51 protein-coding genes and 1 pseudogene (2 of these 52 cut by a window edge) are annotated in these 57,671 nt (G+C 30.6%); 8 read left to right on the top strand and 44 right to left on the bottom strand.

All coding sequences use genetic code 11. The features are described 5' to 3' along the window. From L1S46_RS12915 to L1S46_RS12895, 5 genes are all read right to left on the bottom strand, one after another. On the bottom strand, positions 1–335 hold the 5' portion of the coding sequence (locus L1S46_RS12915; protein WP_238900212.1) for an ROK family protein. 544 nt of this gene lie to the left of the window's left edge; the window shows 335 of its 879 coding nt (coding positions 1–335); the start codon lies at positions 333–335; its stop codon lies beyond the left edge, outside the window. Between the two features lie 142 nt (positions 336–477). Further along, positions 478–3,150, bottom strand: a complete 2,673-nt coding sequence (mngB, locus tag L1S46_RS12910) for a mannosylglycerate hydrolase (protein WP_238900211.1) — start codon at positions 3,148–3,150, stop codon at positions 478–480. A gap of 84 nt (positions 3,151–3,234) precedes the next feature. Further along, positions 3,235–4,347, bottom strand: a complete 1,113-nt coding sequence (locus L1S46_RS12905; protein ID WP_238900210.1) for a PTS fructose transporter subunit IIC — start codon at positions 4,345–4,347, stop codon at positions 3,235–3,237. Positions 4,348–4,515: 168 nt separating this feature from the next. Further along, on the bottom strand, positions 4,516–4,827 hold the full coding sequence (locus L1S46_RS12900) for a PTS fructose transporter subunit IIB (RefSeq protein ID WP_077308457.1): 312 nt from the start codon (positions 4,825–4,827) through the stop codon (positions 4,516–4,518). Positions 4,828–4,829: 2 nt separating this feature from the next. Further along, on the bottom strand, positions 4,830–5,279 hold the full coding sequence (locus tag L1S46_RS12895) for a PTS sugar transporter subunit IIA (protein WP_017213070.1): 450 nt from the start codon (positions 5,277–5,279) through the stop codon (positions 4,830–4,832). Between the two features lie 287 nt (positions 5,280–5,566). On the opposite strand from L1S46_RS12895, the gene L1S46_RS12890 reads away from it, so the two are divergent. Beyond that, positions 5,567–7,501, top strand: a complete 1,935-nt coding sequence (locus L1S46_RS12890) for a BglG family transcription antiterminator (protein WP_238900209.1) — start codon at positions 5,567–5,569, stop codon at positions 7,499–7,501. A 292-nt stretch (positions 7,502–7,793) separates the two neighbouring features. Here L1S46_RS12890 and L1S46_RS12885 read toward each other — a convergent pair whose 3' ends face one another. The 7 genes from L1S46_RS12885 to L1S46_RS12855 all read right to left on the bottom strand — a co-directional run bounded on the left by L1S46_RS12885 (position 7,794) and on the right by L1S46_RS12855 (position 16,828). Then, entirely contained in the window at positions 7,794–8,600 is an 807-nt protein-coding gene (locus L1S46_RS12885; RefSeq protein WP_238900208.1) for an ABC transporter ATP-binding protein, read from the bottom strand. Next, positions 8,600–9,631, bottom strand: a complete 1,032-nt coding sequence (locus L1S46_RS12880; protein WP_238900207.1) for an iron chelate uptake ABC transporter family permease subunit — start codon at positions 9,629–9,631, stop codon at positions 8,600–8,602. Before L1S46_RS12880 ends, L1S46_RS12885 begins: the two co-directional genes overlap by 1 nt. Then, positions 9,628–10,626, bottom strand: coding sequence for an iron ABC transporter permease (locus L1S46_RS12875; RefSeq protein WP_238900206.1), 999 nt, complete (start codon positions 10,624–10,626; stop codon positions 9,628–9,630). The genes L1S46_RS12880 and L1S46_RS12875 overlap by 4 nt, the downstream gene beginning before the upstream one ends. Next, on the bottom strand, positions 10,626–11,651 hold the full coding sequence (locus L1S46_RS12870; protein WP_238900205.1) for an iron-siderophore ABC transporter substrate-binding protein: 1,026 nt from the start codon (positions 11,649–11,651) through the stop codon (positions 10,626–10,628). The genes L1S46_RS12875 and L1S46_RS12870 overlap by 1 nt, the downstream gene beginning before the upstream one ends. A gap of 511 nt (positions 11,652–12,162) precedes the next feature. After that, positions 12,163–13,503, bottom strand: coding sequence for a glycoside-pentoside-hexuronide (GPH):cation symporter (locus tag L1S46_RS12865; RefSeq protein WP_238900204.1), 1,341 nt, complete (start codon positions 13,501–13,503; stop codon positions 12,163–12,165). A 320-nt stretch (positions 13,504–13,823) separates the two neighbouring features. Then, positions 13,824–15,893 carry a glycoside hydrolase family 3 C-terminal domain-containing protein gene (locus L1S46_RS12860; RefSeq protein ID WP_238900203.1) on the bottom strand — a complete coding sequence of 690 codons (2,070 nt, stop codon included), beginning with the start codon at positions 15,891–15,893 and terminating at the stop codon, positions 13,824–13,826. A gap of 2 nt (positions 15,894–15,895) precedes the next feature. Beyond that, on the bottom strand, positions 15,896–16,828 hold the full coding sequence (locus L1S46_RS12855; protein ID WP_238900202.1) for an AraC family transcriptional regulator: 933 nt from the start codon (positions 16,826–16,828) through the stop codon (positions 15,896–15,898). Positions 16,829–17,242: 414 nt separating this feature from the next. Here L1S46_RS12855 and L1S46_RS12850 point away from each other — a divergent pair, with 414 nt between their 5' ends. Continuing rightward, on the top strand, positions 17,243–17,647 hold the full coding sequence (locus L1S46_RS12850) for an FMN-binding protein (protein ID WP_238900201.1): 405 nt from the start codon (positions 17,243–17,245) through the stop codon (positions 17,645–17,647). A 152-nt stretch (positions 17,648–17,799) separates the two neighbouring features. Here L1S46_RS12850 and L1S46_RS12845 read toward each other — a convergent pair whose 3' ends face one another. From L1S46_RS12845 to L1S46_RS12800, 10 genes are all read right to left on the bottom strand, one after another. Next, a complete protein-coding gene (locus L1S46_RS12845; protein WP_238900200.1) occupies positions 17,800–18,273 on the bottom strand; it encodes a PTS glucose transporter subunit IIA in 474 nt (157 codons plus the stop codon). 109 nt (positions 18,274–18,382) lie between these two features. Then, positions 18,383–19,240 (bottom strand): Cof-type HAD-IIB family hydrolase, encoded by an 858-nt coding sequence (locus L1S46_RS12840; protein ID WP_238900199.1) that lies wholly within the window; start codon positions 19,238–19,240, stop codon positions 18,383–18,385. Continuing rightward, on the bottom strand, positions 19,230–19,838 hold the full coding sequence (locus L1S46_RS12835; protein ID WP_238900198.1) for a PRD domain-containing protein: 609 nt from the start codon (positions 19,836–19,838) through the stop codon (positions 19,230–19,232). The genes L1S46_RS12840 and L1S46_RS12835 overlap by 11 nt, the downstream gene beginning before the upstream one ends. Before the next feature lie 63 nt (positions 19,839–19,901). Further along, the gene (locus tag L1S46_RS12830; RefSeq protein WP_238900197.1) at positions 19,902–20,708 is read right to left on the bottom strand and encodes a helix-turn-helix domain-containing protein; all 807 of its coding nucleotides are present in this window, start codon (positions 20,706–20,708) and stop codon (positions 19,902–19,904) included. A 220-nt stretch (positions 20,709–20,928) separates the two neighbouring features. Beyond that, complete coding sequence (locus L1S46_RS12825) at positions 20,929–23,076, bottom strand: glycoside hydrolase family 3 N-terminal domain-containing protein (protein WP_238900196.1); 2,148 nt, start codon at positions 23,074–23,076, stop codon at positions 20,929–20,931. Between the two features lie 12 nt (positions 23,077–23,088). Beyond that, positions 23,089–24,483, bottom strand: a complete 1,395-nt coding sequence (locus L1S46_RS12820; RefSeq protein ID WP_077856280.1) for a sucrose-specific PTS transporter subunit IIBC — start codon at positions 24,481–24,483, stop codon at positions 23,089–23,091. Continuing rightward, on the bottom strand, positions 24,476–25,849 hold the full coding sequence (locus L1S46_RS12815; protein WP_238900195.1) for a sucrose-6-phosphate hydrolase: 1,374 nt from the start codon (positions 25,847–25,849) through the stop codon (positions 24,476–24,478). The genes L1S46_RS12820 and L1S46_RS12815 overlap by 8 nt, the downstream gene beginning before the upstream one ends. A 447-nt stretch (positions 25,850–26,296) precedes the next feature. Next, positions 26,297–27,754 (bottom strand): FAD-dependent oxidoreductase, encoded by a 1,458-nt coding sequence (locus tag L1S46_RS12810; RefSeq protein WP_017212019.1) that lies wholly within the window; start codon positions 27,752–27,754, stop codon positions 26,297–26,299. A 59-nt stretch (positions 27,755–27,813) separates the two neighbouring features. Beyond that, positions 27,814–29,058, bottom strand: a complete 1,245-nt coding sequence (locus tag L1S46_RS12805; RefSeq protein ID WP_238900194.1) for an NADH-ubiquinone oxidoreductase-F iron-sulfur binding region domain-containing protein — start codon at positions 29,056–29,058, stop codon at positions 27,814–27,816. 13 nt (positions 29,059–29,071) lie between these two features. Beyond that, on the bottom strand, positions 29,072–31,180 hold the full coding sequence (locus L1S46_RS12800; protein ID WP_238900193.1) for an FAD-dependent oxidoreductase: 2,109 nt from the start codon (positions 31,178–31,180) through the stop codon (positions 29,072–29,074). Positions 31,181–31,279: 99 nt separating this feature from the next. Here L1S46_RS12800 and L1S46_RS12795 point away from each other — a divergent pair, with 99 nt between their 5' ends. After that, positions 31,280–32,098, top strand: coding sequence for a helix-turn-helix domain-containing protein (locus tag L1S46_RS12795; RefSeq protein WP_238900192.1), 819 nt, complete (start codon positions 31,280–31,282; stop codon positions 32,096–32,098). Between the two features lie 147 nt (positions 32,099–32,245). Here the strand turns inward: L1S46_RS12795 and L1S46_RS12790 are convergent, their stop codons facing one another. The 3 genes from L1S46_RS12790 to L1S46_RS12780 form a co-directional block, all read right to left on the bottom strand. Next, entirely contained in the window at positions 32,246–33,013 is a 768-nt protein-coding gene (locus L1S46_RS12790) for a hypothetical protein (RefSeq protein ID WP_238900191.1), read from the bottom strand. Between the two features lie 107 nt (positions 33,014–33,120). After that, a complete protein-coding gene (locus L1S46_RS12785; protein ID WP_238900190.1) occupies positions 33,121–33,783 on the bottom strand; it encodes a response regulator transcription factor in 663 nt (220 codons plus the stop codon). Further along, positions 33,776–35,056, bottom strand: coding sequence for a histidine kinase (locus L1S46_RS12780; RefSeq protein WP_238900189.1), 1,281 nt, complete (start codon positions 35,054–35,056; stop codon positions 33,776–33,778). The genes L1S46_RS12785 and L1S46_RS12780 overlap by 8 nt, the downstream gene beginning before the upstream one ends. Before the next feature lie 641 nt (positions 35,057–35,697). Between L1S46_RS12780 and L1S46_RS12775 the strand changes: the two genes are divergently transcribed. From L1S46_RS12775 to L1S46_RS12760, 4 genes are read left to right on the top strand one after another with little or no spacing between them, the layout of a single operon-like run. Then, positions 35,698–36,663 carry a hypothetical protein gene (locus tag L1S46_RS12775; protein ID WP_238900188.1) on the top strand — a complete coding sequence of 322 codons (966 nt, stop codon included), beginning with the start codon at positions 35,698–35,700 and terminating at the stop codon, positions 36,661–36,663. Between the two features lie 4 nt (positions 36,664–36,667). Beyond that, entirely contained in the window at positions 36,668–37,204 is a 537-nt protein-coding gene (locus L1S46_RS12770) for an RNA polymerase sigma factor (protein WP_238900187.1), read from the top strand. Then, complete coding sequence (locus L1S46_RS12765) at positions 37,185–37,490, top strand: hypothetical protein (RefSeq protein ID WP_238900186.1); 306 nt, start codon at positions 37,185–37,187, stop codon at positions 37,488–37,490. The genes L1S46_RS12770 and L1S46_RS12765 overlap by 20 nt, the downstream gene beginning before the upstream one ends. Positions 37,491–37,494: 4 nt before the next feature. Further along, entirely contained in the window at positions 37,495–37,998 is a 504-nt protein-coding gene (locus tag L1S46_RS12760) for a hypothetical protein (RefSeq protein ID WP_238900185.1), read from the top strand. Between the two features lie 213 nt (positions 37,999–38,211). Here L1S46_RS12760 and L1S46_RS12755 read toward each other — a convergent pair whose 3' ends face one another. The 12 genes from L1S46_RS12755 to L1S46_RS12700 form a co-directional block, all read right to left on the bottom strand. Next, positions 38,212–38,643 carry an MOSC domain-containing protein gene (locus tag L1S46_RS12755; RefSeq protein WP_238900184.1) on the bottom strand — a complete coding sequence of 144 codons (432 nt, stop codon included), beginning with the start codon at positions 38,641–38,643 and terminating at the stop codon, positions 38,212–38,214. Between the two features lie 8 nt (positions 38,644–38,651). After that, positions 38,652–39,122 carry a cyclic pyranopterin monophosphate synthase MoaC gene (moaC, locus tag L1S46_RS12750; protein ID WP_238900183.1) on the bottom strand — a complete coding sequence of 157 codons (471 nt, stop codon included), beginning with the start codon at positions 39,120–39,122 and terminating at the stop codon, positions 38,652–38,654. Between the two features lie 4 nt (positions 39,123–39,126). After that, positions 39,127–40,083 carry a GTP 3',8-cyclase MoaA gene (gene moaA / locus L1S46_RS12745; RefSeq protein WP_238900182.1) on the bottom strand — a complete coding sequence of 319 codons (957 nt, stop codon included), beginning with the start codon at positions 40,081–40,083 and terminating at the stop codon, positions 39,127–39,129. 460 nt (positions 40,084–40,543) lie between these two features. Continuing rightward, positions 40,544–41,152, bottom strand: coding sequence for a molybdenum cofactor guanylyltransferase (locus tag L1S46_RS12740; RefSeq protein WP_238900181.1), 609 nt, complete (start codon positions 41,150–41,152; stop codon positions 40,544–40,546). 4 nt (positions 41,153–41,156) lie between these two features. Beyond that, positions 41,157–41,726 carry a 4Fe-4S dicluster domain-containing protein gene (locus L1S46_RS12735; protein ID WP_238900180.1) on the bottom strand — a complete coding sequence of 190 codons (570 nt, stop codon included), beginning with the start codon at positions 41,724–41,726 and terminating at the stop codon, positions 41,157–41,159. After that, positions 41,727–43,112, bottom strand: a complete 1,386-nt coding sequence (locus L1S46_RS12730; protein WP_238900179.1) for a [FeFe] hydrogenase, group A — start codon at positions 43,110–43,112, stop codon at positions 41,727–41,729. A gap of 18 nt (positions 43,113–43,130) precedes the next feature. Continuing rightward, the gene (locus L1S46_RS12725) at positions 43,131–43,685 is read right to left on the bottom strand and encodes a 4Fe-4S dicluster domain-containing protein (RefSeq protein WP_238859760.1); all 555 of its coding nucleotides are present in this window, start codon (positions 43,683–43,685) and stop codon (positions 43,131–43,133) included. Positions 43,686–44,108: 423 nt separating this feature from the next. Then, on the bottom strand, positions 44,109–44,900 hold the full coding sequence (gene fdhD / locus L1S46_RS12720; protein ID WP_012059963.1) for a formate dehydrogenase accessory sulfurtransferase FdhD: 792 nt from the start codon (positions 44,898–44,900) through the stop codon (positions 44,109–44,111). Further along, a complete protein-coding gene (mobB, locus tag L1S46_RS12715) occupies positions 44,878–45,456 on the bottom strand; it encodes a molybdopterin-guanine dinucleotide biosynthesis protein B (RefSeq protein WP_238900178.1) in 579 nt (192 codons plus the stop codon). The genes fdhD and mobB overlap by 23 nt, the downstream gene beginning before the upstream one ends. Beyond that, positions 45,434–46,645 (bottom strand): gephyrin-like molybdotransferase Glp, encoded by a 1,212-nt coding sequence (glp, locus tag L1S46_RS12710; protein ID WP_238900177.1) that lies wholly within the window; start codon positions 46,643–46,645, stop codon positions 45,434–45,436. Before glp ends, mobB begins: the two co-directional genes overlap by 23 nt. Before the next feature lie 134 nt (positions 46,646–46,779). Next, the gene (gene fdhF, locus L1S46_RS12705) at positions 46,780–48,921 is read right to left on the bottom strand and encodes a formate dehydrogenase subunit alpha (RefSeq protein WP_238900176.1); all 2,142 of its coding nucleotides are present in this window, start codon (positions 48,919–48,921) and stop codon (positions 46,780–46,782) included. 273 nt (positions 48,922–49,194) lie between these two features. Next, entirely contained in the window at positions 49,195–49,545 is a 351-nt protein-coding gene (locus tag L1S46_RS12700; RefSeq protein ID WP_238859746.1) for a Na-translocating system protein MpsC family protein, read from the bottom strand. 276 nt (positions 49,546–49,821) lie between these two features. Here L1S46_RS12700 and L1S46_RS12695 point away from each other — a divergent pair, with 276 nt between their 5' ends. Continuing rightward, positions 49,822–50,310, top strand: coding sequence for a MogA/MoaB family molybdenum cofactor biosynthesis protein (locus tag L1S46_RS12695; RefSeq protein WP_012059968.1), 489 nt, complete (start codon positions 49,822–49,824; stop codon positions 50,308–50,310). 178 nt (positions 50,311–50,488) lie between these two features. Here L1S46_RS12695 and L1S46_RS12690 read toward each other — a convergent pair whose 3' ends face one another. From L1S46_RS12690 to L1S46_RS12660, 7 genes and pseudogenes are all read right to left on the bottom strand, one after another. After that, on the bottom strand, positions 50,489–52,180 hold the full coding sequence (locus tag L1S46_RS12690) for a methyl-accepting chemotaxis protein (RefSeq protein ID WP_238900175.1): 1,692 nt from the start codon (positions 52,178–52,180) through the stop codon (positions 50,489–50,491). Between the two features lie 494 nt (positions 52,181–52,674). After that, positions 52,675–53,521, bottom strand: a pseudogene (gene sdaAA / locus L1S46_RS12685) (L-serine ammonia-lyase, iron-sulfur-dependent, subunit alpha). Positions 53,522–53,524: 3 nt separating this feature from the next. Further along, entirely contained in the window at positions 53,525–54,208 is a 684-nt protein-coding gene (gene sdaAB, locus L1S46_RS12680; protein ID WP_238900174.1) for an L-serine ammonia-lyase, iron-sulfur-dependent subunit beta, read from the bottom strand. Between the two features lie 85 nt (positions 54,209–54,293). Further along, positions 54,294–54,740: a hypothetical protein gene (locus tag L1S46_RS12675; RefSeq protein ID WP_238900173.1), complete on the bottom strand. Its 447-nt coding sequence runs from the start codon at positions 54,738–54,740 to the stop codon at positions 54,294–54,296. Beyond that, positions 54,730–55,566, bottom strand: coding sequence for a DUF3100 domain-containing protein (locus tag L1S46_RS12670; RefSeq protein WP_238900172.1), 837 nt, complete (start codon positions 55,564–55,566; stop codon positions 54,730–54,732). The genes L1S46_RS12675 and L1S46_RS12670 overlap by 11 nt, the downstream gene beginning before the upstream one ends. A 33-nt stretch (positions 55,567–55,599) precedes the next feature. After that, entirely contained in the window at positions 55,600–56,781 is a 1,182-nt protein-coding gene (locus L1S46_RS12665) for an amidohydrolase (RefSeq protein WP_238900171.1), read from the bottom strand. A 388-nt stretch (positions 56,782–57,169) separates the two neighbouring features. Continuing rightward, positions 57,170–57,671, bottom strand: partial view of a hypothetical protein gene (locus L1S46_RS12660; protein ID WP_238900170.1) — the 3' portion only. Its footprint extends 797 nt past the window's final position; 502 of the gene's 1,299 nt are visible here — the last part of the coding sequence; the start codon falls outside the window, past its right edge; it ends in the stop codon at positions 57,170–57,172.

Genomic DNA, 57,671 nt, shown 5'->3' with positions numbered 1-57,671 from the left:
GCTACATTTGCATCATTGTTCACTTTAACACACATCTTTAATTTTTTCTTCAAATACTCTGCTATATCAAAGTTTTCCCACCCTTTTAAGTTTGGAGGATTAATTATTCTTCCTATATTTAAATCTAATGGCCCTGGTGCTCCAACTCCAACTTTTTCTATTTCATAATCCTTCCATACTGTTTTAATGTGATTAACTAGCTTATCTAAATTATATGATGCTCCTTTTACAACTTCATTTTCGGTTTTATAATTTTCTATTATTTTTCCTTCCTTAGAAACAATAGCAACTCTTAAATTTGTTCCTCCAATATCAATTCCAATTGAATAAGACAAAACTATCTCCTCCTCACTAATAACTACTGAAATTTTACATTCCTTATTATGCTAAAAGGTTGAATATATTTTATTCAACCTTTTAATTTTCCTAAGTCATGTAAAATAAAGTAACAAGTCAAAATATGCTTATTTAAAATTGTTATTTAATTACTATAGTCTGTACTTTACAATGGCTTAATGGCTTAGGATTAATGCTTCTATCTTCTATTGAAATTTTACTTTTCTCTAAGTAACTTTCATCAAGCATTGCATAATAAGCATCTTTATCTTTCTTGTTAAATGTTATTTTTCCTTTTGTAACTTCACTCTTCATTGGATTAAATATTCTAATAACTAATCCTGTACCATTTTCCTCTTTCTTTATTGAGCTTAAAGCAAAATTCTCATTTTCAAATTCAAATAAGCTGTAACTATTTTCATATATTTGTTCTTCATCTCTAAAGGCAAATATCATTCTTCCATTTAGGAAATCAGCATATTCATATACTTGAATTGGAGTTAAGAATCTTTTTGCCGCATTGGCAATATGAGCTTTATCAAATTCCTCATTATAAATGTGAACACCAAAATCAAATTCCAGCTTTCCTAATAACTGTGCATTTGGGGTTTCTACAATCTTTTCTCCTGAAGCTCTACCTGGTCTATAAAGTAAATTTTCTCTTCCCATATAACCAAAACTTCTAAATAAAGTTAAAGCTATGGTATCGAATTTCTCTCCAACTATTTGATATTCTCTAACACCTTCAGTTATTACAGCTAATCCTCTTTCCCCATTTTCTAATGTTACGAAGCTTTGCATTGGTTCTATTGTTATAGGTTTTTCCTGCCATTGATCTTGATTTGCTTCCCAAAGCTTTATATCTTCTTCTAATACAGTTTTTCTGCTTATTATTCCAAATTGCTGATCTGCAATTGATAATTTTGAAGCAATTTCAGTATTAAATAATACTCTAACTCTATGAGATAAGGCTACATTATCTATATCAACTTTAAAGCTTATCATATTTTTATCATTGTCTAATAAGATTTTCATTTCTACAGGCATATCTACAGAAGCATTTCCACCTGCTCTTTCTTCTAAAGAAGCTGGAACCTTCATACAATATCTTATTATTAATTCTTCTTGTATTTCAGATTTCAATACCTTAGTTTCTGATTTAAATGCTAAAGAAGATACTATTAAATCCTTTCTTGGTGGAGAATAGTTATAAGAATCTCCATCATCTCCATTTTCCTCAAGAACAGCTTGCTTTGAATAAAGCCTGTTAGAACTCTTATCTAAAATATCAATAGAACCATCTTCATTTGCAGAAATTTTATAATACTTATTTTCTATTGTATCCCCTAGCTCGGCCTTAACTGAAAGGTTGTTTTTCTTGTTTAACTCAAATACAACTTGTGTATATCCTACAGCTGGTATATCTTCAGCCTTAAGTGCTATTTTAGCCCTATATACCTTATCTGGCATATAAATCTTTTTGCTTGGATTCAATCTTATAGTCTGCATTAAAACATAATCAGTTATATCTTCCTTAGACTTTATAACGTATTTAAGTTCTTTTCCTTCCCTATTTTTAATTATAAAATCTTCTTCCGGTATAAAAACTTCAAATTCAATTACTTCTGTTCTATTTTTAGGATATGCATTAAATAATGTTAGTGTAATTTCTTCATTATTATTTTTAATCTTAGTTGATATTAATCTCATATGAAGATCTAATAAATTTGTTGATAAATCTCTTGCTTGTTTATATCTCATATAAACATCTTCATTAGTCGTATCACTATTACATGCTCCAATGCTGTCATGAGCTGCATTTTCAAACATTAGCTTCCATATGTCTTTCATAGTTGTATGAGGATATTCATTTCCTAGCGAATAGCTCATAGTTAATATTGGTTCCACCACATTTACTATGTAGTTTTCCAGATGATTATTCATCATCTTTAAATCAGATCTTGATGAAAAAATTGATTTATGAATTCTCATATGTTTCCCATTAACAAATTCCCCTTCAAGTTCTTTAAAATCACTTCTTTCTGCCTTAACGCTTGCAATATAATTTTCAATATTGCTTATAATATATTCATTATCTTTATCTATAGAATTTGCTTTTTCTAATATTTCTGGAAGATTAATTCTTATTGGAGCTTGGTCAAAACCATTTGGCAGATATACATTATTAGTACTCGCTTTTTCTTTTAGCTTTCCTATCTGCTCATCTAAATATTTCTTTAAATCACCTTCCTCTTCTGGAATATTTCCACCACAATAGTACCCAAAAGGAATTTGTACAGCAAAAGCTACAGTTCCATCAGAGCCCTTCCAGTTGAACTCTGTTGAATCTACCATATCATCAGAAACGCCTCTCCAAAATAGTGAGTCTTTTATTCCAAAGCTACTATAAATCTGTGGCATTTGAGCTGATTGACCAAAAGAATCCGGAACATATCCAACTTTCATATAATCTCCAAATTCTTTACACCTTTCAATTCCGTAATATAAATTTCTAACTATTGATTCACCTGATATAACAAGTTGATCTGTTTGAGTATACCAAGGTCCGATTATTAATTTTCCTTTTTTAACTAAAGACTTTATTCTCTCTTTATCTTCTGGAACCCATTTTAAATAGTCATCTAACAAAGATGCTTGTGCATCAATCATAAAATATTTAAAATTTTTATTATTTTCTAATGTATCTAAAACGTCTTTGAAATCTTTCATTAAGTATATCTTTGATCTTGAAGTTGTAAAATACCACTCCCTATCCCAATGGCTATGTGGTACAACATGTACTTTGTTTTTCATAATTCCTCCTATAAAGTGAGGCTCTCTCAAATTTCCAACTAATATAAATTATTTTAGCGTTTAATTTGAGATAGCCTCAATATTTTATTCCATTTCTAAAATTATTTCCTCATTATCTCCGCTATCATTTACTGCTGCTTCTCCGTTATCATTAAAATCAACAAGGATAGTTGATAAGATTGCAATTACAAGTGATCCAGCTACTATTCCTACTAAGTATGCCCAGCCAGATCCAACTGAAATAAATCCATATAATCCACCAATTGGAGGCATTATAGCATGTGCTCCTAATAATGCTGTAAGCCCAGCTCCAACTGCACATCCTAACATATTAACAGGAATTAACTTTAAGGGATTACATAATGTATAAGGAATCGCTCCCTCTGTAATTCCTATGAATCCCATAATCAAGTTTCCTTTTCCAGCTTCTCTAAAAGATGGTGAAAACCTTGATTTTCTAATAAATGTGGCAATACCATATGCTAGTGGAGGTATAACAATAGCACAATTAATTAAAATTGCTGGTAAATAAACACCTTCTGTAAGTAATACATTTCCAGCCATCCATGCTGCCTTATTTACCGGTCCACCTAAATCAAATCCAATCATTGCACCTAAAATCACAGCTAATATAACAACATTTGTTCCATTTGCAGTCATAGCTTTAATCCATTCAATAAGAGATGTATTTATAGCTGCTAACGGTCCTGATAATATTACTCCCATTAAAATAGCAATTGTTCCAACAGTTATAAGTGGTAAAATTATAAGTGGAACCATTGAAGCTGCAGCTCCAGTAATTTGCACTTTTTCTTTTATGAATTTAGCAACATATCCTGCCACAAAACCTGCTATAACTGCGCCTAAAAAACCGGCTTTTGTATTGCTTGCAATTAAGCCTCCAATAAACCCTGCTGCCATAGCCGGCTTTTCTCCAATTGAATAAGCTATAAATCCACCAAGTATAGTATTAACCATGCCAACGCCTACCCAGCCTGATTGTTCTATTAAGTATAATATATGATAAAACCCTGTTGTATCTTTATATGGTCCGAAATCTGTTATTCCTATAGCTAATCCTATAAGCTTTGGCACTGCAACTACTAAAGACGCTCCTATAATTAGTGGCAGCATATATGAAATACCAGTCATCAAATGACCTTTTAATTCTTGAAGTAATGAATTCCCTTTTTTCATAAATAAAAACCTCCTTGCATGTTTTGGTTATAAAATTTTACAAAATATTTAATTGTAAACTATTTTTTGTATCCTTAAAATGATATAATTAGTGTGAAATATTTATTATGCATACTTATTATTAATAAGTATATTGATAATCTCGTTCTTGCCGGAATGAGATTATTTTTATTTTGTTAAAGCTTCTATACATTTTGTTAAAACTGCTTCTGGCTGCTTAAGTGCAACTCCTATTTTTACTTTTATCACCTTTTTTCCTTCAAATCGTTCCATACCATCAATATGTTGATCTGAAGCAATTAATACAAAGTCTGCTGCTTTAACTTCTTCTTGAGTTATGCCATTTACTTTCCCCATAATTCCTTGCTGTTCAACCTTGATATCGTGTCCTAATTTTTTTCCAGCTTCAGTTAATGCCTTTGCCGCCATTGGTGTATGGGCTAATCCTGCTGGGCATGATGTAACTGCTACAATTTTCATTTTTATTCCTCCTCCATTTTTTTTGATATATATTTTATTAAACTACTCTTGTCTTCTGAAGATATTATTTCTTTTTTAAAATCATCCTCCATCAAACAAGTAGCAAGTTTTGATAACATCATTAAATGTACATTATTTTCATTTTCCTCTGGAACCATAAGACTAAATATATACTTTACATTACTACCATCTAAGGTTTCCCATTCTAATTCATTTTTTGTCTTAATATAAAATATAGACGGTTCAATAACATTTGAACTTTTTGCATGTGGAATTGCAAATCCATCCTGCACACCAGTTGAATATTCTTCTTCTCTCGCTAAAAGATCTTTAAGCACTCCCTTCTCATTTTTAGCTATACCATTCTCAACAGCTTTCTTTGCCAAAAATTTTAATGCATCAGTCTTTGTATCTATTTCTACATTTAAAAATACATTTTTTTCATCTAACATTTTCGCTCATCTCTCTTCTCTTTGAAATTGATTACACTATTAATATAAATCTTTTTCATAAAAACCTAAACATATACTATTTCCATTTTGAAGTGGAAATTATTATACTAAGTTTTTCCTTTACCCTCCTAACTATTTATATTATTATTAAATAATATAGTCAGAATTTTAAATAATCTATATTTTGTGCTAATAGTACATGTTTAAATTTCAACTTTATTTTCGTAATATAGATAAACATTTATGTACTATTCATATTATTTTTTAACACTAAGGAGGTAAGTTGTTTGCTTATTCAAAAAAGGCTTCTTGTTCTATTTGAACTTTTAAATAAGAATGAATCAAAAATTTCTTGTAAAGCTTTAAGTAAAATAACAAATGTAAGTGAAAGAACAATAAGAGGAGATATTGCAGCATTAAATTCCATTCTGGAAAGTCATGGAGCTGCAATAAAAATAAAACGAAATGAAGGATATTACATTGATATTTTAGATTTAAATAAATATCAACAATATCTAGCAGAAATTACTCAAGATATCATGGAAGATAATGACATACCAAACTCTCCAATAGAGAGAAATAAATACATTTTGAGATATCTCTTATATAGCGATAACTATACAAAGCTTGAAGACTTAGCTGATAAATTATATATTAGCAAAACTACTATATTAAATGATATAAAAAGCATAAAATCTATTTTATCAAGATACGATCTCAATCTTATATCAAAACCTTACTATGGAATTAAAATTCAAGGTAATGAACTAAATATAAGAAAATGTATTTCAGAGAATATAATAAATCGAGATTTTGAAAATTATATCTTAGGTATAACAGATGAAGAAGTTGAAGTATTTAAAAATATTGACTTAAAGAAACTTCAAGAGATAGTTTTAAGGTATGTTCATGAATTCCACATAGAATTCTCTGATTTCAGCTTAAAAAATTTTATAATTCACCTTGCTATAGCAATAAGTAGAGTTAATAATGGACACGTTTTAATAGGAGAATTAGAGGATCTGCCTAAAGATTCGTATCTAAAAAAAGCTATAACACCTATTTATGCTGAAATTGAAGAATGTTTTAATTTCAATATTCCATCAAATGAAAGAATTTATATATATAATCATTTCAAATCAAAAAGTACTCCTAAACTAATAGTTAAAGATAATACCGATGAAAAAATAATCGACTATACTAAAAATTTACTAGATTATATATATATCCATTATAATTTTGATTTAAAAAATGATACCACTTTACTTAATGATTTAATACTTCATTTTAAATCTATTTTGAATTCAAAATACTATAATCAAAATAAAGCAAATCCACTTATCAATACTATAAAAAGTAACTATCCTCTTGCATTTGAAATAACTTTAACTGCTGTAGAAAATATCTTCAAGCAAACTGTCTATACTTTTACTGAAGATGAAATAGGATACGTATCTCTACATATTGGTGCGGCGATAGAAAGATATTTTGATAAGAATATTAATTGCAAAAAGGTTGTTATAGTTTGTGGTTCTGGTTACGGTACAAGCCGATTATTAGAAACAAGGCTTAATAAAGTCTTTAGAGACAAACTAAATATAGTTGAATGCTTATCATATAATCAATATCTTGTGCATGATTTAAATAATATTGACTTAATAATCTCAACAATTCCTCTTGAAAATAAAAATCATCCCGTTATATTGGTTGATTTCGCTTTACTAAACAAAGATATTGAAGGAATTTCTAAGGCTATAACTGATGAACCTATAGTATATAATAAAGTATTAAGTGAATATTTTGACTCTAATTTATTTTTAAAGTCTCCTAATGTAAATAAAAAAGAAGAATTACTAAATTTGATGTGTGATACTTTAAATAACAACGATATAATTTTGCCATCCTTTAAAAACTCGGTTTTTTATAGGGAGACTCTTTCTCCTACTAATATCGATGACTTTTTAGCAATACCTCACCCAATGGAGTTAAGTGCAATTTTAACCAAAATATGCATTGCTATATTGAAGGAACCTATTTTGTGGAATAAAAATACTAGTGTAAGTTTAGTTTTTATGATTGCAATTAATAAAAATGATTACTTTGAGATGGATAAAATTTACGATATCTTTCTTAAAATAATTAATAGTGATGACTTGAAATATTCAATATTAAATTGCAATTCCTACGAAAATTTTTTGAATTTACTACAATCTATAATTTGACATAATAGAATACTTTTAATTTTAAAATTTATCCATATAAAATACCCCCCTTTATAGAAACAGTTTTATTATTTTAACTGTCTACTATAGAGGGGGTATATTAATTTTAGATTTTCGTGAATTTTATGGTAGAGGCAAAGCATAACATTTGAAATTCATCAATAAATCTAATCTGATTTTACTAAATAGCTTATAAAATTGACTTCTTCATATATCTATGTATATGAAGATAACCTTGCTCTATACCTTCAATGTTTAGCTAACCCACTAGTTTAAATTATACCTCGAGTATTTATATATTAACATGATGTCTTCCTCTTGGCACTATAAAAGGCGAATTGGACACTGGATCTTGTATTACCACACAATCTAATCCAAACACTTCATTGATTAATTCTGATGTTATAACCTTTGATGGTTCACCTTTACCAATTAGTTTTCCCTTCCGAAGAGCAAATATATAATCTGCATATCTGGCAGATAAATTTATATCATGAAGTACCATTACAATAGTAGTTCCTCTTCTGCGGTTTAAATCCGTCAATAAATCAAGTATCTCTACTTGATAAGCAATATCAAGATATGTAGTTGGTTCATCTAAAAGAAGTATATCTGTCTGCTGAGCTAGTGCCATAGCTATCCAAACTCTTTGGCGTTGCCCTCCAGATAGTTCATCTACACTACGATTAGCAAGATCTGTTATTCCCATTATTTCAAGCGCCTCTTCTACAGCATCAAAATCACTTTTATCCATGCTTTTTAAAAATGCTTGATATGGAAATCTACCTCTTGAAACTAAGTCCCAGACTGTTATCCCTTCTGGAACTACTGGTGATTGTGGAAGCAGTCCTAAAACTTGTGCCAATTTTTTAGAAGGCATTGAAGTTATTTTTTTACCGTCAATTACAACATCTCCTGAAATTGGCTTAATGAGCCTTGCAAGTGTTTTTAACAAAGTTGATTTACCACATGCATTTGCTCCAATAATAACACTGATTTTATTACTTGGAATAGCTATATCAATTCCATCAACTATAATCTTTTTTTCATACCCAGTTACTAAGTTTTTTGCTTCAAGCAATCGCTGTTTTTCATTCATTATGCTTGCCCCCTTCTGTTTATAGTTATTAGAAGCAATAGCATATATGGTGCTCCTAAAATTCCTGTAATTACACCTACAGGAAATCTTGTACTAAATACAAACTGGCCAATCATATCTGCTCCAAGTACTAATAATGCTCCAACTAAACCTGATGCTAAAACATTTGGCGAACCTAACCCAACAAGTCTTGCTGAAATTGGACCTGATAAAAATGCAACAAAAGCTATAGGGCCTGTAACAGCCGTTGCAAAAGCAATTAAAAATACTGAACTTAAGATAAGTGTGATTCTTATTAAATTTATTTTAATACCTAGTGTTGTTGCAAATTCATCTCCTAATTCTAATATTTGAAGATGATTAGTTAAACATAAAATGATAACTCCAAATATAATAACAACTACAAGTAAGCTTGGGACATCTTTCATACTCATCCCATTTAAGCTACCATTTAACCATGTGAGTGCTTTTGAGACATCGTGTTCTGAAGCCTTGACCAGCAAAAATGATATAAGGGCATTTAACATTGCTTGCATTCCAATTCCTATAAGTATTAATCTTCCACCTGAAAATCCTGTGCCTTTAGAGAACATATATATAAGTCCTGAAACTAAAATTCCAGAAATTACAGCTGCGATAGAAACACTGCTTCCACTCATGTGAAGAACTAATATACAAAATACCGCTGCCACACTAGCCCCTGAACTTATTCCTATAATATCAGGACTAGCTAGTGGATTTCTAAGCATAGTTTGAAATGTATTTCCTGCAATTCCAAAGGCTAGCCCTGCTAAAAGTCCACAAAACATTCTTGGTAAACGCAAGGTTCCTATAGTAAATGTAGCTCCTTGTATCTCTTCCCCACTAAGTACTCTTATAACTGTACTTAATGAATAATTAGTTTTACCATATAAAAGCATAACTCCGCAAAGACTTAATGTTAAAGCAAAGAGAATTATATTAACGCTAATCATGCGTTTTTTTCTTTTTATATAACCTTCTTTTATCATAGAGTGAGTAGTTTTTATCATATAGCCCTCACCTTCGCTTTCCTTGCAATGATAATAAGAATTGGTGCTCCTAAAAATGCAGTAATAATTCCCACCTGAAGTTCACCAGGACTTCCAATTACTCTTCCCAAAACATCTGAAATTGTTAAAATCACCGCTCCTCCAATAGCCGACATTGGAACTAAACCTCTTAAATTTGAGCCAAAAATGAGACGTATACTGTGAGGAATCATTAAACCTACAAATCCTATAGGTCCTGCAATAGCTGTTGTTGCACCACATAGTATAACCCCTGCAATTGCACATATAATCCTAATAATTCCTATATTTACTCCAAGACCAGTTGCAACCTCATCTCCTAAAGCTAAAATATCCAATGCTGGTGCTGATATTATGCTTATTATTAATCCAATTATTAAAAATGGTAACATTAAGTCAATACTCTCCCAAGTTGCACCACTTACACTTCCGACCTGCCAAAATCTATATGCATCTATAACCTCACTTCTAGGAAGTATTATTACACTTACTAAAGAGGTTAAAACCGCACTAGTAGCTGAGCCTGCCAAAGCAAGTTTTATTGGTGTCATACCTCCGCTTCCAATAGAAGCTATAGTATAAACAAATATTGATGTTATTCCTGCTCCAGCTAATGCAATCCAGATATACTCGTTAGCTGAATTTATATTAAAAAATGCTATTCCAATTACAACAAATAAAGATGCACCTGTATTAACTCCTAAAATGCTTGGGTCTGCTATTGGATTTCTAGTGATTGCTTGCATAAGAGCCCCTGATATTCCAAGAGAAGCTCCTGCCATAATGCTAAAAATTGTTCTTGGAATACGTTCTCGAACAACTAATGCAGCAAAAGACGTATCATTACTATTTAATAAAGCATTTATTGCTTGGCTAATTCCTATATTTTTTGACCCAAATGCCAGTGATATTATTACACATATACCTAGTAAAAAAATACTACCTAAATATATTCCTACTGTCTTTCTAAATCTCATTATGCTTTATCTGCTGCCTCTCCAATTATTTTTAGATATTCATCTATTGTTGCTGGAATTGATAAGGCAGTAGGAGTACAAGATGCTGCAAGTGCTGATCCATCTTCTATTACGGCAACTGATCCTCTTTTTATTGCTGGAACTGTTCCAAGTAGAGCATCTGATTGCAATTGTTTTACTAATGTGTTATTTCCATACGTTACTATTACATCTACATCTGTTAATTTATCAATATTTTCTGAACTAATTTCAAGAGCAAAACTATCTGAAGTCTGCGCAAGCTTTTTAACACTCTCTGGTAATTCTAATCCTAAATCAGTTAAATATGCTGCTCGAGGATCTGTTGGAAGATATATATAAAATTTACCTAAGTCAGCTGGATTAAAGTAACAGAAAACAGCCTTTTTACCTTTAAGCTTAGGATACTCACTAGTTTTTTCTGTTATTTGCTTTTCCAAATCTGAAACCAATTTGTCTCCTTCATCTTTTTTACCCATTGCAGTTGAATTAATTGATATTTGATCACGCCAATATGTTTGCCAAGGAAGTTTAGGATATGCTACAACAGGCGCAATTTTACTTAATAAATCATATTCTTCTTGTGTTATTCCTGAATATGCAACTAATATAACATCTGGCTTTGCATTACTGATAGCTTCATAATCTAAACCATCTACATCGTCAAAAGTAACAGGTTTGTCTACACCTAACTCTTTATATTTTTCTGCTGTCCATGGCAATAAACCATTTTCATCTGCTTTTCCATAGTTAGCTTTAGAAACTCCTGCTGGTACAACTCCTAATGCTAATGGTACATCCTGATTTCCCCAAGAAATTGTAACAACCTTTTCTGGTTGTTTTTCAATTACTGTTTCACCAAAAGCATGTTTAATAGTAAGCGGATAAGTTACAGTCGCACTTTGTCCCACATTAGATTTATCTTCATTTTTAGCCGCTCCACTTGAGCATCCCGTTATTAATAAAGTACAAGCAAGAATAATCGTAGTTATTCCTTTTAATTTCATGATAATCCTCCTAATTGTTATGTATTTTATTTAATTAATCCTTATTTGATTTTTATATTCAAATGATAATGTTTTTCATTTGCTGTCGGTATTTATTTTATATTCATCAGTAAAATTTGTCAACCTTACATTGGAGGACATTATCTTGAAATTTGTGGTAATACTTATTAAATAAAATTATTTCCATTATATTTTGTGAAGACTTTGCCTTCATAGGGAGTTCCTAGAAAATAAAAAAATATTTATGATAAATCCTTGTTATAATTGCGTTTATAAACAGCAATTATAACAAGAGTCTATACATAAATATTTCAAATCAAAATCATATCAAATGAATTATCAATATACAAATTTTCAAGCAATAAAACTTGGATTTTTACTTAACTAAACCTCGATTGAGAAATTCGAAAAATTAACTAACTACTCTCTCCCTCCTGCAATTTAGTTATTACTTGTTAATCTTTATGAATATGGAAGTATTCCTACATATCTGTAACCTAAATTTATAAAATTAATTTAATTCTATAGATTTAGAGGTTCTTTTAATATTAAGTTCAGTTACCATCTTATTCGAAAACTTGTCCATATTTATAAAATACATTACAATTAATCCAATTATGGTAAATACAATTCCTGAGTATATAAATGAAATATTAATTGCCTTTATTGCTGCACCTGTCTGTACAGTAGCTGTTCCATTATATTTTCCGAAGTCAAGAATCCATCCGAGAATTGCAGTACCAAGACCACCTCCTAATTTCATTCCAAAACTTACACAACTGTTAATTAATCCATCTGCACGTACTCCTGTTTTCCATTCTCCATAATCTACAGCATCTGCGACAATTGCAAAAATCCCAACTATTAGAGGTGCCATACCAAACCCCTTTATAATGCTTCCTGCCATAACAAGCCCATAAGAAGTAGGGTTAATTGCCATAATAATAACACCTATCAATTTCACTATAAAACCAAACATCATAACTTTCCATTTGCCAAATTTACTTATGAACTTAGGTAAAAGTGCAAATCCAACTATCATAGGTGCATAAAGTGCTAAAGTAAGCATACCCATTAAGTTAGCATTATTCAATACATAAGTTGTATAGTAAAGAGTAGCTCCTGAAAATAGTCCCATATCTGTATAAATAATAATAAACATAATCGCTATAAGTAAAAAATATTTATTTTTCATCAAGGAACCAATTCCTACTTTTAACTTGAATTTTTCTCCCTTTTCATCCTGATTTCTTTCCTTGGTAAATGCAAATGTTATGAATAGAAATGCACATGAAATTATTCCATAAATAACTGAAAGTTTTGACCACCCATACTTTTCAACCAATGGATTTGTAATCATTGATAATATAATAGTAAATGAAATAACAAAAACAAATCGAATTGAACTCAAAACTGAACGTTCCTGTATATTGCTTGATATTCTTGATAGCAATGTACAATATGACAAATTTGATGCCGTGTATACAATTGACACTAAAAATATATAAGTGATATATGCATAAATCAGCTTTCCACCATCGCTGAGACCCATAGGAACATTAAACAATAATATCAAACCAATTCCCATAAATGGTGCACTCCATAAAATCCAAGGTCTTGTTTTACCCCACCTTGTATTAGTTTTATCAATAAGTGCTCCAATTGATAAATCTGTTACACCATCTAAAAGTCTCGCAATCAGCATTAGTGTCCCAACTGCTGCTACTCCAAGTCCAACACTATTAGTATAATATATCATCAAAAAAGAAGTAATTGGCACATACACAAAGTTACATCCTACATCGCCTATTGAATAAGAAATCTTTTCTTTTAAATTAATTTTTTCTTCCATAAAAATACTCATTCCTTTCATAGTACTCAACATATAAAGTAATTAAACGATTACTTTAAGAATATATATGTTCTAATTAATGATGCACATTTATCAATAAATAATAAATGCTGAAACTTTTTTGAGTCTTCAAAATAATGCTTATTCAAAAAGTATTGAATTCTAATTAAAACTTATATATTATAAAAATATGGATTGATATGGCAGAGTAAAGTAATTATATTTTTATGTACAGTTAATATTAACCAATCAACCAACTAATATTAACTGTCATTAAACTAATACTTTTCACTCTGTCATTTCATTTGTATTTGAGACAATTACAATGTAACTTTTCCCATGTGTAGATCTGAATCCGCACTGCTGCTTCCTATATACACCTCATACTCCATTTTCTCTAATTCCATTTGTTCTGTTTTTGGATTATACCAGCAAAGTTCCTCTTTAGGACAAGTTATTGTCACTTCTTTGCTTTCTCCTGGCTGCAAATTTACACGTGCAAAACCTCTTAACAATTTTACAGGTCTCTTAACAGAAGAATTTTTGAATCCAACATACATTTGTACGACTTCATCCCCCGCCATTTTCCCTATATTTCTAACAGTACATTTAGCAATAACACTATCATCAGATGCATCAAACTTTGCATCATTAAAATCAAACTTAGTATAAGATAGTCCAAATCCATATGGAACAGATGGTTTTATGCCTTCCTTTTCTAACTTTGTATATCCATGATAGTAATCATACCATTGAGATGTTATATCCCAATTTACTTGTGGAAGATCACTTTCTTTAAATGGAATTACATATGGTAGTTTTCCACTTGGATTAACATCTCCAAATATAATCTCTCCTATTGCAGTTCCGCCTTCCATACCTGGATAATATGCCATCATTATAGCTCCGACGCTTTCTTTCCATTCTTCCATCATTATCATATTTCCACCAATTAACACAGCTATGGAATTAGTGTTAACAGGACCTACTTCCTGTATTAATTTAATTTCATTTTCATGAAGACCTAATGAATTTTTTCTATCTCCACCTACTGCTCCTGTATAAGATTCAAATTCATCTTCTGATATATATTCACCTTCATCGTCATAGTTATATCCAACTACAAATATAACTGCGTCTGCATCTTTAGCTAATTCTTTTGCATGTTCCAAATTTTCGCCATTGTAATATACAACTTGTGCTTTAGGTGCTGAATTTGCAATTCCTTGTAATGGTGTTATGACATAAGCTGGTCTTACCTGACTTGAACCGTGATCTCCAATTACTTCTTTATCACCTAACTTTCCTAACACAACAATTTTTTTTGCTTTATCTTTGCTTAGTGGCAATACATTATTTTCATTCTTAATTAATGTAATCCCCTCTCTTGCTGCCCGAAGTGCAAGCTTAATGTGATCTTCACATCCAATTACACTCTCATCATATTCATTTGAATAAGCATCTTCAAATGCTAGCAATGTACGCACGATACGCAATGCAGATTCATCAATTTTACTTTCTTTTACTTGTCCATTTTTTACAGCCTCTACTAATTTATCTCCAAAGAACTGAGTGCAGCACATTTCCATATCTTGTCCACCATTAGCTGCTTCAACCGTATCTCTGACTCCCCAAATAAAGTCACTCATAACAAATCCATCAAAATCCCATTCCTTTTTCAATACCTGATTTAATAAGTAATCATGATGTCCACAATGAGTTCCTTTGTATAAGTTATAAGAACTCATAATAGCTGCTGCACCTGCATCAACACATTTCTTGAAATGAGGAAGAAATACTTCTCTTTCAGTACGCTTATCACATTCAACATTTACTTTAAATCTGGAAATTTCCATTTGGTTAAAAGCAAAATGTTTTACACACGCGATTACATTTTCGTCCTGTACACCTTTAACTAATGCTCGTCCCATTTCCCCTAAGTGAAAAGATTCTTCACCATAAGTTTCTTGGCTTCTTCCCCAGCCCGGATTATATGGAAGGTTAATACATACTCCTGCAAATAAGTTACCTTTATACCCATGAACTTCTTTCCCTATAGCATTACCTATTTTTTCTTCTAATGCTGTATCAAATGTCGCACCTCTAAGCATTGATACTGGAAAACATGTGCTTTTTCCTGCACTACAAACTACGCCCCTTGGACCATCGCAGAAAAGCATAGGAGGTACCTTATTCTTCTCTATTCCTCCTGCTGGATAAGGATAACTATTATAATGTTTTTGCTCATCAGCATCTCTCAAATCAGAAAGCATATCATTAAGAGTAACATTTCCACCCATTAAGGAAACCTTTTCTTCTAAAGTTAAAGAGTTAACTATTTCCTTTGCCTTTTCAGTATAAGATAATCTTTTTAATTTAGTACATTTCATTTTTACATATCTCCTTTACAATATTTTTCTAATAAATTGATAGATTCTTTAAAATCAAAACGCAAATAGCCTTGTACATTAGGATCCGCATTTAAACTTGCTCCACTTTTCCGGTATTCAGCAGGGGTCACACCTATTTCTTTTTTAAAAGCTCTGTAAAAAGTACTTTCAGAATAAAAGCCACAATCATTTGCTATAAAACTAATTGACTTGTTTGAAAACTTAAGCATATATTTAGAAGCCTCTATTTTGCTGCTAAGTACTAAATCTTTAGGTGATAATCCAATGTTTGCCTTTAAGAAACGATAAACTGATTTCTCGCACAAGCCTATAAATTTATATAGTTCATCTAATACTGTATCTTTTGTACTGTTTTTTTGGATAAAGTTTATTACCTGCATGAGCAATTCTGTGTTTTCTGTTTCTTTCAAATCTACAGCCTTTTGATGAATATCATATAATGTGAATTCAAATAAATCCGCTATTAACATATAAACTAAAGATTTTACCCGATAAGTGTTAAATACTTCATCATTCTGACTCTCAAGTCCAATTTTGGCAGCATTAGTAACGTATGCATCGTATCCGTTCTTAGGCTTTTTATCATTAAGCTTGCTGTTTAAGTAAAAATAATACGATCTATTATCATCTTTTGTATTTTTGAATAAATTTTCATTCATCTGAATAAATAAGCATAAATTATTTTCCTTAGTACGTTGTAATTCATGTACTGCTTTTGAATTTAATAACACAATATCCCCTGCTTCCAAAACCGTTATCTTGGGGCTTGCATTTACTATTAAAGATCCTTTCAAAACTAAAATTAATTCATAATCATAATGCCAATGAAAACTAGAATGTTCAATTGATGTTACAAACACCTTTGCTGGATATTTCTCTTCATGCTCAATTGTTTCAAAAATATATGAACTCATATTTCCCCCATTTCATGATACACTATAACCACTTTGTAAATATTTACACCTTGATTATAACTTATATCAAAATATATTTGTTATCATTTTTGTACAAATTCTATTTCATTTTCAGACTACTCATATTATAACTGAACCATGTAAGACACATGAAAACAAATTAAATATTTCATATTATGTATAGACAATCCATAAGCTAATAAACTGTATAAGAACTTAACTAATTCCCTAATTTCTAGCTATTCTGAATCATAATAAAAAATGCAACAATAATTTATCTTTAAAGTCTCAAACCCAATAGTTTGGAAATTTATGATAAAATATTATTATACTGCAAAAAAATATTATTAATTTAACAGAAGATGGAATTAGCCTTTTATTAGAATCTATTAAAAAGTAAAGGATGTATTTTATATGTTAAATGTCAAAAAAATATTATTAGGTGTAGTTTGTCTTGTTGTTATCACCAGTATCATAGTTGGAGGAAAATATCTAATCTCTGTTAGAAATTATCAAAAAACAATTAAGGAATTAACAATTAACAACGTAGATTTATCAAAGATTCCCGATGGAAAATATATTGGTTCATACGATGTTAATTTAATTAGCGCAAAAGTTTCAGTTACAGTTAAAAACCACAAGATTGAAAATATAAATTTGCTAGAACATAAAACCGATAGAGGCAAGCCTGCAGAAGTTATTCCAAGCATGGTAGTTAAAGCACAAAGTTTACAAGTAGATACTGTTTCAGGAGCAACAAATAGCAGTAAAACAATTTTAAAGGCTATTGAAAACACACTAAAGCCTAATCAGAAATAAAGATATATCAATAAAATAGGCTGTAGATAGATTTTGTTTTTACACAAATCTATCTACAGCCCAAAGCATAATATTTAAAATCCAATACGCATAATTTAGTTCCATATACGTTATAAACATTCTATTTCACAGAACTTTTATCTATTATTACCTTACTTAACAATATTGACTATGTTAGCTTGTCCTACATTAACCTGTATATCGCTATTAATGATTTCACATATTTCGCCACTAGTAAATATAACTATTACATCAGTTGATGGAACTTTATCTTTTATTTCTTCTATATCAAATTCCAAAAGCTTATCACCTATTTTTATCTTTTGCCCTTCTCTAACAAATGTTTTGAATCCTTTACCATTGAGTTTGACTGTATCAATACCAACATGAATTAGAATTTCAGCTCCATTGTTAGCTTTTAGACCTATTGCATGCAAAGTTGGAAAAATCATTGATACTACACCAACTATAGGTGAATACACAACACCTTGTTTAGGCTCAATTGCAAAACCATCACCTAAAGCTTTAGAAGCAAATATCTCGTCTATTACAGATGTTACTGACTTTAGTTTTCCCTCCGTTGGTGACACTATTTTGAACTTTGTCCTATTAAATAAATTAAACATATTTTCCAGCCTTCCTTTTATAAACTACTTTTTTCTATATTTATTGCACCGCTAATTCTTATCTCTAGACTTTTGCACCATTTAGAAAATCATAAATACAATATATCAGTTAACTAAATTGCAAATTTTTATCTAAAATTCGCAATATTGCCTCTGCCGCTCCATTTTTATCATTGTCTAGTGTAATGAAATCTGCTTTAGCTTTAATATCTTCACTTGCATTTCCCATTGCAATGCCAATTCCCGCCATCTGAAGCATCTCTATATCATTATTATTATCTCCAATAGCAGCTATTTCCTTCAAATCTATTTCTAGCAATTCAGTTAGTTTCTCCAGACCAGCCCCCTTATTTGCGCTATGAATGTTAATCTCAAGATTATCCTCTACAGATGAGGTTATTTTAACTTTATCATTTATAGATAACAAACTATTATATACTTCATTTTTCATATCATCTTTTAAAAATGGAATATTTATTTTTTCTACACATTTTATCCATTCACATTCTGATCTATCATCAACTACCGAAAAAATATTCTTTATTAAATTATGACTGTCTGACATAAGATTTAAGCATTTTTCTGATAATCCATATTTAACGGGATTTATAAAAACCGCTTCATCTATATAAGCATTCCCGTTAGAATAAAACTCAACAAAGATTGGATAATCCTTAATTATTTTAATTATTTTCTTTAAAATATCTATAGTAATAAAATTAGAAAAAACTATTTCATTTTTTCTTAAGTTTACTACAGCCGCTCCATTTGAAGATATTGCATATGTAATTTCCTCTATTGATTTTATTTCATCACATATTAATCCAACACTTCTTCCAGTTGCCAGAACCACCTGAACTCCCTTTTCAATCGCCATTTTAATTGCAGTAAGCATTTTGTCACTTATATAACCACAACTGTTTAATACTGTCCCATCTAAATCCAATGCTATAAGTTTAATCTTCATTTACACCTCCATGATAGTTTATTAAAAATTCTTGTATTCTCTTAATATTTTCCTCCTGCAATACATAGTTAATATAAATAATCTTAGTTTTACTTGGTAATGTAACATTAAATAATCGTATTGGAGTAAAAATCACATCTACATCTATGGAGTACTGTCTTATATAATTCAAAGAGAAACTTCCTATGATTTCGATTTTATCACCACAGTAATTATTGATTTGTTTTGCCATACTCGAAGCTGCACTTTGTCCAATATCACTTATTATTATTGCTTTTATTTTTGTTTGGGCAAAAGCTCCCATATAAAGTATGATAAAGCCCAATTCTTCTTCTTGAATCTTATAACCATACTTATCAAAAACTAGTTTATATAATATATCTACCATTTCTGTTTGAAGCTTATATAATTCCTTTGCATTTCTTATAGATGCATTGTGCTCAAAATGTCCTTGTTCTGAACGATAAAGCATTTTATCTATATGTATGCTTAACATTTTCTTTAACTCTGGATTTTTTAAGTAACTGCAATTATATTTTTTATCTACTATCGATAAAAATTCTTCTGTTAAATCCACGATTTCTTTTCTTGGCTCCAATTTAACACATTCATCATATAATACTCTTTTAGTTAAAAGGCAGTCCTTTAAAAAGTTTCTGTCTCACTCAGATATTCTAATATCATTTTGAATTAAAAGCTCCTCAATTTCATTTATAATATCTTCAAATACTTGAGGATATTGTCTATTAGTTTCTGATTTCAAAAGTAATCCAGCTTTGTTACGATATATCATTATAAATAAATCTAACAAAAATCCTTCTACCGATTTATCAATTAGAATCAAATTATTTCTATATAAAATAATAGGCAATTCCTTTTGCAAAATTTCATATATTTTGCTGTATGACTCTCCAAACTGAAATTTCAAAACTTTATACATTAAAATAGATCCAAATGTTTTGTAATTTAATGTTTCAGATAATATATGCCTTATACTTCTTTCTTTGCCACGAAAATAGATGCCTTTTTTTGTTCTTTCAATATTAAGTCCATTAAAATTTCGTAGATATTCATCAATTTCCTTTAGAGTTTTTATCATTACAGTTTTTGATACATACATAATATCTGCTAAATTCTGAACTGAAATAGGCTCTTTTATAAATGTCAAATATATAAAAGTAAATAAAAATCTTTCTCCAGGTGTTTCTGGCAATTCTACCTTCTTCAAACTCAAAATCATATTATTTAAAAATTCATAAAACTGAGTTCTCTCTTCCTTAAGAATAAAATAACCTCTTGCTGAAGACGAGTTTATCCTCATATCTTTATGTCTTAATATATCATTTATCTCATGTATTTCCATCCTGACAGTCCTTAAGCTGATACCTAACTTTTCCATAAATTCATTGGGTCGCACATATTCATTATGTAATAAATCTCTAAGCATAATTACTTGTCTTGATTTCATAAATCCTCCACTTTTATAATATAATCATCTTTTTTTGCTACAACATTAGATAATATGTTTTATGCATTTTTTCCTCCCTATATTTGTTGTACAAGACTCTTTACTATATTATATACGAAAGATAGGTCACATGAAAAAATAGATATATATTTTAACAGTTATTAAAAATATTTTTTAAAGAATTTCCCTCACCATAAATAATGAGGGAAATTCTTAAATTCTAATTAATTAATCTAATCTCAAAAGAAGTTCCTTCTGAAGAATCCTTTCCTAATGTAAATTCAAACATTCCTTCATCACTTTTATATTGATTTTCACCATTCCAATAGCGAAGATCTTTTTCATCGATGGTAAACTCTACAGTTTTTGTTTCATTAGGATTAATTATAATTTGTTTGTATTTAATTAGCTGTTTAACTGGTCTTGAAATATCTGCAACTTTATCTCTCATATACAATTGTACTGTTTCTATACCAGTATACTTTCCGATGTTAGTAACATTAACACTACATGATATTCGCTCTTTTTTGCTTAGTTCTTTTTTACTTATATTTAAATTATCATACTTAAACTTCGAATATCCCAGCCCATATCCAAACGGAAATAGTGGCTCATTTGGGACATCTAAATATTGGGACTTATATCTTTTTTCGTTCTTAAGTAATTCTTTTGGTCTCCCTGTTGCTAAATTATTATAATAAACTGGAATTTGACCTACTCCTCTTGGAAAGCTCATAGTAAGCTTTCCACTTGGATTATAATCACCATATAGAATATCTGCAATTGCATTTCCACCTTCTGTTCCTGGGAACCAGCACTCTAAAACTGCATCGACTTCTTCTATTACATTAGTAAGATCTAGTGGACGACCGTTTATTAGAAGAACTATCAAAGGCTTGTTCAACTTTTTCATACAACGTAAAAGCCTTATTTGAGCTTCTGGAAGAGTTATATTGCTAACACATCCTGCTTCTCCGCTCTTTTCTTCTTCTTCTCCTAATGCTAATACAATAACATCTGCTCTTTTAGCTTTTTCTATTATTTCCTCTGATTTTTCTTTCGAAATTTCATTAAAGGATGTCGTTTCTACGCCTTCAAGCCTGATATTCTTATTTATTAATCCTTGTTCAATTGTAATTACATCATTAAGGTCTCCATCTAAAGACCATGGGCCTAATATTGATGAGCTACTTGCATATGGTCCAATTAATATTACATTTTTACTACGCTCCAAAGGCAATACATCGGAATTTTTTAATAACACTGCAGATTTAGAGGCTGCTTCTCTTGCTACCTTTCTGAAATCACTACATAACAATGTTTCCTTTTCTTTTTCATAAGAAATCCCTCTGTATGGATCTTCAAATAATCCACTCTCATTTTTAAGTAAAAGAATTCTCTCCACTGCATCATCTAATAGCTTTTCCATGCTCTTATCTTTGCATAGTTCTGGTAAAGCTTCAAAGTATGCTGTAGTAGCCATTTCAATATCTATTCCAGCCTTTAATGATAATTTGGCTGCATCTATGCTATTTTCCGCTGTGCCATGAGGTATTAGTTCCTTTACTGCCCCCCAGTCGGAGATCACGACACCTTCATATCCCCATTCTTCTCTTAATATTTTGCGCAAGAGCCATGTATTAGCAGTAGCTGGTATTCCATTTAATACATTAAAGGAAGACATTATTGATTTTGCTCCAGCTTTTATAGCTTCATAATAAGGTGGGAAATATTCATTTCTCAATCTGCATTCTGAAATATCAACTGTATTATAATCTCTTCCTCCCTCTGCAGCTCCATATGCCGCAAAATGTTTTACACAAGAAATTAAGGTATCTGGATCTTTTAAATCACCATTCTGATATCCTCGAACCATGGCTACTCCGAATATACTATTAAGAAGAGTATCTTCTCCAAAACTTTCAATAACTCTTCCCCATCTTGGATCCCTGACTATATCTACCATAGGCGAAAATGTTGCTTGATATCCTGAAGAACTGCCTTCTCTTGCTGCAACTCTTGCAGTTTTTTCTATTAATTCCTCATCCCATGAACATGAAAGTGCTAGCGGAATAGGAAATATAGTCTTAAATCCGTGTATAATATCATGCATAAAAAGTAGAGGAATTCCTAAACGGTTATTGTCTAAATACTCTTTTTGAATTTCAAACATCATCTTTGCATCTAATTTACCTAAAACAGTTCCTATCATCCATTTTTGCTCTTTTGTAAATTTAAGCTTAGAAACCGTTCCTGTTGCTGAAGTATTAGAATTATAATAATAACTTGTTCTGATTTGTGTTAATTGTCCTATTTTTTCTTCCAATGTCATCTTAGATAACAGAGTTTTTATCTCTTCATTTTTCATAAGCTTCCTCTCTTACTGCTCTTCTTTATCTTTATATCCAAACATGAATGTTAGCGCAAAGGCTACTCCAAAAGAAATCGCTATTACTAATATATATAATGGAAATTGATTATTTAAATAAAGAAGCATTCCTGGTAAAGCAGATATCCCCATACCAGTGGCTTTAAGTTTAAATAATGAAGCTAAAAATCCACCTACGCCTCCGCCAACAAGTCCCATTATAAACGGTTTTACAAATCTTAAATTGACACCGAATATAGCTGGTTCTGTAATTCCTAAAAGTGCTGATATTACTGATGGAAAAGATAAAGCTTTGATTTTTTTAGACTTTGTTTTCATACCTACTGCAAATGCTGCTCCAGCCTGTGCAGCTATTGCACAAGAACCTATAGGATTTACAAGATTCCAGTTTGTTTGTGCCAGCATCTGAATTTCAACAACACTTAATGCTTGGTGAATTCCTGTAACTACTATTAATTGAGATATTCCTCCCCAAATTAATCCACCTAATCCAAGAGGTAATGTAAATAACATTGTTACAACGTATACAAGAGAAACCTCAATTTCATGAGCAATAGGCCCAATAATTAATAATCCAAAAATTAATGTAACAAGTAATGTCAAAAATGGTGTAAGTATTAAATCAAATGTATCTGATATTCTTTTTCTAAGCCAAATCTCAAATTTTGCTCCAATAAATCCTGCAAAGAAAGCTGGTAATACTGATGCCTGATATCCTGACATCTTAAGACCGAATAACACAAGTGGTTCAGCTGTTCCTTGAGCTACTGCCCAACCATTAGGAAGTGATGGGCTAACAAGCATAAGTCCTATCATAATACCAAGTATTGGTGTTCCCCCAAACTTTTTAAATGATGACCAGCAAATAAGAACTGGTAAAAATGCAAATGCTGTATCTGTTAATATTTGAGTAAATGTTAATAATGAACTAGGAATGCTTTCTGGTGTTAATCCAAAAATCGCCAATATCTGTTGTTGTAATAAAACGCCTCTAAGTCCCATAAACAATCCTGTAGCAACCATTGCTGGTATGATTGGTACAAATATATCAGAAAATATACGAATTGCTCTTTTAAATTTATTGTCACCTTGTTCTGCTACCATTTGGCTTTGTTCTGATTTTGATGTCCCAGATATGCCAAGATTACTTACTTGTTCAAATACCTTATTTACAGTCCCTGTACCAAAAATAATTTGATATTGTCCTGAAGTAAAGAAAAATCCTTTTACCTTATCAATCTCTTCAACTACTTTATCATCAACTTTTTGTCTATCTTTAAGAATAAGTCTTAATCTTGTAGCACAATGAGCCGCCGAAATAATATTATCTGCGCCTCCTACTGCTTCAATAACTTCTTTAGCGATCTTTTCATAATTATCACTCATTTATATTTTCCCCCTTGTAATTCCACAAATTTAGTTTTAATTTTCCATTAGAATTTATTCGGATATCATTATCCTGAAAATACACTCTACTAGAAATAACTTTTTCCCCTTCGTTTATAAATATTTCCACTGATGAGTTATCAATAAATACCCTAAGCATTTTTAAACTTTCGTTAACATTTAAGTATTTTTCATCAAACTCTCCTGTAAGCCAATTAAGTCTTTTAATATTTAATATCTTATCATTGGAATTGTAATGTAGTTTAAGCGCTCCTAATATAGTACAATTAAATTCATTTTCATCATCTAAAATGAATTCAACCTCTTTATAGTAATCCCTAACTTCTAGACTTATTTCTTCATTTTCTATATGTTTCTCAATTTTATCATTTCTTAAAGATTGTAATTCTTTAATTGGTTTCTGATATAACCAATTATTTTTATATATGAACTCTCTTGGATATGTAAAGCTGTGAAGCCATCCATCGTTTACAGATAACTGTGACATTTGATAGTCATATTCACCGCCCCCCATCCAAGACATATATAATGTTCGTTTATTTTCATCTATAAAAGATTGAGGTGCATAAAAATCAAATCCTTCATCTACTCTAATTCCTTCTTTATGTGGTGTAAATGTTCCTTTTTCTTTTGAAAATTCACCACTCATCCATACTGCATGACAGCTATCTTTTTCTATTCCATTTTCTATCTTCTTCTCTTGCCTGCTGACAATTAAGATATACTCTTCTCCAAGGCGAATCATATCTGGACATTCGCACATATATCCCCAGTTCATCGTGTCTGGAAGCAAATTGCCTTTATAATTCCAATTATATAAATCTTCTGACCAAAAAAGTGCTACATTTCCTTTCTTTTCACTAGTCTGTGCTCCTACTATCATCCACCATATATTTTCTTCTTCATCTTTCCAAACTTTTGGATCTCTAAAATGTGCTGTGTATCCTTCTGGCAGATAGATAACTGGTCCATGTTTTTGAAATGTAATTCCATCTTCTGAAGTTGCTAAACATTGATAAGTTTCTCTATCTCCATTTTCTTTTCTTACATTTCCTGTATAAAACAGATAGATTTTTTCATTAAATACAATTCCATTTCCAGAATAGCATCCATTTTTGTCATACCACATATCTGGTTTTAATGCTATCCCTTTGTCTTCCCAGTGAACTAAATCTTTAGAAACACAATGTCTCCAGCATTTTGCCCCTTGTGGTGTAACTTCTTCTAACCATTGATAAAAAGCATGATATGTTCCTTTGAATTGTACTAATCCATTTGGATCATTTAAAAAACCTGTTTTGGGTGCAACATGATGCTTAGGTTTTATCCTATTTTCTTTATCCATCTAATCTCTTTCCTCCTTCCTCTTATCGTTTACACCTGTATTATATAACATAAGATCTCGCAAACAAAGTCGCTTATTTACCTCTAGAAGTGGCAAAATAAATATCATATATTTTCACTTTTTTATCATGTTTATCTAAGAGTTTATACTTTTTACTAACTACTTATGTACAACGATCTTTTTATGTAGTCTCTACTAAATTGGACTTTAAGAAATACTAGGCATTCCAGAATCAATCAATATTATCAATAAGAGTATTTCTATAAATCTTTTAAAAGAAAGCCCCATGAAAATCTAAATTCTAGATTTTCATGGGGCTTATAGATATCCAATTTAAATATTTAACTTATTAGATGACCATATTTACAAAGTTGCTTGAACTTTAAGCTAATATCTTAACTAGAAATCATACTATTTCAAATCCACCACAAAAGCAGTTAAGCTTTTCTATTCTTCTGTAAAGTGTTCTTTTATATATTGAACTGCATTTTCTCCTGCTATTCTACCTGAATTTACTGCAAATCCTAGAGTATTTCCTGGAAGTACAAATACATAGTCAGGATTACAGATAGAGTTTGCATCTGTTCCTGCTGCAAATAATCCTGGTATTACTTTATCTTCTGTGTCAATTACTTCTGTCTTATAATTGATTTTAATTCCACCTAAGCTTCCATACGCACTTGGAGCAAATTTTAAAGCATAGAATTTTGGACCAACTAATGGTTTTAGGTATTTTGGATTTTTATTAAATAATGTATCAGTTGATTTACAGCATTCATTATATTCATTTAATGTCTTTGCAAGACCTTCTTTATCAATTCCTGTCTTTTCCGCTAATTCTTCAATGGAATCTGCTATAAATAAAACATCATTTCCATTTTTAATAAGATCATTCATTTCTTGTTTGAAATCATCCATACTTATATTAGAAGTAACAACATTGATTAAGTCTAAACCATTTTTCTCATATTCTTTCATTATACTTTCGTCTATAATAGAGAAAGCTGTTCTATTTTTTTGTCTACAGATAGCATTAACTGAGAATACTGGATTTTCAACTACCGCTTCATCATAGAATCTTTCACCATCTAGATTTACGAAAAGATTTGGTTGTCTAAATGGAAGTTCAATTGGAGCATATCCACCTGTATTAGGTGCAAAGAAAACTAATTCCATATCCATTCTATCTCTTGCAGCTCCAGCATTCCATGCCATGCTGATTCCATCACCTGTAAGTCCTGGAATTCTATACGAAAATAAATCTTTTCCCCATTCAAATTTTGTATACTTATTAATAAATTCAGGACTGTCTCCAAATCCGCCTGTAGCAATAATTACAGCTGAACCATATGCTTCAATTTCACCATCTTTATCCTTTGCAACTACTCCTATAACTTCACCATCATCTTTTATTAAACTTTGAATTGGTGATTCTAAACAGATTTTAACACCTAATTCTTCTGCTCTGTCTGTCATTGCTTTAATCATTGTTGCAGCTGCTCTAAGTCCAGGTGCTCCTGTCTTTGGCTGAACAATATGCCAAGTTGCTTCTGAACCTGGGAAATATTTTGATGGTAGCGCAAATTTTACACCCATAGCCTCTAGCCACTCAATTGTACTTGCTGATTTATAAATATAATTTTTTACAAGCCTTGCATCTGAGCGCCAGTGAGTATAATCCATGAATTTTTGAAATGCTCCCTCTCTTGTGCAATCAACAAGTCTTTCCTTTTGCATTTTAGTCTCTACTCCTAAAAGACCCATTGCCATATTAGCACATCCACCAGTAGTATTTGCTTTTTCAAATACTATAACTTCAGCTCCTTGTTCTGCAGCTGCAATTGCTGCTGCAAGTCCTGATGCTCCTCCACCTACGATAATTACATCTGATTCCATTTCACGCATATTTGTTACCTCCTAAATTTAATTAATGATTAAAAATATATATTAATTTTGATTATGAGCTATTTTCTTCGTCTTCTTCCAAGTCCAAGGCCTTTCTTTTCGCCTAAGGCACCTTCATCAAAGCTTCCAACTTCTATTGGTTCTGATGGTAATTTAGGCTTTACTGAGCCATATCTTTTTACTGCTTTTACGCTGCATCTCTCTTCGCATTTCATGCATTTGTTACATAAATCCATATCAATTATATGAATCAAATTATTTCCACCCTTGATTGCTCTTTCAGGACAATCTATACAATCGCCACACCCATTACAAACCTTTGGATCTATAAAATAATTAGCATAAGCTATACAATTTAGTGTACTACAAATTTTTCTATCAATATGCTTTTCAAATTCATCTCTAAATTTATTAATAGCTGTATGTAATGGATTAGAAGCAGTTCTTCCAAAATCGCATAAGGTTCCAATTTTGATTGTTTCACTTAACTGGATAGCTAAACTAATGTCACTCTCTTTTCCTTTTCCTTCAGTTGCATCCTTAATGATTTTGTATAATTGGTAAATCCCTTCCCTGCAATATACACATTTCCCGCAGGTCTCTTTGCTATTATCTAGCATTTTTTGAGTTACCCAATTCACAACACACATATCTACGTTATAAACTTCTATTTTTGATACTTCTAACATTGTCCCATTTCCCATTAAACTTGAATATAAGAATGGAGTATCTAATTCTTCTTCTGTGAAAACAGCACCTGTATTTCCTCCTACCTGCACAAATTTTATTGCTTTTTCAGATTCAGTTCCGCCACCATATTCACTTATAATTTTCCTTAAAGATGTTCCAAATGGAATTTCATAGATTCCAGAGTTTTTAACATCTCCAGTTATTGAAATAATCTTTTTAGGGATATAATTTTCTTCCAATGAATTCTTAAGTGCATACATTGTTTCTGCATTATGTACTAATGTTATTTCATTAAATACATCTTTTTCAAAAGCTTTCTTATTCCCAACTAGCACTACTTCTATTTCATATGATTCTAATTGCATTTTGAAATTACTATAACATTCACTAAGATAAATTTTAACTTTTTCTATTCCTAATTCCTTTTGGCATATTTTAATTCCATCAATAACCTTACTTATGTGCTGTTCTAATAAATATCTCATATTTTCACTTTGACTATTATCTTCAATAAAAAGACACGCTAATTCTTTCCACGCTCTACTCTGCCATCTATCTATGAGATTAGTATCTTTTATTCCATGTCCTGATATTTTTATATTTTCTGCTAGCATTTTTTCACCACCTTTACTTCACCTTATATTCAGTCCAGAATTTTGCCTTTGTAAGTTTTGGACGCAAATCACATTGAAGACATCTAGAAGCCTCACATTGTGCAGTTTTTGTATCAAATCCCACTGTCATTAAATTAAAATTATTTATTCTTTTATCAACCGGAACACATTTATAATGACTACATTCCTTTTTAGCAAAATCTTCTTCCATTCCTATCATTGGATCTAAAGGCTGTTCAGATGATAAGACTTCATCTATAACTCCATCTCCACCTAAATATTTATCAATACTTGATACAGCTTTTCTTGCTCCTGCTATTGCCTGAATTACAGATGCTGTTCCTGTCACTGCATCTCCAACAGCAAAAATTCCATCCTCATTAGTTTTATGACAATCGTCAATATTTACTAGACCTCTTCCGTTAAGCTCAATTTCTTCAAATGCTCCAAGGTCTGCTCTTTGGCCTGTTGCAAAAATTATCATTTCACCTTTAATTAAATGTTCTGAGTTTTCTTTGATATTTAATATTAATTTCTTATTTTCATCAAAGTGGAAATCTTCAACTTCCTGACATACTATCCCAGAAGCATTCCCATTATTGTCTTCAATTTTTACAAAAGTTCTGCTATTGTAAATTTGAATTCCTTCTTCAATTGCTTCTTCGATTTCTTCATCGCTAGCAGTCATGTTTCCTTTTCCTTCTAAACAAACAACTGCAACACTTTCAGCTCCTAATCTCTTTGCTGATCTTGCACAATCGAATGCTACGTTTCCTCCACCTAAAACAACAACTGATTTCTTCATTTCAATGTCTATATCTATCAAATCTCTTCTTAAAAAATCAATATTTACATATACATCTTTCAAATCAGACCCAGGGATTGGAATCCTTACACCTTTATCTGTTCCTATAGCAATTACAACTGCATCATAACTCTCTTTTAATTCTTTTAAAGATTCTATCTTGCTGCTTGTAATAATATTTACTCCTGCTTCACGAATTACATCTATTTCAGATTCTACAACCTCTTTAGGAAGTCTATAATCTGGAATACCTGCTGACAGCATTCCTCCTGCCACTGGGAGTTTTTCATATACATCTACTGCATGTCCAAGTTTTGCAAGATAGTAAGCTGTTGTAAGCCCTGCTGGTCCTGATCCAATAATTGCAGCTTTCTTGTCTGTTTTATCCTTTTTAAATGATTTATCTTTCCACTTATACGAATCAGTTTCAGCTGCAAATCTTTTTAATTCACGTATTGAAACAGCTCCATTTATATCTTTTCTTCTACATGCAGATTCACAAAAACGCATACATACAAGACCTAATGATTTTGGAAATGGTGCTTTTTCGCGAATTACTGCTGCTGCTTCATCAAAATTTCCATCTTTTATGTAACGAACATATTTAGGCACATTAATTCCTGCTGGACATTCATGCTTACATGGAACTAATACATCATCTCTATTTCCATCTTTGAATACACCTTTTTTATCTTGAAGAGCCCCTGTTGGACATACTTCAACACAAGCCCCACAAAAACGGCAGTTTGCATCTGATAATGATAATCCATTTTTAACTCCAACATAAATTCTATCTTCTTCATTTTTATCATAATCTAAAATTCCAACACCTCTGATATCATTGCAAGCTCTTACACATCTGCCACATGCTACACATCGGTTTAAATCTCTAATAATTAATGGATTCTCTGTTTCAACAGGAACTGCATTAAGAGTTCTTCTTAATCGTGAAGTACTGACACCTAAATATTGAATTAATGATTGCAATTCGCATTTCAAATACTTTGGACATGTAGTACAATCGTCTACATGGTTAGCAAGCATCAGTTCCATTGATAATCTTCTCATCTCATCAAGTTTTTCTGATTTTGTTTTAACAATCATTCCTTCTTCAATTTTTGTGGTACATGCTGTTTGTATATCATTTTTTCCTGATATTTCAATTACACATAATTTGCATCCTCCAACATCATGAAGATCTGGATGATGGCAAAGATGTGGAATATAAATATCAGCCTCTTCAGCTACTTGCATAATTGTTTTATTTTCATCAGCGCATAATTCTATATTATCTATTATGACTTTGATACTACTCATGTTAACCTCCAATTTTCTTGACTCTTGTACAAAAGTTACTTTATACTATTAATATAAACGTTGCCATAATGGTAAAGTCAATAGTGGAGTGTGAAAAAAATGACAAATCTATATACAATCGGAGAAGTATCTCGCTATATGAATATATCAACTAAGATATTGCGTCATTATGACCATTTAAATTTGCTAAAACCTTGCTATATTTCACCAGACACTAAGTATAGATATTTTAGTTATGATCAACTTTTTATAATCGATGTGATCCGATATTTAAATAAAACTCTGTTAATCCCATTAGAAGATATCAAAAATATACTTGATGAGAATAAGGATTATGATAAACTATTAACATTTTTAGAGTCTCACAAAGAACAGCTGGATAAAAAGATAGCCGCTATTGAATATTCAAAGCAGCTTACAGATAGTATGATATCTGATATAAAAGAATTGAAAAAATCTCCCAAAAAAATTGAAATATATGAACAATATCTAATGAGCAGAAACTTTTATTATCTTGAGCTCAACACCTCTATTTATGATATCGATAAATATGTAAATAGACATATAACTAATATAACTAATATAGATATTACAGAACATAATACTATGTGTTTATTATTCTCCTTATCAGAATATATGAAGACTAAAAATTTAAATGTCAAAGGTTTCGGTGTATTCTCTGAGAAAAAAATTCCTCAGCTAAAATTTAAAAATTTGCGTGAAGGTCGCTATATTAATCAAAGCTTTATTTATTCAGAAGAAAATGCTATGTCCGCAATAAACAACATAACTAAATATGCTGATATAAAAAATATGAAACTTGATGATACAGCTTTTTTAGTTTCTAAGATGGTAGATTTATCGGTTTCCTCAAAGTATGACTATTTAATGGAACTTCAAATAATGCATCATATGTAAATATTCTAACCAAGACCTGAGCTTATCCTTATAACTCGCCGAAATGAATAACATACTTTTGTTCCGAAAAGCTTTGAAAATGCAGTAAAGCCTTATTTATAAACTTTACTGTATTTTATACAAGCTATTTACATCCTCTTAACTATTTCATTGATAATAATTTTTAATATAATCCACCCATTCATTGTATATATCTTCATCAGATTTTCCAAATACCTTTTCATAATCTTCTGTTTTAATTATCTCCATTAATTTTTCCCATCCATATTTTTTATCTATATACTTTATATAGGTATTGGCAAAGGTGTAACCTCCTATCTTTGAAAATTTGACTGGATTGCTAGTCTTAATTTCTGAAAAAGTTGGAATATGCATATTGTAGGTATATTTTTTATAAAAAGGTTCTGCATTGGACAAATATAAAGCCATTCCTTCAGTTAACCATAATCTAATATGTGGATTTATTATACTTACATAGGCATGAACCATTTCATGTAAAGCAGCTTGTTTATTATTATCATAGTCATGAACCTTTCCTGGATTTGCAGGTGATGTCAATATAACATTTGTTCCTATATTGTCACCAATATACCAGTCTAACCCTAACATTGGCCCTATTAGTCCATATTTTTTCATTTGCATTGTAGACTGATGGTCATAAATATAAATATTAATATTTTGCTTCTCACTAAATCCTAATTTTTTAGCTAATTCACCAGCTCTTGCATTAGCTAACTGAAAAACATCCTTAGCTGCCGCCTCTTCATCTTCATAATAAACATTCACCCATTTCCCTTCAATAACATGCATATTTGATGTTTTTAATCTAAGAGTTGGAATAAGATTAATAAAAATAAGTAATGCAGCTATCACAAAAATAATTCCAAATACTTTAACCGATTTATTTCTTTTCATTTCTTTTTCCTCATTTCTTCTTCATTTTCTATAGAATAACTAAAATATCGCTCATAAAAAAGTAACCAGAGTCATTATTTTCATATGACTCTGGTCATGTTTAATTATTAAGAAAATATTTTCGCAAGCTTTAATGCTAACATGGTCCTATCCTTTATTTCCGTTTTATCATAAATAGTACTTATATAATTTTTTACTGTACCTTCAGAAATATATAAGAATTCTGCTATTTGAGAATTTGTATATCCATCTGAAAGCAACTGACAAATCTCTATTTCTCTTTCAGTTAAATTTTTTAATAAATCAACGTTATGATATTTGTTTTTATCTGTATTTTCATTTGAGCATTTTGACATTATATTTGCTAATGCAGTCATCACTTTACTATCAAGCATGCTTTGACCATTCATAACATTAAAAATTCCTTGGACAATAACTTTTGTTCCTGCATCTTTTAATAAGTATCCATCTGCCCCATGTATCACTGCCTTCACAATGTTTTCTTCATCATAAAAAGTGGTCAAAACAAGTATTTTCATTTTAGGATATGCTGCTTTTACCTTTAATATCAATTCCTGTCCCGACATTCCTTCCATATTTAAGTCTACTAATGCTATATCTACTTCTTCTTTCTCTAAGATATCTAATGCTTCTTTTCCATCATGTGCTAATCCTGTTATTGCAAAAGATTCATTCATAGATAAGATTAATTCAAGGCTTTCTAAAAGAAGTTTTTCATCATCTACTATCAATATTCTGATTTTATTCATTCTTATCACCTGCTCTTGTTGGAATTTTTATCATTACCAGAAGTCCTTCTTGATTTTCTATTTTTAAAATCCCACCTATAGAAATTAAGTAGTTTCTGATTTTTCTAATTCCAAATCCAGAGTCCAATAATTCCTCATAATTTCTCATACTCTCTATACCTGTTCCATTGTCCTGAACTATTATATTTATATTATTTCTATCTACATTTATAATAACAATAATAGCCGTTGCATTTCCATGCTTTACACTATTTGTAACTAGTTCCTGCAATGCGCCTATTAAGAAGTCAATTCTTTCGATACTAATAATCTGCGTTTTTAATTGCTGTTCACTATAATCGATTTTAGCTCTTATTTTAATATTAAAATCTTCTTTTAATTTATCAGTATTTACATTTATTAATTCCATCACATCTTCTATGGTTTGTCCATTTTCTTTTATGTTTACCCCACGTACTGCTTTTCTAATGGCTTCAAGACTCTCACGCATTCTCATATTAGCAAATTTTATTTTTTCCATTGCTTTTTTAGAATTCATATTGTAGACTGCTTCTGCCGCATCCAAACTCATAATCGCCGCCATTATTGTATGACCAACGCTATTATGTATATCTCTGCTTACCTTCTCCCGCTCCTCATATTTTATCTTCTGCAGAGCAATAGATTTTTCCAGTTCAAAAACCTCTTTATCTTTTATAAACTTATGGTAATTAAGCATGAGTCCAGAAGTACGATTACATAATATATAAAACAAGCTTCCACAGCATAAATATTGAAGTATTCTTGGCACAGCTCCATATAGCATTATATTTTTTAATCCAGTAAAGGGTTCAACCCATGGTTCCATCAAAAAATAAAAGCTAAGTAAATGGGCTATTAATATATTAAATACTGATTCTATAATTACTACTATAAGCTGTTTCTTTCTAAAATACATAGATGCTAATATTGTTGGAATAACAAACATTAAAACTGTTTGAAATGTTAATAATGTATAACATATTCCTGTAGAAATCACAGCACAAGTAAGTATCAAATACTTTATCCATGGTTTCTTAAGTTCAAATATATCTACTAAAATTGTTGGCAGCAAAAGAGGAATTATAAGTAATGCATTCATTTTTACCATAACATTCTGCACGGCATCAAATACATGAATTAAATTTAAAAATCCTGCTGCAAAGCAAAAATACAAAACAATACGCATCGCCTTTGATACTGTTTTATTGGTTTCTATTTCATTTTTCCACAATAGCTCATCAAATTGATTCATGTTATACCTCTTATCCATAATATAAATATAATAAAAATATTCTTAACTTAAAATCTTCATTTAGATCTTTTAAAATTCTTCTAAGCATAGAGCTATCAACTAATATCTGAACTTATGTATATAGCTCCCGGAAATAAGGATTATACTGTTGTTCCAGTTTTTAAGTGAACATTTCACAAAGGCATAATTCTTATTTCTAGTTGCGATATATTTTATAATATAAGTCCAACTTATAATGATTTATATATAATTTCTGGAAATTTGCTCATTACTCTAAAGATATTTTTTTCCTATCGTGTTAAAGTTGATATTAACAGCCCTATTTACAATATAAATCCATAATTTTCTAAATATTCATTATAACTAGTATAACATAAATTACAGAAGAGTTATTTAGATCATGCTAATAACTTACCTTATGCAAATTCTATAATATATCTTCTTTTTCTCTACTCTTATAATTCTACAGCTTCTCCTAATGATTATTATTTTATTATCCTTAACTTCTTTCCCCATATGGCTTTTAACCTTATAAATGCTAGCTTTTAAATATATATTTAATTTTTTTTATTTTAAACGTGGGATTATAAATGCATCTTACGTCTAAATATATGAAAATAAAATTCATGGAGGATTTTTATATGCGAAAAATAGGTACAACTACTTCTGCTATCTGTTTTATACTTTTAGGCATTTGGATTATGATTAATTCTAATGATCCAGATTTGGGAAGAAAACTCATAAAATTTTGGCCCATAATTATTATTTTAATAGGTATAGAAATTTTGTATTACACTTTAATCAAGAAAGAAAATGAACGAATACGAATAAATGGTCTTGTTTTTCTTATAATAATAGTTTTCTTTTTTGCAAATATATCTACGGACATTTTTAATAATATAAAACAAAACAATTCTTTATTTAATTTAGAGACAAATTTCTTTGATAATGTCTTTACAAGTAAAAATTTACAACCCATTGATAAAAAAATCACTTTAGACCCTATTGGTAGTAATTTAAACTTTGAGACATTAAATGGTAAGCTGAATATAGAAAAAGCGACTGACAACAAAATAACTATAGATACTGAATTGTATATAAAGCAAAACAGCACTTCAAAGGATTATGAGTTGAATCCAACAACTGATTCAAATGGGTATACACTAAAAATTGTAGATGATAATATAGATTCAATTAAAGCGACTATCTATATACCTGAAGGATATGATGTTTCTATAAAAGGGTCTAACCTTAATGTAGATAGTAATAGTGATGTAATACTTGATGCTTTAAATATAAATGCATCTAACGGAAAATTTGATTTACAAGGCGACATTCCTAATTCATCTCTAAAATTAGAAAATGGTAAAATAGATTTAACCAATAATTTATGTAAACACATCGATGTTTCTATGAATAATGGTTCAATCTCTTTAGATTCAAAAGACAAAAACTTATCAATCAATACAGATATAAATCGTGGTACATGTAAAATAAATGATGAAAAAAGAGTCAACTCTGGAATCTCTAAGAATATCGGTACTGGTGAGGGCATAGTTAAAGCTAAATTAAATAATGGAACCATTAAAATAAATAGTGGAGAGTGAAAAAATGGAGGAGCAAGAATTCGTTGAAAAAATGAAAACCAAAGATGAAAGTGCTTTTATTTACATGGTAGACGTTTATAAAAAAAGAATTCTCTCCTTATGCTATTCCTACACATCTGATTATTATGAGGCAGAAGATTTATCCCAAGAGGTTTTTATAAGCGTATTTAATAATATTGATAAATTTAGAGAAGAGAGTTCCTTTTCTACTTATTTATACAAAATTACAACTTCAAAATGTATAGATTATACAAGAAAAAGAAGCATTAAGAATTTTTTAACTGGTCTCTTTATCTTTTCTAAGGAATCTACTCAGGATATAGATGAGCAAAATTTTATACGGCAAAGCATTCAATCTCTGCCACTAAATTTGAAAACCCCGCTTGTACTATATTATTATATTGGATTAACTCAAAAAGAAATTGCAGATATATTAAACTTACCTTTAAAAACAATTGAAGGTAGAATTTATAGAGCTAAAAATAAATTGAAAAATATTATTGAAACGGAGGTTCCATTTTATGCAGAACAAAAGAGATGATTTTGATACTATAATTATTAATTCCTTTAAAAATATAACTGTATCTGATGACTATAATAAAAAACTAATGCAAAAACTTCATAAAAAGCAGCTTCCTGGTTCTAAGCGAAATAATCTAATCCCTTCCTACGCTTTAATTGCTGCTGGTTTATTTAGTATATTTCTTAGTATTACTAGTCTTCAGGTACACATTACAAACTTTCAATCACATTTTTTTGACAAAGCTATAGTTACTGAAATTAATCAACATTCTATTATTAATTTTATAAAACAATTAGGAGAGTGAAAATATGGACAATAGAAATAGTTTTCTTACTTTTATAACTGCTTGCATCCCCGGCGTTGGATATATGTATCATGGACTAATCAAAAAGGGTGTCCAAGTTTTATTCTTATATATGCTTATTGGACCTATTTTATCTTTTATAGGACTTGGTTTCTTATCTCATTTAATTAAAATTTGCATATGGTTTTATACTTTCTTCGATACATTTGCTGTTTCAAATAAAATAAAGCGCGGAGAATATGTACCTGATTCTGAATTTATTTTTAAGAATTACGTTAACACAGAAAATTCCTATAGCGTAACTCCTACATGGAACGAAAGAATTAACAGACAAGGTTGGGTAATATTAGGTTCTTTTTTAATTATTCTTGGAATCTTATCTATCTTAAATCAAGTTTTTATAGATAGCGATATTTATAAATATATCCGATCTTATGCTTCGCAATATTTTATTCCTATAATATTAATTGTCATAGGTATTTTTACTTTATTTAAGAAAAGAGACTAAAAATTGAATACCTTCCTCATGAAAACCCACTACCATCTGTAAGATGCTATTCAAGTCCCTTACAAATGGTAATGGGTTTTAAGGTGGATACAAGGGATATTCCCCCCTTGTCCGCAAAATTCAAAATAACTATCTCCTTAGGCAAATGAATTTGCTTTAGCTTTTCTAAATATTCTTGCATAAATTCCTTTGTCTTTATCTGATATCTAACCACTATAAAATTTCTATAGAATCTCCTGATCTAATCACTCCGCCTTGTATTATTCTTGTGAAGATTCCTTCTGTTGGCATAATACACGTACCAACTTGATTTTTTATAGCACAACCTTTATGGCATTCCTTTCCTATCTGTGTCACTTCCTGAATTGTTTCTCCTATTTTTAATCTTGTCCCAACAGGCAATTCATAAAGAACAATACCTTCAGTTGTTATATTTTCTGCAAATTTTCCAGCTTCTAAGCCATCTACTCCCATTTTAATCATTTTATCTATGCTTTCTTGGGATAATAAACTTACCTGTCTATGCCATTTTCCAGCATGAGCATCATCTTTTAAACCATGCTCTTCTATAAAAATTCCTTCCTTTATAGGTGTTTTTATAACACCTTTTTTTTCACTAATATTTATTGATAATACTTTAGCCATAATTTTATCTAAATCTCCCTTATGTATTCTCCGCTTTTTCCACCGGTTTTCTTTATTAATCGAACATTTTCTATTACCATATCCCTATCAACAGCTTTGCACATATCATATATAGTAAGAGCTGCAGTTGTTACAGCAGTTAATGCTTCCATTTCAACACCTGTTTTCCCAACTGTTGAAACTGTTGCTTCAATTTCTATTTCTTCCTCACCTATATTAAAATTTATATCAGACCCTGTTATAAAAATATTATGGCACATAGGGATTAAATCTGAGGTTTTTTTTACGCCCATTATTCCGCCAATTTGGGCAACTGATAAAACATCACCTTTTTTAATAAGACCATCTTTTATCAAATCTACAGTTTCCTTTTTCATTTTAATTGATCCTCTTGCAATAGCAACTCTCTTTGTCTCATCCTTTTCACTCACATTTACCATATGAGCTCTTCCTTTTTCATTAAAATGAGTAAATTCCATAAAATCAACCTCCAATTGCTGTCATTTCTCTATTAATATAATTTCCGTTCTCCAATTCATGTTCTTTTGGTTTGCTTTTAATAGTATCAGTAATTACTGCCTTAATATCTTTACCTTCTCTAATCAATTTCTTTAAATCCACCTCAGAGTTTGAGTGAAGACATGACTTTAGTTTTCCATCTGCTGTTAATCTTATTCTATTACAATTTCCGCAAAACTTACATGATATAGGATTAATAAGCCCGACCTTCCCCTTTGCGTTTTGAAGTTTATAATATCTTGCTGGAGAAGAAATATCTGCTGATTCTATTTCTATTAATTCTGGCATCTTTTCTAAAACTATATCATTAGAAACATATTTATTAGAGGACCAATGCTTTAAAGTACCTATTGGCATAAGTTCTATAAATCTTATTTCTATATCTTCATATCTTGTTAAATTTATAAAGTCTTCTATTTCATTTTCATTAAAGTCTTTTATTAAAACTACATTTAATTTAATTGGAGCAAGTCCACTCTTTTTAGCTGCTTCAATACCTTGAAGAACATCCCTTATCTTGCCTACCTTAGTTATCTGTGAATATTTTTCTTCATTTAAAGTATCTAAACTTATATTAAGTCTATTAAGACCTGCATTTTTTAAATCTTTAGCATAATCCTTTAAGAGAATTCCATTAGTAGTCATAGCTAAATCCTTAACTCCGCCTATTTTACCTATACCATCAATTAGCTTTAAAATATTTTTTCTTACTAAAGGCTCCCCTCCAGTTATCCTAACTTTATCTACACCTAATTCAACAAAGCTTTCAGTAATGGCTTCTATTTCTTCTAAAGTTAGAATCTCTTTATGCCACATCTTATCTATTCCTTTTTCAGGCATGCAATATTTGCATCTTAAATTACATAAATCTGTGACTGATATTCTCAAGTAATTTATCTTTCTGCCATACGAATCAAACATAATTTTCCTCCAGCTTATGGAACCTCAAAAAATAATCCAGTCAGATTCTTGTCTATTTTCTTTCAGTTCCATTATTTCTTACTATCCGGCACAATCAAATGAATAACAAGTCCGCTTGCAAGGATATTTGAGACTCGTTATTTATTTCCATGTGCTTACTTCTTATTTTTATTATCTAGATAAACAAGCATCCTCTTAGGCTTAACTGATAAACATATATTTGTTGAATCTAGAATCAATGTCTTTTCTAGAAATCAGATACATTTTTGTGAAACAGGCATTTGAAAATTAGCTGCAAAAAGTACTTAATGGAAGCTTGTTCCATATTAGCTTGTCACGCTGAAAGCGGGAGCATGCTAATGTAGGTGCATGCTTTCATTTAGTGCTTTCAGCGCAATTTTCATAGTCCTGTGGAATAAAAATGTATTTGATTTCTGTTAGTTATTACACAATTCTAGAGTCAAAGTTGTTTATCTATATATATTTCTAAATCCTCTTTTGAGTTAAGATTCATAAACATATCAAAAGAATAATCATATTTTTTCAAAACATTTTCTTCAATAAAAATAGGCTCTATAATATCAATTAATCCCGCTATAGATCTTCTATTAAGTGTTATAAGTTTTTCAATTTCAGGCAGTATATCTACAGAATAAAAAGCATTAAACGGCTCAAGTTTACCCTCTCTTTTAGCAACACAAGCATTTGCTTTACTATTTGTAAGCACTTTCTTAATATACTTAATATACTTTAAGTTTACATTAGGCATATCACAAGCTATAAAATATACATATTTGCTCTTACTTTCTTTAAGCCCACCATAAATTCCAGATAGAGGACCAATTTCTTTTATTTCATCGCTAATTATTCTTATTCCGTTTTCTGCTGTTTTATACTCTTCTGGCTTATTTGTGACAATAATTATGTCTTCAAATTCTTTACTTAGTTCATGAATTAACTTTTCCATAATTCTTACTTCATTAATTCTCAAAAACTGCTTATCAAAGCCCATTCGTGAACTTTTTCCACCTGCAAGTATTACTGCTGTTTTAAAAACATCTACATTCATACACTTATAATATATTTACTAAATTAGCTGCAGCATTTTTTCTCTTTTCCGAAATGTCTTCATCTATAATTTTAGATTCAACTAATCTTAATGCTTCTGTAGGACATACCTCTACGCAAGCAGGACCATTTTCTCTACCTATACATAAATCACATTTGTTTGCAACTAATCTTTCTTTATGTTCTAGCTTTCCGTCTTTATCACACATTAACCCCTTTTGAATAACTTTCTCTCCATCTTTATGTTCAACTATTATATCAATGGCACCAAAAGGACAAACTATTGTGCAAGATTTGCAGCCTATGCAAGTATCTTTATTTATTAACACTACTCCGTCTTTATTTATAATTGAACCATTTGGACATGCATTAGCACACGGAGCATTTTCACAATGTCTGCATTGAATTGGAGCACTTACATCTGCAGTTTTAATAACTTTTAAACGAGGATTAAAATTAACCTTATCCTTACTTTGTACAAGTATGTTTTCTTCACAATGTGCAACAACACATGCAGCCTCACAAGTTCTACATCCTATACATCTTTTTGGATTTGCTATAACAAAATTATTCATTTATATTTCCTCCTTCTTTCTCGAAACAAACTTTGTATGTAGTAGATGATGAGATTTTTCACCAAGAGGTTCTATTAAAAACTCTTCATATAATTTTTTTATAAAAGGATTTTCATGAGATTTTCTTATTTCAAGTTCAGAATCATGTTTATAGATACCTTTTTTTCTACTTACCAAAGCATTTCTTCTATCTATATTCAAGATAAACTTAGGTTGTCCACCACCACTTACACAACCTTCTGGGCAAGTCATAACTTCAATAAAGTCAAAGTCACATTTTCCTTCTTTTATATCTTCAAGTATTTGAACTACATTTTTCAGACCTGAGACCACTGCAACCTTTAATGTTATCTTTGGCAATTTCACATCTGCAACTCTAATGCCTTCACTGCCCCTTACAAAATTAAGTTCTAAATTAGGAATAGATTTCTTTGTAAGCATCTCATAGCCGCTTCTAAGTGCTGCTTCCATTACACCACCAGTTACTCCAAAAATATTACCAGCTCCAGTATAACTTCCAAGTGGTAAATCAAACTCTTCATCCTTTAAATTTTTAAAATCTATTTCATTATCTCTTATAAGCTGAGCAAATTCCCTTGTAGTAATAACTATATCTACATCCTTAAAACCACTATCCTGCATTTCTTCTCTATCACATTCAAACTGCTTACAAGTACATGGCATTATAGCTACATTATATATTTTCTTAGGATTAACCTTATCTATTTTAGCACCATAGGTTTTAAAAATTGTTCCAGCCATTTGTTGTGGTGATTTACAGCTTGAAAGATGATTTAAAAGCTCTGGATAGCTTTGTTCCATAAATTTCACCCAGGCAGGACAACAAGAAGTAAACATCGGCAATTTCCCACCTTCTGTTACCCTTTTTATAAGCTCGCTTCCTTCCTCCATTATGGTTAAATCCGCACCAAAGTTAGTATCGTAAACCCTGTTAAAGCCTAATCTTCGTAATGCTGCTGCCATTTTACCAGCTGTTAAACTGCCAGCTTTAAGTCCGAATTCTTCGCCTAAAGAAACCCTTATAGCTGGTGCACATTGAACTATAGTAAATAATTCTTCATTATTTAGAGCATCTTTCACCTTAGTTGCATTCCCTTTATTAAAGGCTGCAAACACTGGCTCCTTTACACTTTCAAGTAAGCCTCTATCTCTTCTTTTCTCTTCTATTACATGGCTGTTTTCTCTATTTTCAAACGCATAAGAATTACATACCTGTATACATTGTCCACAAGAAACACAAACATCATAATCAATTTCTTGAGGTTGTCCCACTTTACCTTGTATTGCATTTACAGGACAGACTTCAACACATTGCTGACAACCAGTACATAACTCTTTATCAATATTTACAAAACCAATATCCATAAACTAAATTCCTTTCTTTTATAAGTTTAAGTTACTTACTGCTCTTATGTTCCTTATTCTTTTTTCTTCTATGACATCGAATAATTTAAGAGCATTTTTAGGACATGCTTTTACACAAGCTGGTTCACCTTGTTCCTTACATAGATCACATTTATATGCAACCTTTGTTTCTTTCTCTTCTAATGCTTCTTCAAATAATTCCTTCTGCACATTTTGCATGACTGCTTTTCCAGCCTTATATTTAGTTCCCATTTCAATAGCTCCAAACGGACAAGCTACTGCACATGCTTTGCAACCTATGCAAATTTCTTCATCAATTATTATTGCATTATCTTCATTTTTAATTGCATTTATAGGACAGACCTTTGCACAAGGTGCATTTTCACAGTGTCTACATTGAACTGGAACTGTAAAGTCCTTCTCTTTAATAACATGTATTCTAGAAATTATTGGTGTTTGTATGTTTCCAACAGTGACTGATTCATTATGAGCCTTAAAGCAAGCTATTTCACAAGCCTTACACCCAACACACTTATTAGCATCTCCTACAATGAAAGAATTACAACTTTTCATATTAATTTCACTCCTTTGTACACTCAAGACACCCACAAGAAAATAATAGACCACCCAAACGCCGTATGACATAAAATAGCAAACATATTGATCTATTATTCCTGGGGTTTATACCTAATACTTATAGATATCCAAATTTAAACATATATTTATGTAGTATCTTCCCCAAATCATATATATACCCACAACTTAAATTTCACTTATATTTTGAAATATGCACATACCAGAAATGGCAGGTGCTCTTTTGTGTAGTGTTAAATTAGAGAACAAGTTGCTGGCATTTCTTCAGTAGAAGTTGTTCCATCTTTGCTTGTCCTGAAGCTTGTATTTAGGAGCATGCAGAAATTGTGCAACTTCTACTGTTTGAAATCCTCAACTTATTCTCAGTAACCGAAACAACGGAGTACCTGTCATTTCGGTAAATTATTTCATAATTCTATATCCATTAGCATATATATTCATTTTATTGCCTCTTACAAATCCGACCAATGTAATATTTAATCTTTTTGCAAGAGCCACTGAAAGGCTTGTAGGCGCTGATTTAGATATAATTATTGGTATTTCTAGCTTGGCCGCCTTTAATATCATTTCAAGAGAGACTCTTCCGCTAAGTATAACTGCTTTATCCTTAAGGAATATGCCTTTCATAAGTGATTCTCCAATAACCTTGTCCAAGGCATTATGTCTAGCTACATCTTCATACACTACAAGCATTTCATTGCTATCACATAATGCAACGCAGTGAACCCCTCCTGTGTTCTTAAAAACATCCGAATAATCTAAATTTGTTCTCATAAATTCGAATATCTTTTCAGTGTGCATTTTAGCATCACTTTCAACAGGTTTGCAGTTTAAGGAATCTAAGAAATTATCAATTCCATCAATTGATTGATCCTTTATACTTTCTAAATCAATTTTCTTAGAGAAAAAGCTTTCGCGAGCAGCATCTTTATTTTTAGTCTCAACCTCTGCAATTCCTTTTTCTTCATTTAAATTAAAAGATATTATATCTTCACTAGTATTTATCAAGCCTTCTGTTCTTAAAAAACCAACTGACAATGCTTTTAAGTTTTCTGGGCTACATAAAAGTGTAGCTAATTTTTTTCCATTAAGAAAAATTGTTAGTGGGTATTCTCTAACTAGAAGTTCATCTACATCTGCTTTAAAAATGCCGTCTTCTATTTTAAAAACTTTACATTCTAATGTTTTTTCCATTATTTATTTCTCCTTTGCGCACTTTAAAAATAATCTTATCCTCAATAAATTCAGCTATCTTATTCATATCATTGATATCTAATTGTTCTATGTCTAGATTTAGCTTTTCATCAGTAGCTACTGCTAAAAATTTCGTTCTATCCAAACTCTCATTTTCACATAGAAGCTTTTGATCTACTTCTTTTCTATGAACTTCTATTTTAGGGTATCCATTATTTTTATATCCCTCTATGATTACCAAATCCATACCTACAAATAGTTCTAGTATTTCTTCAAGATCTTTTTCTTCCTTTAGCTTTTCTATCATAGCTATTTTTTCTTTTGATGAAATAACCATTCTGTCCGCTCCAGCTTTTACAAATCTATAACTGTCTTTTCCCTCTTTATCAATTTCAAATTTGTGAGCATCATGTTTTAAGACTCCTATGTTATAGTTTTTTTCTTTTAATATAGGTATTAATGCTTCTATGAGCGTTGTCTTCCCTGTTCCAGATTTAGTTGCAACTATAGATATTACTTTAAGTTCATTTGATTTATTTAAAGATGAATTTTCCACTTAAAACTTCTCCTGCCTTTTTATATCCAATTCCTGCTGGCATTATTATTATTCCATTTGCCTTACTCATAGTAATTAACTGGTTAGAACTTTGAGATCCAACTTTATATGCATATAACTTTCCGTTCTCAGCTTTTATCTTTACATATATGTATTTACTTCTGCCTTCTTTTTCTTTAAAGTCTTCAGCTAATATAACTGGGAAAGTATTATCACGCTCCATGTTTTTACCAAGCATCTTTTCACAAGCTGGCTTTACGAATTCTTCAAAGGTAGTTATTGCAGATAATGGATTGCCTGGTAAGCTAAAAAATAGTTTTTTATCAATAACTGCAAAACTTATTGGCTTCCCTGGCTTTATAGCTACAGATTGAAATTTTATATCAGCATTTATTTCATTCAACACTTGTTCTACAAAATCAAAATCACCAACAGAAGCACCACCTGAAGTTATAACTATATCTGATTTTTCTAATGCTTCTTTAACTTTGCTTTTTAAAGTATCTTTTTTATCTTCAACAATTCCTAGGCATAAAGCTTCTAATCCTAAATTCTGAATTAATGCTTTTAGTGAATATTCATTGCTATTTCTTATTTGTCCAAACTTAGGAGTTTCATTTATATCTACAATTTCATCACCTGTTGTAAGTATTGATATTACTGGATCTCTATGAACCTTAATTTTGCTATAACCTAAAGAAGCTAAAACTCCAATTTCAGTTGGCCTAATCAGTGTTCCTTTCCTTAAAGCAATATCTCCTACTTTAATTTCTTCACCAAGTTTTATTACATTGCATCCATCTTTAACTTTCTCAGAAATATAAAGAGTATCTTCACGAACTTCTACTTTCTCAATTTGTATTACTGCATTTGCACCTTTAGGCACTGGTGCTCCTGTCATTATCTTCATTGCTTGCCCGTTTTTTAATTCTTTATCACTAAACTCCCCAGCTTTTATAAGATCAACTATCTCAAGCTTTATTGAAACTCCATCTTCATATAAATCAGTATCCTCACTTTTTATGGCATATCCATCCATTGCTGATTTATTAAATGGTGGAAGATTATCTCTAGAATATATATCTTCTGCTAGTACCTTATTTAAACAAGATAAAATATCCTTCTCTTCACATTCTAAGGCCTTAGATTCTTCCAAAATTATTCTTAAAGCTTCTTCTACACTAATCATTGCTGTTTCCTCCCTATAATGTTCACCTGATGGGCCCTATTTGGTAAACATATCTCATCATATGAAGTAAAATATACAAGCATACTTATCTATTTTTTGCTTGTGCCTTATCATTTTCTTTTAAATTCCTAATACTATTTTTCAGATGTTATTCTCATTTTCTTTCTTATGTTTTCATATTCAGTTATTATATATTCCTCAGCTGATTTTTGATCTTCGATTCTTTCAACCTTAATTGCACAATATTTAAATTCAGGAGTTTTTGAAATAGGATCAAGGCTATCATTAGTTAATTCATTACATGCACCAATCCACCATTGATATGTCATAAAAGTAGAACCCTTTTTAACTCTTTCAGTAATAAGTGCTCTTGATAGTACACTTCCTCTTCTAGACGTTATTCTTACAAGTTCTTGATCTTTTATATTTAACTCCTTTGCATCTTCAATACTCATTTGTATAAATCCTGGTTCATCTGCAAGCTTTTGAAGGGCACGACAATTTCCTGTCATTGTTCTTACTGAATAATGTCCGACTTCTCTTACAGTTGATAAACTTAAAGGATATTCTTCATCTGTTAATTCAACTGGTGGTCTCCATTCGCAAGCAAATAATCTTCCTTTACCGCTAGGAGTAGTAAATTTATTTCCTTCATATAAGTAAGAAGTTCCTTTGTGATCTTCTGTAGGACAAGGCCATCTAACAATTCCTTGTTCTTCAATCTTTTTATAACTTGCTCCTGCAAACTTAGGACATAGACTTCTCATTTCATCCCATATTTCTTCTGTATTTTTATAATTCATTGGGTAACCCATAGCTGTTGCTACTGCACTTATTATTTCCCAATCAGTTTTTACATCCCCTAAAGGTTCTACTGCTTTTCTTATTCTTTGGAATCCTCTATCTGCTGAACTATAAACTCCATCATGTTCCCCCCAAGAAGTTGAAGGTAAAATAACATCTGCATGAAGAGCTGTTTTATTCATAAATATGTCTTGTACCACTATGAATTCAATTTTATCTAAAGCTTCTCTAAGTTCTGCTGCATTTGGATCACTTTGAACTGGATCTTCTCCAAATATATAGTAGGCTTTTATTTTATCTTCCTTAAGAACTAACTCAGGCACTTGAGTTAAGAAGTATCCATTTTTATCTGAAAGTTCAACACCCCAAGCCTTTTCAAATTTTTCTTGTACTTTCTTATCTGTTACAAGTTGATATCCTGGATAATTATTAGGGATTGTCCCCATATCACAAGTTCCTTGTACATTATTTTGTCCACGAACTGGTCCAATTCCTACATTAGGTCTTGCAAAATTTCCTGTTAAGAGGGCAATAGATGCGAGGCCCCTTACTACATCAACAGCTTGTGAGAATTGGCAAACTCCCATGCCATATAATATTGTGGCATTTTTAGCCTTTGCATAAGTTCTCATTGCTTTTCTTATATAGTCAGCTTTTACACCTGTTATTTTTTCAGCATATTCTGGAGTATATTTTTCTACTTCTGCTTTATACTTTTCAAAGTCTTCAGTATATTTTTCTACATAATCATGATCATATAAATTTTCATTTATTAACACATTTCCAAAGGCATTAACTAGAGCCATATTAGTTCCACCCTTTAGTTGAAGCCATAAATCAGATAATCTTACAACATCTGTTTTTCTAGGATCTGTCACAATTACTTTTGCACCCTTTTCTTTAGCCTTGACTATTCTTCTTGCGACTATTGGATGAGTTTCTGCTGGATTATATCCAAATACAAATAAAACGTCTGAATCTTCAATTTCTGGAATCGAATTTGACATTGCACCATCACCTAGTGAATAAGTAAGTCCTGCAACAGATGGTCCATGGCATACTCTAGCACAATGATCTATATTGTTAGTTCCAATAACTGCTCTCATAAATTTTTGCATTACATAGTTTGGTTCATTTCCTGGACCTCTAGCTGAGCCTGTCCCCATAATTGCATCAGGTCCATATTTAGCTTTTATCTTCATAAGGTTTTCCGCTGTAAATTTAATAGCTTCATCCCATGAAACTTCCTCTAATTCTCCATTTTTTCTTATCATAGGTTTTTTAATTCTAGAAGTTAATATTTGAGGATCATTTAAGAAATCCCAACCATAATATCCTTTTAAACATAATTTTCCTTCATTATTATCACCATTTGCAGGTTCCGCTCTTACAATTTTTCCATCCTTAACTACTAGATATAAATTGCACCCACTTCCACAATAAGGACACACCGTTAACACTTTCTTTTCCATATTCTAATACACTCCTTTTTAGGCATAATCAAAAAATAATAAATCATCATATGCCTTAATTATTCAATCACTAAATCAAATATTATCTAAAAAAAACAAAAAACCAGTACAAAGACTGTTTGTTTCAACGGTCCTTAGTACTGGTTTATTTAAAAGCTAAAACATAAACTCGGCACTATCAAAAAATAACAAGTAAGTATACTAGTATATTTTCTTTCTAGTGCCTAATATTTTTCTTTTCAATCCAACCTTAATTTATTAACTTTTTTAATTTTAATCTATTAATTTTATTGTTATAACAACTGTTCTATTATCATTTTCTATATTACAAATTTTCCAGCTATAAGTAAAGTCTTTTTTTAATATTTCTTTCACTTCCTGAAGGAAATTTTTTTCAAGATGAGGCTTCATTATCTTCCAATAATCTGCTACCATATTGACAGCACCTTCATTAACCAAAATTTCACTAAGATTTGAAAGTATCCCTTTTATCTGTAAAGTTATTGTATCAGAGGAGTCAATCCTTACTTTAACATATTCTGGCCCTCTGCCTCTATAATGTTTTATAATTTTAACTGTAACTTTTTTAATTTGCTCTTGCAATTCAAGATTTATAGCACTCATTTTCTATTTAAATCTCCTATTTTATTAACAAAATCCAGTTCTATAAATTCTACCTTGTTGCAATATTTTAGTCAACTCTGAATATTAATGAAATTTTTCATTTAAAGCTTTATTTCGACATATTTCTAATTAATTATCACTTATCTTAAGTCTTTCATTTTTTCTTCAAGAAGCTTATAATTGATATTATTAATTTCATATATAATTAAACTATAGTATAATATTTAAATTCAAATGTTTATTAATATAAATTTTCCCTCAGGAGGTAAATATAAAATGATAAGTACAGCTATACTAACTATAAGTGATAAAGGCTACAACAATCAACGAGAAGATCTAACTGGTCCAGCTATAAAAGATATTCTACCAAGTGATAAGTTTTCTGTAGACTATTATAAAATAATCCCTGATGAAGTTGAAATGATAAAAGAAGAACTAATATATCTTTGTGATTCCTTAGGTATTAATATGATCTTAACAAATGGTGGAACAGGTTTTTCAAAAAGAGATGTTACTCCAGAAGCCACAACAAGTGTTATAGAAAAACTAGTTCCTGGTATCCCTGAAGCAATGAGAAGTGCTTCGCTAAAAATAACTCCTAAAGCTATGCTTTCAAGAGCCGTTAGCGGAATTAGAAAAAGTACCTTAATAGTAAATTTACCTGGAAGTCCCAAAGGTGCTGTAGAAAATTTAGAGGTTATATTACCAGCTCTTCCTCATGGAATTGATATTCTAACAGGTGAAGCTTCTGAATGCAGTAGATAATATTGAATTTAGATTTATGCGCTAATACATCAAAAGTAGAAACATTATTATTTTGCAGGACTATGAAAATTTCTCTGAAAGTACTACATTGTACAGCGGTGCAATAGCAAAACTATGTTATAAAATAGAACACCCACGAAGATCCTAATTTTAGATTTTCGTGGGTATTGTCATATTTTTAAATTTTAAATTTAAGTACCTCTTGTTTTAATTTTTCAGAACTTGTTTTAGCTTTTAATGCCTCCTCTAATACATCATTAGATTGAGTAATTATATTTCCGACTTTATTTGCTATATCTGAAACTCCCCTTGCACCTTCATTAGATGCATCTGCTACATTTTCTATGGTTTCTAGTATATTTTCTACAGATAATAAAAGTTCTTTCGAAGTTATACCTAACTCTGAGGAAAATTCTTTATAATATAACGCATCATTATTATATTCATGACTTGCGTTAACTAAAGTTTCGTAATCTTTTAATATTCTGTTTTCCATGAAACTAAGCATATTATTAGAATTATTAGTTAGATCTTCAACCGAAGATAATATAATTGACGTTGTATTTTGCATCTTATTTATAGTTTCATTGGATTGTTCTGCCAACCTTCTTATTTCTTCTGCTACTACGCTAAATCCTTTGCCAGCTTCTCCAGCTCTTGCTGCCTCTATTGCTGCATTAAGTGCAAGTAAGTTAATCTGCGAAGTTATTTGAAGTATAGATTCCGATAAGACATTTATTTTCTCCACAGCTTTGGCTTTTTCAACAGATTGCTTCAATTTAATACCTGTTTCTTTAAACACTTTTTCAGTTTCCTTTTGATTATCTTTTGAAGTTCCCATAATATTTTTAGCTTTTTCACTTACTTGATTTGATTTCTTTTCAATGTATTGCGATTTTTCAGCTATAGAATTAACTATAATTCCTATTTCCTTTGAAGTTCTTGACATCTCTTCTGCAGATACTGCGCTCTCTTCTATACTCGCTGAAATTTCTTCTGTAATTGCTGAAACTTCTTCTACATCATTATTTAGATATTTCACTTTATCATTTACTGTATCATTAACAGTATTCATATCTTTAGATACAATTGCTACATCGTTTATCAGAGCTTTTAAAGAATTCTGAACCTTATATATTGATATAGCTATATCCTCAATCTCATCCTTTGTTCTTATATTTATATTACTAGTTAAATCACCATCACTCATTTTACCTAAGACACTTTGTATTTTTACAATATTATTACTTAATTTCTTAGAGTATAAATAAATCATAACAAAAGCTAAAATACTCACAATAACTATTGTTAGAATTGTTGCTTTTAGCAACGCACTTCTCATTCCTTCAAACATACTTGAGTCTACATCTACACCAGCAATAGCTATAATCTTTCCTTCTGAATTTTTAATTGGTGCATAAGCAGAAATAAACGTACCATACTCATCTGTAAACGATTCATTTGTTACTACAACTTTATCATTAAAAGCTTCTTTCATCACGCTATCCATAGTATAGTCTTCTAAAAATTCAGATGCATCTACTGAAACATCAACTAAAAACTTAGCCTGTGTTCCTTGAACTCTTTCAAGTGTATAAAAATTCCTTGCAACGCTTTTTGATTTAGCTAAACTCATTGATTTCAATATATCTTGATATTCTACACTGTCATCTGATTGTTCTTTTATAAGCTTTTCAAGCTTGTCTCCATCAATAGAAACAGTTAAATCTGAAATACATTGAGTAACTGTTTGCCTAAGTTCCTTTTTAAATTTTTCAAACATAATCAGATTTACTGAAACTAAGATTATGGCTATAGATGATAAAATAACCAACATCATTCCTAATATTTTCTTCCCAAATTTACTCATACTCCACCCCTAAAATATTGTTCTTTATATAATTTTTATAAATAATAAAGGCCAATTTAAACTAATCAAAAAAGAACCTATTAGTTTAAATTGGTCGACTGCACAGATAGCTCGAAGTTCTTAAAATATCCACATAAAAAGAATTCTTCATAGCTCTCAATTACTATATTTCATTAATAATTGTCATTTTTTTAATATATATGTCATATTATCATATAGATATTAAAAAATCAATAATCTAAATATATTTTTGTTAATTTTCCAAAAATAGTTTAAATATAATCTAAAGTTCATAATTTTTAACTAAAAATCTTCAAAGCACAAAAATACCCCCACGAAAATCCAAAGTTTAGATTTTCGTGGGGGTTATGGTTGAGGTGAAATGTGACCTTTGAAATCCAACACTGAATTTAATCTCATTCTAATCCCCAATATATTGCATATTAATGCCTTTATTTATAAAATCAACTTTTCGTTATTTATAAATGTATATATTACTTTCCAAATACCTGCTTCTTCAACTTAATTCCTGTTTCTGTGATAGCAAGACCTCCTAAAGCGGTTTCTCTAAACTCAGATGGCATTTTCTTTCCTATTTTATACATTGCTTCAACAGTATCATCAAAAGGTATTTTACTAATTACTCCAGCCATAACCATATCTGCTGTTGTCAGAGCACTAATTGCTCCTGCTACATTTCTCTTAGCACAAGGAACTTCTACAAGTCCTGCTATAGGATCACACACTAATCCTAATATATTTTTAAATACTATAGCAGCTGCATTCAAAGCCTGCTCTGGTGTACCCCTCATCATAGCTGCTGCTGATCCACACTCAGCTTGACATCCGCCTTCAGCCCCTGACATTGTAGCATTCTTTGCAATTATTATGCCTATACCAGTAGCTGTAAATAGTGCTTTTACCATCTCATCTTCTGTTAAACTTAATTTTTCTCCTACACTTATTATTAGCTGGAATTATTCCACAAGAACCCGCTGTAGGAGCCGCTACTATATTGCCCATAGAAGCATTTACTTCTGATGAAGAAAGAGCTCTTGCCATAGCTGTAACCATAAAGTCCCCCGTTAATGTTTTTCCTTCTTTTAAATATTTATTTAATTTATACGCATCTCCGCCTATTATACCGCTTATTGATATAATTTCATTATTTAATCCAATTTCTGTTGAAGACTTCATTACTTGCAAGTTTTTTCTCATTTTTTCAAAAACCTGCTCATAAGTCGAACCAGCCGTCTTTGCCTCTTCTTCTAGTGTATATTCACAAATGCTTATATGTCTCTTATTGCAAACTTCTAATAGTTCATATCCATAATTAACCATAACTTATATTTCCTCTCGTACAGGATTTATAGCCTTAACTTTTTTTACATTAGGTATATTATTTATTTCATTAATTACATCTTGAGATATAGAATCATCTACTTCGAATATCATTGCTGCAGATGAACCTTTACCACTCTTTCTATAAACTCTCATAAACGCAATATTTATCTTGTACTCAAATAATACAGCCGTTATTTTAGCCACCATTCCCGCCACATCAGTATGATTTATTAATATAGTAGGATATATTCCTGTAAACTCCAACTTATCTCCGTCTACCTCTGTAACTAATATGTTTCCTCCACCAATTGAAGATCCTACCACTTGCACAGTTTTTCCATTCTTTTTATTCATTACAATCTTAACCGTATTAGGGTGTACATCTCCAAGATTAGTTGGGATAAACTTTATTTCAATGTCTTCTTTTTGTGCCAGCTCCATTGAATATCTTAAATTTTTATCCCATGGATTCATTCCTAATATCCCTGCTATCAAAGCTTTATCTGTACCATGTCCCTTATATGTTGTGGCAAATGACCCATGAAGAAAAAACTCTACTGTTTTTATGCCCTCTCCAGCTATTGTTCTCGCAACTTTACCAAGCCTAGCTGCACCGGCGGTATGAGAACTTGATGGTCCTACCATTATGGGTCCAACAATATCGAAAGCACTATATTCTCTCAATTTATAACACCAACCTTCTTAATTATATGTGTATATATTGCAATAATAAAATTTCCTTTAAGAAATGCGCATTATAAATTTTCACTTAGATAGTTCCATTAAATCTTAATACTATTTCTGCAAATATACTTGCCAATAAAAATGTGCCTGTATATACAAGTAATGAAACTATAACTATTCTAATTCCTAATTTTTTAAACGTATTTATATCTTTTCCAACTGATAAACCAGCATATGTTAATACTGGAGTTGTAAGTGCCATAAAATTAATTTTATCTGTAAATTGAGATATCGTTTCATGACCTGGGAAAATTGGTGACGTTAAAAGTAATGCTAAAACTGAAACCCAAATAACTGTTGGTGATTCTACTTTTATTGGTATAATCTTACTAAGCCATACCCCTACTAAAGCTATAATAATAAGAATTATCATTCCTAAAATTGAATCAATTGGGCTCACCTTAAAAGATATCCAATTTCCAATTAACGTTATTCCCCCTATAATAGTCAATATTAAAGCATTATTTTTCATAACTTGCACCTCCTTGGTTATCTAAGTTTTTTTTCTTTCTTCTGCCAATTCTCGGTTCAAGCCAGTTATAAAACCTTTCTGCTAATGGAAGTGATATAAATGCACATATAAATGTACCTAATATTGTAGTAGCCAAATTAGCTGCACCAGAGAATACAAGTATGTCATCCTTAAAATCTGGGAATAAAACAATTAATGCTCCTGCTGCTGCTGCCATTGTGCTCCCTGAGCCAACCCCTGCTCCCATAGCTAGTGCTAAAGGACTAAAAAATCCTGTTCCGCCTAAAATACTAGCTAAAAGTCCTAGATAAATTGCACCAAATAGTGTTCCAAAAATATAAACTCCAATTGCTCCTTTACTTTCTTCAGATTCAGGTCCAAATTTTTCATATATAATTGCCAGGTTATTTTCACGATCTATTGAATATGTAGCTCCTATAGTTTCTCTCTTCATGCCTAATAAAACAGCAATCGGAAGCGCTATTATTATAGTACCAATAAAATGCCCAATTTCTTGGAATAAAAGTGCCCATCCTTCCTGAAATACTTTCACAATAGATGGTCCAAGCATTGTTCCCAATTTAGAAACTATCAATATAAATGAAACGCCTAATACATTTGCTGACTTAGTCATTTCTTTTTCTTTTAAGATTCTTAATGAAGGAAGGCTCATAATCCCGCCTAAAACTAGAGCATACAACATTGGAAATAATGCTATAACTCCAAAACCAACATTTAATTTTTTAGCCCCAATAAATTCTGCAATAATCACTAGACATAGTGCTATTATGTGAATTTTTACATTAGTTAATTTATATTTATTCATATTTTTTGCCCCTCTCGAAATATTTTTTATAAATTATAAAATAACTTTTCTCATTGCTATATTAATCAGATATTTTAATGCTATATTAAGTGATTCTTCGTCAATTGTGAAACGAGGATTATGGTTTGGATATATTATTCCTTTTTCATCATTTTTTGCACCAACTAGTACGAAACACCCTGGTACTTCATTTGAAAATGCTGAGAAATCTTCACTTCCCATCATTGGTCCAGTTTTTCTTAATGTATCTTTTCCAAATGTTTCAGCTATAGTTTCTTCTACAAATTTTCTAATTTCATCATTGTTCTTTATCATGTCATATCCATTATTATATTCAAATTTATATTTAGCACCATGTGCATCACAAATTCCTTTAATAATTTGTTCCATAAAAACCGGCATTTTCTCACGTATTTCATCTTTAAATGTGCGCACAGAGCCTTCTAATTCTACTTCATTAGGTATAATGTTATATGCATATCCTGCATGAAATTGTGTCACTGACAGCACAACTTTTTCATTTGTACTAATTTTACGTGAAATAATGTGTTGTAAGTTACTTACAATTTCTGAACTTATAAGAATTGGATCTATTGTATCCTCTGGCATTGATGAGTGTCCACCTTTACCTATAACCTTTATTTTAAACGCATCATTTCCTGATGAAGCCACACCTTCAGCAACATCTATTTTTCCAACTGGAACATGGGTCATAATATGCATAGCATAAACTTCATCCACTCCATTCATTACACCTGCTTCAACCATCTCATGAGCACCTCCTGGTGGGAGCTCTTCAGCATGTTGAAATATAAAACGAAGTTCCCCTTTTAATTCCTGCTTAAAATTGCTCATTACTTTTGCCACTCCAAGAAGCACAGATGCATGTCCATCATGCCCACAAGCATGCATAACTCCTGATTTCTTCGATTTATATTCGAAATCATTTTCTTCTTGAATTGGCAAAGCATCAATATCAGCACGGATAGCTATTACTTTCCCTGGATTATCTCCAATTAGACGCGCCATAATGCTTGTTTTAGTTGGATGTGAAATTATCATGTTTCCAAAAGACACTAACTTGTCATAAATAAATTTTGATGTTTCAGTTTCTTCAAAAGACAATTCTGGATTTTCATGAAAATATCTTCGCCATGTAACAACTTCGCTTTTTACATCTTCTATAATCTGATCTATGCTCTCTTTTTGCTCCATAATTATTCCTCCATTTCTATTTACGGTATATTTAAGGAAATTTTCCTTTTATGACATTATACTTAATAGTTTCATACACTTCAAGCCATTTTTAATGAATATGTATTTTTTTAGTGTTTTCTTTGAATAATAACTAATTTAATACTATTTTCTTTAAAAAATAATTATTTTTTAACTTTTTTCTTATTTAATAAATAATTATAAACAAAAAGACTATTTTAAACTGCAAATTAGTTTTAAAATAGTCTTTTTAATAAATAAATTACTATACTTTTTTTCTTAATATATGTTTTCTTAAACAGTAGATAGCTAATTCAACTTATATCATGGCTTAATTATGCTCATATTCAATAGCTATTTTGATATGTAATTTATATACCATAATTACTTAAATCAATTTATAAAGTTTACTTGGTCTTCCTCGAGTTGAAAAATCCTCTTCACCAACACACAATACTAATCCTATCTTACATAGTTCTGATACAATCCGCCTAGAGTTACGCTCTGTCATTTGTAAATTATTAGCTATATCTCTAGTTGTAAATTGGCCCCATCCCATTTTTTGATTTAATGCATATATTTTTTTATATGTTTTAACACTTATATTTCCTGATTTCAACTTATCAATTAATTCCGAATCGCTAGTTCTTGGGAAATACGCTAATTCTTCTTCTTTCTCATCATACTCAATTATTAATCCATTTTCCTGAATAATAACAATATCACTTCCTGATTTTTCTTTTGATTGCTGCATAGCATTGTATGCATTAACTTCTGCTGATAATACAGTTTCCCCATATCCAATTCCAACATCGACATTTGAATCAGCCTCCACTGATAATTGAAGAATTGTATTCTTTAACGTTGAAATCTCATCTTCAATTGCACCA

This window comes from Clostridium sp. YIM B02500 (genome assembly GCF_022324665.1).
GTDB lineage: Bacteria > Bacillota > Clostridia > Clostridiales > Clostridiaceae > Clostridium > Clostridium beijerinckii.
Note: the sequence above shows the minus strand (reverse complement) of the source record. Positions and strands in the feature narration are given on the sequence as shown.

Excerpts from the sequence above, each read along its gene's own strand:
- mngB (WP_238900211.1), bottom strand. The coding sequence starts at position 3,150 with ATGAAAAACAAAGTACATGTTGTACCACATAGCCATTGGGATAGGGAG.
- L1S46_RS12905 (WP_238900210.1), bottom strand. The coding sequence starts at position 4,347 with ATGAAAAAAGGGAATTCATTACTTCAAGAATTAAAAGGTCATTTGATG.
- L1S46_RS12900 (WP_077308457.1), bottom strand. The coding sequence starts at position 4,827 with ATGAAAATTGTAGCAGTTACATCATGCCCAGCAGGATTAGCCCATACA.
- L1S46_RS12895 (WP_017213070.1), bottom strand. The coding sequence starts at position 5,279 with ATGTTAGATGAAAAAAATGTATTTTTAAATGTAGAAATAGATACAAAG.
- L1S46_RS12885 (WP_238900208.1), bottom strand. The coding sequence starts at position 8,600 with ATGAATGAAAAACAGCGATTGCTTGAAGCAAAAAACTTAGTAACTGGG.
- L1S46_RS12880 (WP_238900207.1), bottom strand. The coding sequence starts at position 9,631 with ATGATAAAAACTACTCACTCTATGATAAAAGAAGGTTATATAAAAAGA.
- L1S46_RS12875 (WP_238900206.1), bottom strand. The coding sequence starts at position 10,626 with ATGAGATTTAGAAAGACAGTAGGAATATATTTAGGTAGTATTTTTTTA.
- L1S46_RS12870 (WP_238900205.1), bottom strand. The coding sequence starts at position 11,651 with ATGAAATTAAAAGGAATAACTACGATTATTCTTGCTTGTACTTTATTA.
- L1S46_RS12865 (WP_238900204.1), bottom strand. The coding sequence starts at position 13,503 with ATGGAAGAAAAAATTAATTTAAAAGAAAAGATTTCTTATTCAATAGGC.
- L1S46_RS12860 (WP_238900203.1), bottom strand. The coding sequence starts at position 15,893 with ATGAAATGTACTAAATTAAAAAGATTATCTTATACTGAAAAGGCAAAG.
- L1S46_RS12855 (WP_238900202.1), bottom strand. The coding sequence starts at position 16,828 with ATGAGTTCATATATTTTTGAAACAATTGAGCATGAAGAGAAATATCCA.
- L1S46_RS12850 (WP_238900201.1), top strand. The coding sequence starts at position 17,243 with ATGTTAAATGTCAAAAAAATATTATTAGGTGTAGTTTGTCTTGTTGTT.
- L1S46_RS12845 (WP_238900200.1), bottom strand. The coding sequence starts at position 18,273 with ATGTTTAATTTATTTAATAGGACAAAGTTCAAAATAGTGTCACCAACG.
- L1S46_RS12840 (WP_238900199.1), bottom strand. The coding sequence starts at position 19,240 with ATGAAGATTAAACTTATAGCATTGGATTTAGATGGGACAGTATTAAAC.
- L1S46_RS12830 (WP_238900197.1), bottom strand. The coding sequence starts at position 20,708 with ATGAAATCAAGACAAGTAATTATGCTTAGAGATTTATTACATAATGAA.
- L1S46_RS12825 (WP_238900196.1), bottom strand. The coding sequence starts at position 23,076 with ATGAAAAATGAAGAGATAAAAACTCTGTTATCTAAGATGACATTGGAA.
- L1S46_RS12820 (WP_077856280.1), bottom strand. The coding sequence starts at position 24,483 with ATGAGTGATAATTATGAAAAGATCGCTAAAGAAGTTATTGAAGCAGTA.
- L1S46_RS12815 (WP_238900195.1), bottom strand. The coding sequence starts at position 25,849 with ATGGATAAAGAAAATAGGATAAAACCTAAGCATCATGTTGCACCCAAA.
- L1S46_RS12810 (WP_017212019.1), bottom strand. The coding sequence starts at position 27,754 with ATGCGTGAAATGGAATCAGATGTAATTATCGTAGGTGGAGGAGCATCA.
- L1S46_RS12805 (WP_238900194.1), bottom strand. The coding sequence starts at position 29,058 with ATGCTAGCAGAAAATATAAAAATATCAGGACATGGAATAAAAGATACT.
- L1S46_RS12800 (WP_238900193.1), bottom strand. The coding sequence starts at position 31,180 with ATGAGTAGTATCAAAGTCATAATAGATAATATAGAATTATGCGCTGAT.
- L1S46_RS12795 (WP_238900192.1), top strand. The coding sequence starts at position 31,280 with ATGACAAATCTATATACAATCGGAGAAGTATCTCGCTATATGAATATA.
- L1S46_RS12790 (WP_238900191.1), bottom strand. The coding sequence starts at position 33,013 with ATGAAAAGAAATAAATCGGTTAAAGTATTTGGAATTATTTTTGTGATA.
- L1S46_RS12785 (WP_238900190.1), bottom strand. The coding sequence starts at position 33,783 with ATGAATAAAATCAGAATATTGATAGTAGATGATGAAAAACTTCTTTTA.
- L1S46_RS12780 (WP_238900189.1), bottom strand. The coding sequence starts at position 35,056 with ATGAATCAATTTGATGAGCTATTGTGGAAAAATGAAATAGAAACCAAT.
- L1S46_RS12775 (WP_238900188.1), top strand. The coding sequence starts at position 35,698 with ATGCGAAAAATAGGTACAACTACTTCTGCTATCTGTTTTATACTTTTA.
- L1S46_RS12770 (WP_238900187.1), top strand. The coding sequence starts at position 36,668 with ATGGAGGAGCAAGAATTCGTTGAAAAAATGAAAACCAAAGATGAAAGT.
- L1S46_RS12765 (WP_238900186.1), top strand. The coding sequence starts at position 37,185 with ATGCAGAACAAAAGAGATGATTTTGATACTATAATTATTAATTCCTTT.
- L1S46_RS12760 (WP_238900185.1), top strand. The coding sequence starts at position 37,495 with ATGGACAATAGAAATAGTTTTCTTACTTTTATAACTGCTTGCATCCCC.
- L1S46_RS12755 (WP_238900184.1), bottom strand. The coding sequence starts at position 38,643 with ATGGCTAAAGTATTATCAATAAATATTAGTGAAAAAAAAGGTGTTATA.
- moaC (WP_238900183.1), bottom strand. The coding sequence starts at position 39,122 with ATGGAATTTACTCATTTTAATGAAAAAGGAAGAGCTCATATGGTAAAT.
- moaA (WP_238900182.1), bottom strand. The coding sequence starts at position 40,083 with ATGTTTGATTCGTATGGCAGAAAGATAAATTACTTGAGAATATCAGTC.
- L1S46_RS12740 (WP_238900181.1), bottom strand. The coding sequence starts at position 41,152 with ATGAATGTAGATGTTTTTAAAACAGCAGTAATACTTGCAGGTGGAAAA.
- L1S46_RS12735 (WP_238900180.1), bottom strand. The coding sequence starts at position 41,726 with ATGAATAATTTTGTTATAGCAAATCCAAAAAGATGTATAGGATGTAGA.
- L1S46_RS12730 (WP_238900179.1), bottom strand. The coding sequence starts at position 43,112 with ATGGATATTGGTTTTGTAAATATTGATAAAGAGTTATGTACTGGTTGT.
- L1S46_RS12725 (WP_238859760.1), bottom strand. The coding sequence starts at position 43,685 with ATGAAAAGTTGTAATTCTTTCATTGTAGGAGATGCTAATAAGTGTGTT.
- fdhD (WP_012059963.1), bottom strand. The coding sequence starts at position 44,900 with ATGGAAAAAACATTAGAATGTAAAGTTTTTAAAATAGAAGACGGCATT.
- glp (WP_238900177.1), bottom strand. The coding sequence starts at position 46,645 with ATGATTAGTGTAGAAGAAGCTTTAAGAATAATTTTGGAAGAATCTAAG.
- fdhF (WP_238900176.1), bottom strand. The coding sequence starts at position 48,921 with ATGGAAAAGAAAGTGTTAACGGTGTGTCCTTATTGTGGAAGTGGGTGC.
- L1S46_RS12700 (WP_238859746.1), bottom strand. The coding sequence starts at position 49,545 with ATGAGTGCTATAAATCTTGAATTGCAAGAGCAAATTAAAAAAGTTACA.
- L1S46_RS12695 (WP_012059968.1), top strand. The coding sequence starts at position 49,822 with ATGATAAGTACAGCTATACTAACTATAAGTGATAAAGGCTACAACAAT.
- L1S46_RS12690 (WP_238900175.1), bottom strand. The coding sequence starts at position 52,180 with ATGAGTAAATTTGGGAAGAAAATATTAGGAATGATGTTGGTTATTTTA.
- L1S46_RS12675 (WP_238900173.1), bottom strand. The coding sequence starts at position 54,740 with ATGAAAAATAATGCTTTAATATTGACTATTATAGGGGGAATAACGTTA.
- L1S46_RS12670 (WP_238900172.1), bottom strand. The coding sequence starts at position 55,566 with ATGAATAAATATAAATTAACTAATGTAAAAATTCACATAATAGCACTA.
- L1S46_RS12665 (WP_238900171.1), bottom strand. The coding sequence starts at position 56,781 with ATGGAGCAAAAAGAGAGCATAGATCAGATTATAGAAGATGTAAAAAGC.